Source organism: Serratia sp. OLAL2, from assembly GCF_002752475.1.
GTDB lineage: Bacteria > Pseudomonadota > Gammaproteobacteria > Enterobacterales > Enterobacteriaceae > Serratia > Serratia bockelmannii.
Genome location: NZ_MSTL01000018.1, coordinates 1 through 54,980 on the forward strand (window position 1 = coordinate 1; position 54,980 = coordinate 54,980).

Genomic DNA, 54,980 nt, shown 5'->3' on the forward strand with positions numbered 1-54,980 from the left:
CCACATACCCCACCTTGCCCCCCGCCCGTCAGTCTCTGTCATGAATTCCTGATTTATTCATTCAAATTCAATTAATTAAATTTAAGTCTCGCACCTATACTTTGGTGGTATTTCATCCCCGACGCGCGCGTCGCCTCCCACTTTCTCTTGATCGCAATCAATTTGCCGCCGGTTGGCCGTCAGTAGGCTGGCGGCAGATTGAGCATGTCTTCTTATAACGACAAGAGCCTTCAGGAGCATTCCGGATGAGCAAATTTTTAGACCGTTTCCGCTATTTCAAGCAGTTGGCGGAGCCTTTTTCTGGCGATCACGGCCAGACCTTGAACACCAACCGCGACTGGGAAGACGGCTACCGCAGCCGTTGGCAACACGACAAAGTGGTGCGTTCCACCCACGGCGTGAACTGTACCGGTTCCTGCAGTTGGAAGATCTACGTGAAGAATGGTCTGGTGACCTGGGAAACCCAGCAAACCGACTATCCGCGCACCCGTCCCGATCTGCCTAACCATGAACCGCGCGGCTGCCCGCGCGGCGCCAGCTACTCCTGGTACCTGTACAGCGCCAACCGGCTGAAATACCCGCTGATGCGCAAGCGTCTGCTCAAACTGTGGCGCGAAGCGAAAACGCAGCACAGCGATCCGGTCGCGGCCTGGGGCTCTATCGTCGGCGATGCGGAAAAAGCCAAAAGCTACAAGGTGGCGCGCGGCCGCGGCGGTTTCGTCCGCTCCAGCTGGCAAGAGGTCAATGAACTGATCGCCGCCGCCAACGTCTATACCGCCAAAACCTTCGGCCCGGACCGCATTATCGGCTTCTCGCCGATCCCGGCGATGTCGATGGTGTCCTACGCCGCCGGCGCCCGCTACCTGTCGCTGATCGGCGGCGCCTGCCTGAGCTTCTACGATTGGTACTGCGATCTGCCGCCGGCCTCGCCGATGACCTGGGGCGAGCAGACCGACGTGCCGGAATCCGCCGACTGGTACAACTCCTCCTACATTATCGCCTGGGGCTCCAACGTGCCGCAGACGCGTACCCCGGACGCCCACTTCTTTACCGAAGTGCGTTACAAGGGCACCAAAACCGTGGCGGTGACGCCGGACTATGCCGAAGTCGCCAAGCTGTGCGACCACTGGCTGAATCCGAAGCAGGGCACCGACAGCGCGATGGCGCTGGCGATGGGCCACGTAATGCTGAAAGAGTTCCATCTCGACCGCGAAGTTGGCTACTTCCGCGACTATGTACGCCGCTATACCGACATGCCGATGCTGGTGCTGCTGGAAGCGCGTGAAGGCGGCCATTACGCCGCCGGCCGCCTGCTGCGCGCCGCCGATCTGGTGGACGGATTGGGCCAGGAAAACAACCCCGAGTGGAAAACCGTCGCCATCGACAGCCACAGCGGCGATCTGGTGGCGCCGCAGGGTTCCATCGGTTTCCGCTGGGGCGAGAAGGGCAAGTGGAACCTGGAACAGCGCGAGGGCAAATCGCAACAGGAAGTCGAGCTGCAGCTCAGCCTGTTGGGCATGCATGACGACGTCGCCGAGGTGGGCTTCCCGTACTTCGGCGGCGCCGACAGCGAGCATTTCAACAGCGTGGCGCTGGACGAGATCCTGCTGCACAAGCTGCCGGTGAAACGCCTGCGGCTGGCGGACGGCAGCGAAGCGCTGGTGACCAGCGTGTATGACCTGACGCTGGCCAATTACGGCCTGGAACGCGGGCTGGACGACGCCAACTGCGCCGCCGACTATGACGAGGTCAAGGCCTACAGCCCGGCCTGGGCCGAACAGATCACCGGCGTGTCGCGCCACAACATCATCCGCATTGCCCGCGAGTTCGCGGAAAACGCCGAGAAGACCCACGGCCGTTCGATGATCATCGTCGGCGCCGGCGTCAACCACTGGTATCACATGGACATGACCTACCGCGGCCTGATCAATATGCTGATCTTCTGCGGTTGCGTCGGCCAGAGCGGCGGCGGCTGGGCGCACTACGTCGGCCAGGAAAAACTGCGGCCGCAAACCGGCTGGCTGCCGCTGGCGTTTGGCCTCGACTGGCAGCGCCCGCCGCGCCACATGAACAGCACCTCGTTCTTCTACAACCATTCCAGCCAATGGCGCTATGAAACTGTCGGCACCGACGAGCTGCTGTCGCCGCTGGCGGACAAGTCGCGCTTCGGCGGCAGCCTGATCGACTTCAACGTGCGCGCCGAGCGCATGGGCTGGCTGCCGTCGGCGCCGCAGTTGGGCACCAACCCGCTGCGCCTGGCGGAGCAGGCCCGCGCCGCCGGCCAGTCACCGGTCGAGTTCACCGTCGACGGCCTGAAAAACGGCACGCTGGGCTTCGCCGCCGAGCAGCCGGACAATCCGCAGAACTTCCCGCGCAACCTGTTCGTCTGGCGCTCCAACCTGCTGGGGTCTTCCGGCAAGGGCCATGAGTACATGCTCAAATACCTGTTGGGCACCGAAAACGGCATCCAGGGGAAAGATCTCGGCCAGCAGGGCGGCGTGAAGCCACAGGAAGTGGAATGGCGCGAGCAGGGCGGCGAAGGCAAGCTGGATCTGGTGGTGACGCTCGATTTCCGCATGTCGAGCACCTGCCTGTACTCCGACGTGGTGCTGCCGACCGCCACCTGGTACGAAAAAGACGATATGAACACCTCCGACATGCACCCGTTCATCCATCCGCTGTCGGCGGCGGTCGATCCGGCCTGGGATTCGAAGAGCGACTGGGAGATTTACAAGGGCATCGCCAAGGCCTTCTCCGAAGTGTGCGTCGGCCATCTGGGCCAGGAAACCGACGTGGTGACCTTGCCTATCCAGCACGACTCCGCCGCCGAACTGGCACAGCCTTACGGCGTGCAGGACTGGAAGAAAGGCGAATGCGATCTGATCCCCGGCAAAACCGCGCCGCACATCATCGCGGTGGAACGCGATTACCCGGCCACCTACGAGCGCTTCACCTCGCTGGGGCCGCTGCTGGACAAACTGGGCAACGGCGGCAAGGGCATCAGCTGGAACACCCAAACCGAGGTCGACTTCCTCAAGCAGCTTAACTACGTCAAGGCCGACGGCCCGGCGGTAGGGCGGCCGAAGATCGAGAGCGCGATTGACGCGGCGGAAGTGATCCTGTCGCTGGCGCCGGAAACCAACGGCCAGGTGGCGGTAAAAGCCTGGGAGGCCCTGAGCAACGTCACCGGCCGCGATCACCGGCATCTGGCGCTGAACAAGGAAGACGAGAAAATTCGCTTCCGCGACATTCAGGCGCAGCCGCGCAAAATCATCTCCAGCCCGACCTGGTCCGGTCTGGAAGACGAACACGTTTCCTACAACGCCTGCTACACCAACGTGCACGAGTTGATCCCGTGGCGCACCCTCAGCGGCCGTCAACAGCTGTATCAGGACCACGAGTGGATGCGCGCCTTCGGTGAAAGCCTGCTGGTATACCGGCCACCGATCGACACCCGTGCCGCGCAGCCGCTGCTGAACAGCAAGCCGAACGGCAACAAGGAGAAGGCGCTGAACTTCCTGACGCCGCACCAGAAGTGGGGCATTCACTCCACCTACAGCGACAACCTGTTGATGCTGACGCTGTCGCGCGGTGGCCCGATCGTCTGGCTGAGCGAAGACGACGCCAAAGATCTGGGCATCGCGGACAACGACTGGATCGAGGCCTTCAACGCCAACGGCGCGCTGACGGCGCGCGCGGTGGTCAGCCAGCGTATCCCGGCCGGCATGACCATGATGTACCACGCGCAGGAGCGCATCGTGAACCTGCCGGGCTCGGAGATCACCAGCCAACGCGGCGGCATCCACAACTCGGTGACCCGCGCCTGTCCGAAGCCGACCCACATGATCGGCGGCTATGCGCAGTTGGCCTACGGCTTCAACTACTACGGCACCGTCGGCTCCAACCGCGACGAGTTCGTGGTGGTGCGCAAGATGAACCGCATTGATTGGTTGGACGACGAAGGCAACGACTACGCGCAGGGCAGTCAGCAGGAGAACAGCAAATGAAAATTCGTTCGCAAGTCGGCATGGTGCTGAATCTGGACAAGTGCATCGGTTGCCACACCTGTTCGGTCACCTGCAAAAACGTCTGGACCAGCCGTGAAGGCATGGAGTACGCCTGGTTCAATAACGTGGAAAGCAAGCCCGGCGTCGGGTATCCGCACGCCTGGGAAGATCAGGAAAAATGGAAGGGCGGCTGGATCCGTAAAATCAACGGCAAGCTGGAGCCGCGCATGGGCAGCCGCGTCGGCGTGTTGGCGAAAATCTTCGCCAACCCGGACGTGCCGGCGCTGGACGACTACTACGAGCCGTTCGATTACGACTACCAGCATCTGCACACCGCCAAACAGGGCAAACACCAGCCGGTGGCCCGCCCGCGCTCGCTGATTACCGGGCAGCGCATGAACAAGATCGAAAGCGGCCCGAACTGGGAGGAGATCCTCGGCGGGGAATTCGAAAAACGCTCGCAGGACAAGAACTTCGATAACCTGCAGAAGGCGATGTACGGCCAGTTCGAAAACACCTTCATGATGTACCTGCCGCGCCTGTGCGAGCACTGCCTCAACCCGGCCTGCGTCGCCACCTGCCCGAGCGGGGCGATCTACAAACGCGGCGAAGATGGCATCGTGCTGATCGACCAGGACAAGTGCCGCGGCTGGCGCATGTGCCTGACCGGCTGCCCGTACAAGAAAATCTATTTCAACTGGAAAAGCGGCAAGTCCGAGAAGTGCATCTTCTGTTACCCGCGTATCGAAGCCGGGCAGCCGACGGTCTGTTCGGAGACCTGCGTGGGCCGCATCCGCTATCTCGGCGTGCTGCTGTACGACGCCGATCGCATCGAGCAGGCGGCGGCGGTGGAGAACGACAAAGATCTGTATCAGAGCCAGCTCGATATCTTCCTCGATCCGCATGATCCTAAGGTGATTGCTCAGGCGCTGGCGGACGGCGTGCCGCAGGGCGTCATTGAAGCCGCCCAGCAGTCGCCGGTGTACAAAATGGCGATGGACTGGAAGCTGGCGCTGCCGCTGCACCCGGAATACCGCACGCTGCCGATGGTGTGGTACGTGCCGCCGTTGTCGCCGATTCAGTCCGCCGCCGACGCCGGCGAGCTGGCGCACAACGGCGTATTGCCGGACGTCGAGAGCCTGCGCATTCCGGTGCAGTATCTGGCGAATCTGCTGACCGCCGGCGATACCGAACCGGTACTGCTGGCGCTGAAGCGCATGCTGGCGATGCGCCACTACAAACGGGCGGAAACCGTCGACGGCGTGGTGGACACCAGCGCGCTGGAGCAGGTTGGCCTGAGCGAAGCGCAGGCGCAGGAGATGTATCGCTACCTGGCGATCGCCAACTATGAAGATCGCTTTGTGGTGCCGTCGAGCCACCGCGAACTGGCGCGCGAAGCCTTCCCGGAAAGCAAGGGGTGCGGCTTCAGCTTCGGCGACGGCTGCCACGGCAGCGATGGCAAGTTCAATCTGTTCAACAGCCGCCGTATCGACGCCATCGACGTGACCGCGAAAACCGCGCGGCCGGAGGATGCCTCATGATCAGCCTGAAAGTGATCGCCCGCCTGCTGGATTATCCGGAGCAGGTGCTGTTTGACCATCAGCAGGCGCTGATCGAAGCGCTGGAGCCGGCCAGCGAGCTGGATCTGCACCACAGCGCGCAGCTGATTTTGTTTATCCGCCGCCTGTGCGCGCGCCCGTTGCTGGATGCTCAGGCTGACTATTGCGAGCTGTTCGATCGCGGCCGCGCCACCTCGCTGCTGCTGTTTGAGCACGTGCACGGTGAGTCGCGCGATCGCGGCCAGGCGATGGTTGACCTGATGGCGCAGTACCGCACCGCCGGGCTGGAGATCGACAGCCGCGAGCTGCCGGACTTCCTGCCACTGTACCTGGAGTATTTGGCCAGCCGCAGCGCGGCGCAGGCGCGGGAAGGGCTGCAGGACATCGCGCCGATCCTGGCGCTGCTGGGCGCGCGCTTGCAACAGCGTGAAAGTCCGTACGCGGTGCTGTTCGATCTGCTGCTGGCGCTGTCCGGCAGCGAGGTGCAGGCCCAGGCGCTGGAGACCCAGGTGGCGCAAGAGGCGCGCGACGATACGCCGCAGGCGCTGGATGCGGTGTGGGAAGAGGAGCAGGTCAAGTTTCTCGGCGAACAGGGCTGCGCCTCCGCCCAGCAGACGGCGCACCAGCGGCGCTTCGCCGGCGCGGTGGCGCCACAGTATCTGGATCTGACGGATGCGTTAACCGGAACCAAAGGACGCTAATCATGCAATTTTTGAATCAGTTCTTCTTCGATATCTACCCTTATCTGGCCGGCGCGGTATTCCTGATCGGCAGCTGGTTGCGTTACGACTACGGGCAGTACAGCTGGCGCGCCGGCTCCAGCCAGATGCTGGATAAAAAGGGCATGCGGCTGGCGTCCAACCTGTTCCACATCGGGATTATCGGCATCTTCGCGGGCCACTTCCTCGGCATGCTGACGCCGCACTGGATGTATGAGGCCTTCCTGCCGATCGACGTGAAGCAGAAGCTGGCGATGATCGCCGGCGGCGCCTGCGGCCTGATGACGCTGATCGGCGGCGCGCTGTTGCTGAAGCGCCGGTTGACCAACCCACGGGTGCGCGCCACCAGCAGCTTCGCCGACATCATGATCCTGACGTTGCTGGTGGTGCAGGTGTGTCTGGGGCTGCTGACCATTCCGTTCTCCGCCCAGCATATGGACGGCAGCGAAATGATGAAGCTGGTGGCCTGGGCGCAGGCGGTAGTGACCTTCCACGCCGGCGCCTCTGCGCACCTGGAAGGGGTGGCGATTATCTTCAAACTGCACATGGTGCTGGGCATGACGCTGTTCGTGCTGTTCCCGTTCTGCCGCCTGGTGCATATCTGGAGTGCGCCGGTAGAGTACCTGACCCGCCATTATCAGCTGGTGCGCAACCGCCGCTGAGCCTGACCCCGCCGCCGCCGATCGCCAGCGGCGGCGCTATTCCGATAATTCCCCCGCCGTCTGCCCATTCTCGCCGCCTTGTCGTAAACTAATTATCTCAGTCATGTTACGCTTATGCTTCCGCCGACGGACGTCGGCCCGTGGTAGCCGATAACAAGAGATACCGCCTTGATGAAAGGCATTTTGGGACATAAAAACCGGGGATGATCCGCGTGGCCTTCGTGCCGTGCGGGAGAATCGCTTTATGGATAGTCAGGTTAATCAATAACAATAATGACCACACAATGTCGCTCACCCGAGCTGTTGCCTCTGAAAATCATTGCCACCGGGGCCGCGTTGCCGCCCAACCGCGTGGCGTCTTCTACGCTCGACGCTCGCCTGGGGAAACCGGCCGGCTACGTTGAAAAACGCTCGGGCATCGTTTGCCGCTATCACGCCGCCGACGATGCCAGCCAGGCCGAACTCGCTGCCGCTGCGCTGCAAGATGCGCTGGCTCGCCACGCCATCCCGGCAGCTTCCATTGACCTGCTGATCTCCGCCTCGGCGATATCGGTGCAGGCGCTGCCATGCACCGCCGCGCATATTCTCAAGGTGGCGGGGCTGGCGGCGGGCACGCCGGGCTTCGACATCAACAGCAGCTGCGTCAGCTTTATCTCTGCGCTACAGGTGGCGGCGGGGCTGTTGAACGCCGGGACGTATCGGCGTATCGCCATCGTTTCGGCGGATCTCGCTTCACGCGGCATCGACTGGCAGCACGAAGAATCGTCGCTGATTTTCGGCGATGGCGCCGCCTGTGCCATTGTGGAGCGCGGCGACGGCGCCAGCGGTATCCTCGCCAGCCTGGTGGAAACCTATCCCGCCGGGAGCGAACTGTGCGAGATCCGCGCCGGCGGTACGCGTCGTAACCCGCGCGCCGGCATGTGTGAGCAAGACTTCCTGTTCCATATGCAGGGCAAGCCGCTGTTCCGTCAGGCGTCGGCGCTGATTGAGGGCTACCTCGACCGGCTGCTGAACGCCAGCGGCCTGACCCTGGCCCAGATCGCCACCGTGGTGCCGCATCAGGCCAGCCATCTGTCGCTCGAACATATGCGCAAGCGGCTGCACGTCTCCAGCGAGGCGCTGGTCGACATCTACCGCCATCATGGCAATCAGGTGGCGGCGTCCATCCCGACGGCGCTGCATGCCGCTGCGACCACCGGGCGCTTCAATCCCGGTCAGCCGGTGATGCTGATCGGCACCGCCGCCGGGCTGGCGCTGGCCGGCATGGTGTTGCTGCCATGAGGGTGCTGGTCACCGGGGCGACCAGCGGGCTGGGACGCAACGCGGCGCAGTGGTTGCTGGAGGCCGGACATCAGGTGCGCGCCACCGGCCGCGATGAGCGGGCCGGCGCAACGCTGCGCCGGCTGGGCGCCGAGTTTTGCGCGCTCGATCTGGCGCAGGCCACGCCGCAGCAGTGCCGGGAGCTGGTGACCGACTGCGAGTGGGTGTGGCACTGTGCGGCCAAGTCTTCGCCCTGGGGCAGCAAGGCGGAATTTCACCGCATCAACGCCGCGGCGACGGAGAAGCTGGCGGAGGCGGCGGGGCGCTGCGGCGTGCGGCGATTCGTGCATATCTCCACGCCGGCAATCTACTTCGATTTTCAGCCGCATTACGATCTTGACGAGGGTTACCGCGCCCGGCGCTTCGCCAATCACTATGCCGCCAGCAAGTATGCGGCCGAACAGCGCCTGTTGGCGCAGGCGAAGATCTATCCGCAAACCACCTACATTATGCTGCGGCCGCGCGGCCTGTTTGGCCCGCACGATCGGGTGATCGTGCCGCGGCTGTTGCAGCAGCTCGAACGCGATCGCGGCGTATTGCGATTGCCCGGCGGCGGACAGGCATTGCTGGATCTGACCTTTGCCCCCAATGTGGTGCACGCCATGGAGCTGGCCAGCCGGCAGCGCGGATTGCCGTCCGGCGCCGTGTACAACATCACCAATCACCAACCGCAGCGGCTGGCGGACGTGCTGGATGCGCTGCTGCGTCAGGCGCTGGGGCTGAGTTACCGGCTGCAGACCGTGCCCTATCCGCTGCTGCATTCGCTGGCCGGCGGCATGGAGCTGTGGGCAAGCCTGAGCGGCAAGGAACCGATGCTGACGCGCTACAGCGTGGCGGCGGTGCACTTCGACATGACCCTGAGCCAGACCCGCGCGATCGAAGAACTGGGCTATCGGCCGCGTTACTCGATGGAAGAGGGGATCCGCCTGACCGGCGAGTGGCTGCGGCAGCAAGGAGGCGGACAACATGGCTAAAGTCACCGTTTTTGAAGTGGGCTATTGCACGCATATCGGCTGCATGGCGCTGCGCGGTGCCGGGTTCCGGGTGTGCAAATTCCCGGCGCGCGCCTATCTGCTGGAGGTAGGGGAGCGCCGCTGGCTGTGGGATACCGGCTACGCGCATTATTTTCAGCAGCACACGCAGTCGGGGCTGTTCAGCCTTTACCGCCGCATGACGCCGGTCTATTTCGATCCCGCCGAGTCGTTGGCGCACCAGCTGCGCGAAGCCGGTTACACCGAAGGTGACATCCAGGCGCTGATCGTCTCGCATTTTCACGCGGATCACATCGCCGGGCTGCAGGATTTCAGCCAACTCGACTTTATTTGCTCTGGCGAAGGCTGGCAGCAAACCCGTGGGCTGCGCGGTTTTGCGGCGCTGAAGCGCGCCTTTATTCCCGGCCTGATCCCGGCGGACTTCGAGAGCCGCCTGCAGTTTATGGAGGCTTTTCCCTCGGTGGCGTTGCCCGCGCTGCTGGCGCCGTTCGATCGCGGTTACGTGCTGCCGGGCAGCGAAGGGCAGATCGTGCTGGTGCCGCTGCCGGGGCATGCGGCCGGCCATATCGGCGCCTTTATCCTCACCGATGCCGGTTGGACACTGCTGGCCAGCGACGCCGCCTGGTCGCCGCAGAGCTACCAGACGCTGCGCGGGCCTTCGCGCCTGGCCAATCTGGTGATGGACGACGCGGCGGCGTACACCCGCACGCTGGAGCGGCTCAACCAGCTGTGGGCGGGCGGCCAGGTCAACATTTTGCTGTGTCATGAGGGGGACCTGTGATCCCCTTCATGACCCTTTGGCACTATTTTCGCGCCCGACGCCTGCGCTTTGGCGATCGTGCGGCGCTGGAGGCGTATCAGGCCCGGCAGCTCACGGGCTTTGCCCGCCGGGTGCTGAGCAAGAGCCCCTATTTTCAGCGGTTCAGCCGCCGGCCGTTCGCCGAATGGCCGCAGATGGACAAGGCGCTGATGATGGCGCAGTTCGACCGGATGAATACCGCCGGGCTGCAGCGCGATGCGGTGCTGGCCTGCGCGCAGCGCAGCGAGGCGGATCGCGATTTCACGCCGAAGATCGGGCGCTACAGCGTCGGATTGTCGTCCGGCACCTCCGGGCAGCGCGGCGTGTTTGTCGTCAGCCCGCGCGAACAGCAGGTGTGGGCCGGCGGCATGCTGGCGAAAATGCTGCCGGACGGGCTGTTGGCCGGCGAGCGCGTTGCGCTGTTTCTGCGGGCGGACAATAACCTCTATCACAGCGTGAACAACCGTTGGCTGAGCCTGGCGTTTTACGATCTGCTCGCGCCGTTCAATGCGCATCTGCCCGCCTTGGAACGGCAGGCGCCCAGCATCATCGTGGCCCCAGCGCAGGTGCTGCGCGCCCTGGCGCTGGCGGTGCTGGCCGGGCAGGTGACGCTGCCGGTCAAAAAAGTGATCTCGGTCGCCGAGGTGCTTGAAGAACAGGATCGCCGCCTGCTGATGCAGGTGTTTCCGGCGGTTGGCGAAGTGTATCAGGCCACCGAGGGGTTCCTGGCCGCGACCTGCGCGCACGGCACGCTGCATCTGAACGAAGAGTTTTTGCATATCGAACCGCAGTGGATCGACGAACTGCACTTCACGCCGCTGATCACCGACTTTACCCGCAGTACGCAGCCGATCGTGCGCTATCGGCTGGATGATGTATTGGTGCTGCGCCAGGAACCCTGCCCATGCGGGCAACCGACGCGGGCGATTGCGCGTATCGAAGGGCGGCGCGACGATCAGCTGATGTTACCCGATGCGCAGCGGCAACCGCAGGCGGTGTTCGCCGATGCCTGCAGCCGGACGATCGCCAATGCGTTGCCGCTGACCAGCGATTACCGCCTGATCCAGCGCGGCGAGCAGCGGCTGGAGCTGATTGCCGATTGCAGCCAAGCGGAATTGGCGCACTGCCAGGCGCAGCTGATCGCACTGTTCGCCCGTCAGGGCATCGCCACCGAGCGGCTCGAATGGCGGCTGACGACGCAGGCGGTGCTGCCGCAGTTCGATCGCAAGCGGCGGCGCATCGTGCGCCAGGCGGAGGAAGCATGAAAAATACGCTGTTCAGGCTAGGGCACATGTTGCTCGGCTGGGGGACGGTCGGGGTCGTGTATAGCCTGACCGATCGCCTGCAGGGGGCGGGAACCCTGTTGCCGCCGTCGGCGCTTGATCGGGCGATCCCGTTCAACCCGGCGGCCATCTGGCTCTACCTGTCGTTCTTCCTCATCGTCCCGGCTGGCTATTTGCTGGCGCCGCTGCGGCGAATCAAATGGCTGACGCTGGCGATGCAGCTGACGGCGCTGGGCGCCGGAGCGGTTTACTTGCTGTGGCCGACCACCATGGCCTATCCGCAGAACGATGGCGTTGGGATCAGCGCGCAGCTGCTGGCGGCGTTAACGCAGGTGGATTCGGCGCAGAACTGCCTGCCTTCGTTGCACATGGCGCTGACGGTGCTGGCGGTGTGGGCGCTGAGCGACGGCGAGCGCAAAATGCGGACGGCGCTGTGGATGCTGTGGGGCGTGGCGATCGCGTTCTCCATTCTGCAGCTGCGCCGTCACTTGTTTGTCGATTTGGCAGGTGGCGCCTTGCTGGCGCTATGCGCCGGTGGGCTGGCGCTGCGTATAAAGGCCCTGCGCAGGCGCGTGGTTAAAGGAGAAATGGGATGAGCGATCTGGCGTTGCCGATAGTGTTCATGCTGTTCATCGTGGTGGCCGAGGCGGTGGCGCTGCAGTGGGGGCGCCGTGAGCCGGTCAACTGGCACGATCTGGTGTTCAACCTGAACTCCGGCCATATCATGCTGTGGCTGTTCCGCGGGCTGGAGATCACCTGCTACGGCTACGTGGCCGCGCATTTCAGCCTGGGGCTGCTGGACGCCTGGCCGCCGCTGCTGATGTGGCTGTTCGCCCTGCTGGCGTGGGACTTCGGTTTCTACTGGCTGCATCGCCTGCACCACCGCTTCCGCGTGCTGTGGGCGGTACACGTGGTGCACCACCAGGGGGAGCACTTCAACCTGTCGCTGGGGGTGCGCAACTCCTGGTATTCGTCGCTGACGTCGATCCCGTTCTTTTTGCTGCTGGCGCTGGCGGGCGTGCCGCTGTCGGTGTTCGTCGCGGTGTCGATTTTTCACTACAGCATTCAGCTGTTTAACCACAATGCGCTGACGCCGAAGCTGGGCGTGCTGGAAAAAATCCTGGTCACGCCAGCGCACCACCGGGTGCACCACGTCAAGGACATGGCGTATTCCAATAAGAACTTCGGCGGCAGCTTTATCTTTTGGGACAAGCTGTTCGGCACCTTCTGCCCGGCGTTGCCGACCACGCCGTTCAGCTATGGCGTCAGCGGTGACAGGCCGTCTGCCAACCCGTTCTGGGCGAGTAATCTGCCGTTCCTGCGCTATTTGCGTCTGACATGGCGCCCGGCGCCGGGCCGACCACGCGACCGCCGTTCGGCACTCAGCGTATTCAGCGGCGCCATGCTGTTGTTCACGCTGGTGGTCGGCTACGTCTACCAATACGGCTATGGTTACGGCGACATCAGCTGGCCGCAAATGGCGCTGCTGGTGCTGCTGGCGTTGGGATCGGTAGCGCTGGGCGGCATGACGGAAGGGCGGCCGTGGGCGAGCGCCGTCTGGCTGCTGATCGCGCTGGGCATGCCGCTGCTGTTTATCGGCTATCTTGGCTGGCCGCAGCGCTATTGGCATATCGCCATGGCCGCCGTGGCGCTGCATGCCCTGTGCATCGCGCTGGGCTGGGGGCGAGTGGCCGCATCGGCCGCCGTGGAGGAACCGCATGGCTGAGTCATTGCCGCCGCTGCGTTTTCCCGCCGATGGCGAGCAGGCGTTTCATCGCGATCTCAAGCGCGCGGCGCACGCCTGCCTGGCGGGCGATCATCGCTATGCCGATGCCGCGCGGCTGGTCAAGGCCGCGCTGTTGTTGGTGTTGTGCGCCGGGTTTTACGCGCTCAGCCTGATGCAGCATCAGCCATGGGCGTTTTTCCTTTGCTATTTCCTGTTCGTGACCATGGGTATGCTGCTCAACGTCAACGTCAACCACGATGCTTCGCATAACGCCTTCCTGCGTGCGCCCTGGGCCAATCGCCTGGTGGGGCGGGTGGTGACGCTGCCGCTGGGCGTCGATCCGGACTATTGGCGTACGCGGCACGTGGATTACCACCACGTTTACGCCAACGTGGAGCATTACGATCTGGACACCGAAGAGAACGGCTTTTTCCGCCAGACGCCTTTCCAGCGCTGGCGGCCCCATATGCGCTATCAGCATCTGTACTGGCCGCTGATCGCCGCGCTCTCCTTGCCCTATATCGCCTGGATTTTCGATTGGTCCGATCGGCTCGATAAAACGCCGCTGCGGGAAAAACGCGTGCTGGCGGGGCGCGGCGGTTGGACGCTGTTCGTGCTGTGCAAGCTCGCGCATCTGGCGCTGGTGCTGGTGGTGCCGCTGATCGTGGGCCACTTGCACGGCATCGGCTGGGGCTGGGTGCTGTTGGCTTACGCGCTCAGCCAGATGTGTGCCTCGCTGCTGGTGGTGTTCCTGCTGTTGGGCACCCACTGGGCGCAGGCCGAGTTTTACCCTGCGCCGACGGGCGACAGCATGCCGCAAGGCTGGTACCGGCACAATTTCGCCACCGCCTGCGACTGGCAGCCCGAACCGCGCTGGCTGGAGCACCTGACCGGCGGACTGAACTATCACCTGACCCATCACCTGTTTCTCGGTTGGAATCACCGCCACTATCCGGCGCTGGCCGCCGCGGTGGCGGAAGTGGCACAGCGGCACGGCATGGCGTACCGCTGCATCGGCTATCGCGAACTGCTGGCGCAGCAACAGCGCTTCTTGCGGCGGATGGGGCAGCCATGAAACCGCTGCGTCCGTTGGCCTATCGGCGCGACGACAGCGGGTTGCATCGCGCGCTGATGCAGGCCGCCCAGCACTATCTGGCGGCCAACGGCGATCACCGTTTCGCCGACGGCGGCATGCTGGCGAAGGTGACGCTGCTGCTGGCACTGTGCGGCCTGTGTTACGGGCTGAGCCTGCAGCAGCAAAACGGCTGGGCGTTTTTCGCCTGCTATTTCGGTTTTATCTTTATCGGCATGTTCCTGACGGTAAACGTGGTGCACGATGCTTCGCACAACGCGTTTTTCCGTCGGCCCTGGGCCAACCGTTGGCTGAACGCCCTGGTGAGCGTGCCGCTGGGGCTGGATCCCGACTGCTGGCGCGTGCGGCACGTGCTGTTCCACCATGCCCATAACAATATCGAACATTACGATCCCGACATCGACGCCAACGGCGTGCTGCGGCAAACGCCGTTCCAGCGCTGGCGCCCCTTTATGCGCGCGCAGCGTTACTATTGGCCGCTGGTGGCGGCGCTGACGTTCCCGTACTACATCTGGCTGTTCGATTGGCTGGACAGGGCGGGCCGCACCCGCGTGGCGGCGCGCATGGCGCAGCAGGGCGTGCGTGGCTGGTGCGGGTTTCTGGCGGGTAAGGCGGCACACCTGCTGCTGGCGCTGGCGATCCCATGCTGGCTGCTGCCGCCGGCTATCGGCATCGGGCAAATTCTGCTGGTCTATTTGCTGAGCCAAATGCTTTCTTCCTTGCTGTTCGTGATGTTGATCATCGGCACCCACTGGGCCAAGGCCAACTTTTATCAGGCGCCGGCGCAGGGCACGATGCCGCACGGCTGGTATCACCACGTGTTCGCCACCACCTTCGACTGGCTGACCCGGCCGCGTTGGCTGGGGTACTGGCTCGGCGGGGCGAACCTGCATTTGACGCATCATCTATTCCCGCACTGGAGCCACCGCCATTACCCGGCGCTGAGCCGCATCATCGGCGAGGTGGCGCCGCGTTTCGGCATCGACTACCGCCTGCTGGAACTGGAGGAGCTGTTGCGTCTGCAGCAACGCTTCCTCAGCGCGATGGGCCGCAAGCCGCACTAGCGTTGCATGCGGATTGTGCGAGGCGTTACGCAGTTCACTAATTGAACGATATTTGCCCTTCCAGTAGACTTTCCCTCTGTGAATCAACGGCCACAGGAGGTGGACTATGCGCAGCTTGCCGATTCGGTTATCGAACAAAATTGATGATGATCTGAACGATATCGCCCGGCGTCACGGGATGGAAAAAACCGAGGTAATCAAAATGGCGTTTGCACTGATTACCCTTGCCGATAAGTACTGGATGAAACAGGATGGTACTTCTCTTGGCATTGTACGGGAGAAGGGTGAACAGCTTGAAGCGGTGGGGCGGGTCGTGGAGATCTTCCCATGAACATCGAAAGCCGTAATCTGCGCGATGAGGCCAGTCAGGTTTATCTGGAGCAGGTCTTGGTCTTCGACGAAATGGAGCGGCTGCGCCTGGCACGCCAGGTGCTGTGCGGGATATTCGCGGTCAGCGTGGGCGTATTCGCCGCCCACGCGTATTGGGAGAAAAACGAAGCGCTGAATCAGGTGTTCGAGCTGGTGAAGATCGGCGCCTTGCCGCTGGTCACGCTGGTGGTCTCTTTTTACTTTCCCAACAGCGCGTCCAGATAAGGCGCCGCGTCAATGCGACTTCATGCCCGCCGCGGTCATCAGCAGGCGGAACAGTGAGGCAACCACGAATAACCCCAGCACGCTGGCGCTCCAGATGATCACCAGCCAACCGATGCGTTTCCACCAGGGCGCCGGAGCGGCGGTTGCCGTTTTATCTTGCATAGCGTCCTCCCTTCTCAATGATAGCCGTGTTCATGGCTGATCTTGCCGCGGAACACGTAGTAGCTCCAGAAGGTGTAGACCAGAATGATTGGGATGATGAACAGCGCGCCCACCAGCATAAAGCCGAGGCTCTGCGGTGGTGCTGCGGCGTCCCACAGGCTGATGGCCGGCGGGATCAGGTGCGGCCAGATGCTGATGCCAAGCCCGCTCAGGCCGAGGAACACCAGCAGCAGCGTCAGCATAAACGGCGAGTAGTGCGCGCCGCGTTTCACTCCGCGTTGAATTCCCCAGGCGCTGAGCAGCACCAGCAGCGGTACCGGCAGCAGCCAGAACAGGTTAGGCAGCGTAAACCAGCGGGCGGCGATTTCCGGATGGGCGATCGGCGTCCAGACACTGACCGCAGCCAGCACCAGCAACAGGATGGCCAGCAGCGGCGTCGCCAGGTGATACATGCGTGCCTGCAGTTCACCGGCGGTTTTCATCACCAGCCAGGTACAGCCGAGCAGGGCATAGGTCACCACCAGCCCCAGCCCGCAGAACAGCGCGAACGGCGTTAGCCAGTCCAGCGCGCCGCCGGCGTAGGTGCGGCCTTCTACCGGGAAGCCGTTGATCACGGCGCCCACCACCACACCCTGGCTGAAGGTGGCGAACAGTGAGCCCCAAATAAACGCCTTGTCCCAGATATGGCGCTTCTCCGGCGTCGCCTTGAAGCGAAACTCGAAGGCCACGCCGCGGAAAATCAGCCCGATCAGCATCAGCGTCAGCGGGATCGCCAGCGCGTCGAGGATGACCGAATAGGCCAGCGGGAAGGCGCCGAACAGTGCGGCGCCGCCCAGCACCAGCCAGGTCTCATTGCCGTCCCACACCGGGGCGACGGTGTTCATCATCAGATCGCGGTCGCCGCTCTCTTTCACCCACGGAAACAGGATGCCGATGCCCAGGTCGAAACCGTCCATCACCACGTACATCATGGTGCTGAACACGATGATGACAAACCAAATCAGCGGAAGATCGATACCCATGTTCAGCTCCTGTCGTCCAGAGTGTCGTTGACCGCGGACAGCGGACGCGCCGGCCGGCCCTCGGTATTGTCTTCTTGGTGTTCATGCGGCTGCGGCCCTTTGCGGATCAGGCGCATCATGTAGGAATACCCCACGCCGAACACCGAACAGTAGACGATGATGAACGCCAGCAGGCTGATGCTCATGTGCAGGTCGCCGTGCGCGGAGACCGCATCCTTGGTGCGCAGCAGGCCGTACACCACCCACGGTTGGCGGCCGATCTCGGTGGTGAACCAGCCCGCCAGCAGCGCCAGCACCCCGGAAGGGCCCATCCACAGAATGAAGTACAGGAACGGACGCGACTGATACAGCCCGCCGCGCCAGCGTAGCCACAGGCTCCACACCCCGGCCAGAATCATCAGCATGCCCAGCCCGACCATGATGCGGAACGACCAGAACACCACGGTGGAGTTGGGGCGATCTTCCGGCGGGAAGGATTTGAGCGCCGGCACCTGTTCGGTCAGGCTGTGCGTTAGGATCAGGCTGCCGAGGTACGGCACCTCCAGCTTGAAGCGGGTTTCTTCGCGCTGCATGTCCGGCCAACCGACCAGGATCAGCGGCGTGGCTTCGCCCGGCGGGTTCTCCCAGTGGCCTTCGATGGCGGCGATCTTCGCCGGTTGGTGTTTCAGCGTATTCAGACCGTGCGCATCGCCGATCATCGCCTGCACCGGCGCGACGATCAGTGCCATCCACATCGCCATCGACAGCATTTTGCGCATCGCCGGGGTATCACGGCCGCGCAGCAGATGCCAGGCGGCGGAGGCGCCGACGAAGAACGCCGAGGAGAGGAAGGCGGCGGTGGACATGTGCAGCAGGCGGTACGGGAAGGACGGGTTGAAGATCACCTTCAGCCAGTCGACCGGGACCACCTGGCCGTTGATGATTTCATGCCCCTGCGGGGTCTGCATCCAGCTGTTGGAGGCCAGGATCCAGAAGGTGGAGATCAGTGTGCCGAGCGCGACCATGCAGGTGGCGAAGAAGTGCAGGCCGGGGCCGACGCGGTTCCAGCCGAACAGCATCACGCCGAGGAAACCGGCTTCGAGGAAGAAGGCGGTCAGCACTTCATAAGTCAGCAGCGGCCCGGTAATGCTGCCGGCGAACTCGGAGAAGAAGCTCCAGTTGGTGCCGAACTGATAGGCCATCACCAGCCCGGACACCACGCCCATGCCGAAGTTAACGGCGAAAATCTTTGACCAGAAATGGTAAAGCTCACGGTAGGCTTCATTGTGCGTTTTCAACCATAACCCTTCCAGCACCGCCAGATAACTGGCTAAACCGATGGTGATGGCGGGGAAGATGATATGGAAAGACACGGTGAAGGCGAACTGTATTCTGGCGAGTTCCAGTGCATCAAGACCCAGCATGGCGCCTCCTAGGGTTGAACATAAATTAACCTCTTGAGTATAGCTGTCATTTTTATGTGAAAAGCTTGGCGTTAAGTTAATCACGAAGTACAGTGACTATAATAGTGACAGTTATTTTACTTTTTCATATAACAGTTAATGGTTATGACCCGATACGAGCAGCTTGCGCAGCAGATTAGAGAACAGATCCAGAACCGGGTGTGGCGGGCGGGCGACAAGCTGCCTTCGCTGCGCGAGAGCGGCAAACGCGCCGGATTAAGCCTGATGACGGTGGTGCAGTCTTACCAACTGCTGGAGAGCCAGGGGTGGATCGTCGCCCGCCCGCAGTCGGGCTACTATGTGGCGGCGCGTCCGCAGCCGCTGCCTCAGCCTTCGCGCGGCGAGAAACTGTTGCTGAGCGAGCAGGTGGACATCAACGCCTTTATTTTTGACGTGCTGCAGGCCTGCAAGGATCCGGACATCGTGCCTTTCGGTTCGGCCTTTCCCGACGCCACGCTGTTCGCCCAGCCGAAGCTGGCGCGGGCGCTGAGCAGCGTAGCGCGCAAGTTCACGCCGCACAGTTCGCTGGCCAACCTGCCGCCGGGCAACGACGCGCTGCGGCGGCACATTGCCCAACGCTATGCGCTGAGCGGCATGCAGGTTGCCCCGGACGAAATCGTCATCACCGCCGGGGCGATGGAGTCGCTCAGCCTCAGCCTGCAGGCGGTGACCCAGCCGGGCGACTATGTGGCGATCGAATCGCCGGCGTTTTACGGCGCGCTGCAGGCGCTGGAACGGCTGCGGTTAAAGGCGGTGGCGATCGCCACGCATCCGCAGGACGGTATCGATCTGGACGCGTTGCAGCAGGCGGTGGAACAGTATCCGATCAAGGCCTGCTGGCTGATGACCCACTTCCAAAATCCGCAGGGCGCCACCCTGCCGGAGGCCAACAAGCAGCGCCTGGTGGAGCTGCTGCGCGAACGGCAGATTTCGCTGATCGAAGACGATGTCTACGGTGAGCTGTACTTCAGCGCCGAACGGCCGCTGCCAGCCAAGGCGCTCGACAGCGGCGGCCAGATCTTGCACTGCTCGTCGTTTTCCAAATGCCTGGCGCCGGGCTTTCGCGTCGGCTGGGTGGCGGCGGGGCGTTATGCGCAGCAGATCCAGCGTTTGCAGCTGATGAGCACCGTTTCCACCAGCGTGCCGACCCAGATGGCGCTGGCGGATTATCTGCTGCACGGCGGCTACGATACCCATCTGCGGCGGCTGCGGCGCCTGCTGGCTCAACGCCAAAGCGCGATGCGTCAGGCGATCGCCCACCATTTCCCGCCGACGGTGAAGGTCAGCCAGCCCGACGGCGGTTATTTCCTGTGGCTGGAGCTGGATCCGGCGCTGTCGTCGATGGAACTGTACCGGCGGGCCCTTTCCCGGGGCATCAGCATCGCGCCGGGGCGCATGTTCACGACCGGCGACCATTTCAACCACTGCTTCCGCCTAAACGCCTCTTTTGAATGGAATGACCGTTTTGAAGAGGCGATCAAAACCTTAGCCAAACTTATCCGGGGGCTGGCTGCGACCGGTTGAACCGCGATTTGCAGCGGGCTTTGCCCCAGAAAAATTCATAATGCTTTTTTCGGCAATGGAATGCCGGTTTCGTTGTTAGACAGCCCTCCAGCCGCCCATTACTCTGCGATAAATTTTGTCACATTTTTATCAACGGGAAGACGAGGGGCTGTGGGTGAGAAGAATAAAAAATAAGCTAAACAAACTGTTGCGATATCGCCTGACACCGCTGGCGTTGGTCTGCGCGCTGGGGCTGAGCGGCGTCGTTCAGGCGGAAACGCTGGCCGAAGGTATCACGCCGGCCAGCGACACCGCTCGGGTGCCGGCCGCCGCCAAACTGCGTAAAGACACCGTGGTGGCGGGCATCTCGGAACCGCAGGGGATTTTCAACCCGTATCTGTTCACCAACGGCTGGGACGAGAACGTAACCGACGTGATCTTCAGCCGCCTGATCGGCCTGGACAGCCAGGGCAAGCCAGAAGGGCGATTGGCGGAGTCCTGGCAGGTCAGCCCCGATAATCTGACCTACACCATTAAGCTGCGGCCGAATTTGGTCTACAGCGACGGCTCGCCGCTGAAAGCCGACGATATCGCCTTTACCCTGACGCTGCTGCACGATCCGGCCTATGACGGCGACACCGATATCACGCCGGCGCACATCCAGGGCGGCGCCGAGTATAAAAACGGTACCGCCGCCGGCATCAGCGGGCTGAAGGTGATCGACGATCGCACCATTCAGATCGTCACCACCCAGCCGGGCGCGACCACGTTGCAACTGATTGGCGGGCCGGTATTGTCGCGGGCTTACTACGGCAAAGACTATCAGCGCGGCAAGCTCGACAGCGTGCGCGCCTTGAACGGCAAGCCGCTCGGCAACGGCCCCTATATTTACGACAAGTACGTGCCGGGGCAGGAGATCCGCTTCCACGCCAACCCGAACTTCTACCTCGGCCCGCCGCCGATGGCGCGCTTTATCTACCGCGTCACCAACCCGGCCACCAACTTCCAGCTGTTCCAGACCGGTGAGACCGACTACGACGCCTTTACCGCCAAACCGGACGATATCGAACAGCTCAAGCTGCTCGGCTTCGCCAATATCAACCTTTACAGCTCAAGCGATTACAGCCGCGTTGATTTCAACCTCAGACGCCCGGCGCTGCAGGATAAACGGGTGCGCCAGGCGCTGATCTACGGCCTCGATCGGCAAAAGCTGATCGCCGTGGTGTACCAGGGGTACGGCAAGGTCGCCAACCAGCCGATTTCGCCGATCTCCTGGGCCTATGACGCGAACGGCATCAATCCCTACGCTTACGATCTCGATAAGGCCAAAAAGCTGTTGGACGAGGCCGGTTGGCAGATGGGCGCTGACGGTATCCGGCAGAAAGACGGTAAAAAGCTGGAGCTGACGCTGCTGGTAACCAAAAAGCTGATCAACGACGCGCTGGTGCCGATCGCCAAGGATAACTATCGCCGGCTCGGCGTGGTGCTGAAACCGCAGGTATTGGACTTCAACGCGCTGTTGGCGCAGCGCAAGGCGGGCAATTACGACCTGGCGTCCCTCAGCACCAGTACGCTGAACGATCCGCACGACGGCGTACGCGATTTCATCAGCAGCGAGAGCGAGACCGGTTATCACAACCCGCAGGTAGACGCGCTGATCGCCAGGGCCAATGCCACGCTGGATATCGCCCAGCGCAAGCCGCTGTATCACCAGCTGTATCAAGTGTTGGCGGACGATCCGCCGGTGATCCTGCTCGGCAACCGCGAGATTTTGAGCGCCAGCAGCGCGCGCGTCACCGGCTTTAAACCGGATATCTACAACGGATTGGTCGGCAGCCTGCCGAACGTCAAACCGGCGCCGTAACGCCCTGACGCCGCCGCGCCATTCCGGGCGGCGGCGATGGAACCCGCGATGAGAAACTTTATCCTGCGCCGTCTGTTGCAGACTATCCCGATGCTGTTGTTGGCTTCCTTGCTGATTTTTTGCATTTTCGCCCTGGCGCCCGGCGATTTTATCGACGGCAACATCAATTTGACCGCGCAACGCGCCGCCGAGCTGCGGGCGCTGTATGGGTTGGATCAGCCGTTGTTCAGCCGCTACCTGCACTGGCTCGGCCGCTTGCTGCAGGGCGATCTCGGTTTTTCGCTGCAGTATCAGATCCCGGTCAGCACGTTGCTGAATCAATACATCTGGAACTCGTTCCTGCTGGCGGCGGTGGCGATGGTGCTGTATTGGGGCATCGCGTTGGCGGTGGGGGTGATCTCGGCGATGAAACCCTATTCGCTGTTCGATCATCTGATCACCGTGGCGGTGTTCGCCGCCATGTCGTTTCCGACGTTCTTCCTGTGCCTGTTGCTGATCAAATGGTTCGCTGTCGATCTGCACTGGCTACCGGCGGGCGGCATGTTGCGCACCGGCAGCGAAGCGAGCGGACTGGCCTGGGCGCTGGAGGTGGCGGCGCACCTGCTGTTGCCGGTGCTGGCGCTGGTGATGCTGCAGGCCGGCAGCCTGACGCGCTATTTTCGCGCCAGCATGCTGGAGGTGATCCGCATGGACTATATCCGCACCGCGCGCGCCAAGGGGCTCAGGGAGAAAACGGTGATCCTCAAACACGCGCTGCGCAATGCGCTGTTGCCGATCATCACCCTGCTGGGGTTCGAGCTGCCGGGATTGTTCTCCGGCGCGCTGATCACCGAAAAAATCTTCAACTGGCCGGGCGCCGGACATATCCATATCGATTCGCTGGCGGCGCGTGATTACCCGGTATTGATGGGGTTCACGCTGTTTCTGGCCGCCTTGACCATTCTCGGCAATCTGCTGGCGGATATTCTGTACGCCTACGCCGACCCGCGCATTCGCTTGAGGTAACACGATGTTGGTTACGCTGTTTTTCGGCCGCCGTCGCCGCTGGCGACAGGCACAGCTGCCTGCGCTGGCGCAACTGTCGCCACCGCCCGCCGCTCAGGCCTGGCGACGTTTGCGCCGCCACCGACCGGCGATGATTTCGCTGGCGTTGCTGGTGCTGTTGGCGCTGCTGTGCCTGATTGGGCCGTCGCTGTCGCCGTGGCGCGACGATGCCGGCGACGTGCTGAATATCAACCAGGCGCCGAGCGGTGCGCACTGGCTGGGCACAGACTTTCTCGGCCGCGATATCTGCACCCGGCTGCTGCTGGCGGGGCGGATATCGCTGACCATCGGCCTGGTGTCGATGCTGCTGTCGGTAACGCTGGGCTATGTGCTGGGGGCGCTCGCCGGTTATCTGGGGGGCGTGGCGGACAGGCTGATCATGCGCTTCGCCGATCTGCTGATGACCATTCCTGGCCTGCCGCTGCTGATCATCATGGGGGCGATGCTGACCGAACTCGACGTGTCGCCGGACTACCGCATCTACATGGTGATGATCATGCTGAGCCTGCTGGGCTGGCCGTCGCTGGCGCGGCTGGTGCGCGGCCAGATCCTGTCGCTGCGTGAGCGGGATTTCATGTTGGCTACCGAGGTGCTGGGGCTCTCCACCCGGCGGCGCCTCTTCGGCCATCTGTTGCCCAATACCGTGCCGATTTTGGTGGTGGTCGCCACCATGGCGGTGGCCAACGCCATCCTCAGCGAGTCGGCGTTGAGCTACCTTGGGCTGGGCGTGGTGCCGCCGACGCCGTCGTGGGGCAACATGATGGACGCCGCCAATAGCCTGATCGACTTTCAGCGCCGCCCCTGGCTGTGGATGCCGCCCGGGCTGGCGATCTTCGTCACCGTGGTGGCGATCAATATTTTGGGCGACGGCCTGCGGGACGCGCTCGATCCGAAAATGAACGGGGTAACACGATGAGCCAACCGCTGGTGGCGTTCGAGCGACTGTCGGTGTCGTTTCAGGGGGAACAAGGGCCGGTGCGGGCGGTGCAGCAGGTCAGCCTTGAGCTGCAGGCCGGGCAAACGCTGGGGATCGTCGGTGAGTCGGGCTGCGGCAAAAGCGTGACCGCCATGGCGCTGATGGGGCTGTTGCCGCAGCCGCTGGCGCAGGTAGACGGCGGTGAAATTCGCTTTGAAGGGCAAAACCTGCTGTCGCTGCGGGCCTCCAAGATGGCCGATCTGCGCGGCAACCGACTGGCGATGATCTTTCAGGAACCGATGAGCGCGCTCAATCCGGTGTTGACCCTCGGCGAACAGCTGGTGGAGCCGCTGATTCGCCACCTGACCCTGTCGCCGAAAGCGGCCTGGCGTCAGGCGATTCAACTCTTGACTGAAGTGGGGTTGGCGCGTGCCGAGGCACTGATGCGCTGCTATCCGCATCAGCTTTCCGGCGGCATGCTGCAGCGCGTGATGATCGCTATGGCGATCGGGTGCCGTCCGGCGCTGCTGATTGCCGACGAACCGACCACGGCGCTCGACGTTACGGTGCAAGCGCAGATCCTGGCGTTGCTGCGTGAGCAGAGCCGGCGACACAACATGGCGATGATCTTGATCACCCACGATCTTGGGGTGATCGCCCAGATGGCGGATCGGCTGGCGGTGATGTACGCCGGGCGCGTCGTCGAGCAGGGCACGACGCGGGAAGTGCTCGCCGAACCGCGGCACCCTTATACTCAGGGGCTGATCGCCTCGCGGCCGGTGCCGGGCCAGCGGCTCCGCCGTTTGTACTCCATTCCCGGACAGGTGCCGGATCTGGCGCGCTTGCCTGATCACTGTGCGTTTGCCGAGCGCTGTGCGCAGGCCACCGCGCGCTGCCGCGATGGCATTCCGCCGCTGTACGGCACGCCGCAGCGCCAGTCCGCCTGTTTCCTCAACGCCGGAGGGCGCCCGCATGTCGACTGAACCTTTGGTGGAAGTGAAAGGATTAAAGAAATATTTTCCGCTGCGCGACGGACTGTTCGGGCGCACCACCGGTCAACTGAAGGCGGTGGACGACGTCAGCTTCAGCATTCGCAAGGGGCGCATTTTCGGGCTGGTGGGTGAGTCAGGCAGCGGAAAAACCACCGTCGGCCGCACGCTGCTCGGCCTGCACGACAAAACCGCCGGTGAGGTAATGTTCAAAGGGCTGGCACTGGATAGCCTGAGTAAAGATGCGCTGCGCGCCCTGCGGCCGAAAATGCAGTTAGTGTTTCAAGATCCGTACAGTTCGCTGAACCCGCGCCTGCGCGTGGGCGACGCCATTGGGGAAGCGCTGTTGCAACACGGCCTGGCGAGCAAGGCGGAACTGCGCGAACGGGTGCTCGATACCCTGGCGATCTGCGGGCTGTCGCCGCAGCATTATGGGCGGTTTCCGCATGAGTTTTCCGGTGGCCAGCGCCAGCGCATCGGCATCGCGCGCGCGCTGATCCTGCAGCCGGAGTTTATCGTCGCAGACGAACCGATATCGGCGCTCGACGTGTCGATTCAGGCGCAGATCATCAATCTGTTCTCCGATTTGCAGGAACGGCAAGGGGTGACGCTGCTGTTTATCTCGCACGATCTCGGCGTGGTGGAGCATTTGTGCCAGGATGTGGCAGTGATGTATCTGGGGCAGATCGTTGAGAGCGCCGATCGCGACGCGCTGTTTCGCCAACCGCTGCATCCCTACACGCAGGCCTTGTTGGCAGCGGTGCCGACGCTGGATGCGCAACGCGCGCCGGCGTGGGTGGCCGGCGGCGAGCCACCGAACCCCGCCAACCCGCCGCGCGGCTGCCGTTTCCATCCCCGCTGCCCGCTGGCCACGGCGCAGTGCCGCGAACAGGCGCCGCAGCTGCGCAGCGTGGCGCCCGGCCATCAGGTGGCTTGCCACCTGGTCGGCTAGCGTCAGGATAGGTAGTGCTTCAACGCGCGCCCGGCCTGGTGGATCGCCGAATGCACCGCCGGGACGTGGGCGAGCGGATTCAACAGGCCGTAGTCGTGGATCAGCCCGTTGTAGCGGGTGGCGGTGACCTCGACGCCGGCGGCATCGAGCAGACGCGCGTAAGCTTCGCCTTCATCGCGCAGCACATCCAGCTCGGCGGTCTGCACCAGCGCCGGCGGCAAGCCCCGCAGCTGTTCCGGCGTGGCGTTGAGCGGCGAAGCGTAGATATCTTTGCGCTGCGCCTTATCGGGCGCGTAGCTGTCCCAAAACCACTTCATCATGTTGCGGGTCAGGAAATGGCCTTCGGCAAACTGATGATAGGAGTCGGTATCAAACTGGGCACGGGTGACGGGCCACAGCAGGATCTGGCAACGCAGCGCCGGTATGCCTTTCTCTTTGGCCATCAGGCTGACCACCGCCGCCATATTGCCGCCGGCGCTGTTGCCGACCACCGCCAGCCGTGAACCGTCGACGTTGATCTTCTCGCCGTACTCGGCCACCCATTCGGTGGCGGCGTAAGCCAGGTTGATCGCCTCGGGGTAGCGCACCTCCGGTGAGCGGGGATAGTTGACGAACACCGCCGCCGCGCCGGAGCTGTAAACCAGATCGCGCACCAGGCGCTCGTGGGTGGGGAAATCGCCCAGCACCCAGCCGCCGCCGTGAAAGAACATGAATACCGGCGGCGCCTCGTTGACCCTGGCCGGCCGCACCAGCTGCAGCAGAATATCCTGACCTTCTACGTGAATCGTTTTTTCGCTGATCTCGACCTCGCGCAGCGGCACCTCGACGCTGCGTTGCGCGTCCTCCAAGACCCTGCGTGCCTCTTTAGGCTTCATCTGTTCCATGGGTTTACCGCCGGCGGCATTCAGCGCGTCGAGAAATGCGCGGATGTCGTGCTGGGCGTGTGGCTGGCTGAGATCGACGGTTTTCTTGGGCATGGTGACTCCTTGGGCGCAGAAGAGAAGGGGCGGTCAGGATCACAGTGTAGCCGCTGGCAAACAAAGCGGGAGTGGAGGCTGACGGCGGTCAGCGCGGCCCGTGTTTTGGGGATGTTGCAGGTGGGATCTCCGCGTCACTGCCGTCTTGCACAATCCTGACGCACCGCTGCACCCAATTGGGGCAAAAAGTGTGAGGGCGAGCAAATTGGGTGAAATTATTTTTGCGAGCCCGATCAGAAATTCTAAAGTTTTTCGTAATTGAATAGGATTTCGCGCGCAATGGTGATTTTAGGCCTTATTTTTTAATTTATGCATTACCAATGCATAGAAAATGAATAAATATTCAATATAAGCCGTTGTTTTAACGTAAAAAATAGCAAAATCCGGCAAAAATCCCGTTTTGGCACGATAGCTGCTCTACACTCTTTATCAAACGACATGTATTTTAACTGCTCGTTAACATTTACTCCCCGCTCAGGGACCGGATATACGCCATAAATAGTGAAAAATCGATTTTATGTAACAGATTTGTTTCTAAATCAGCGGTAAGGGACAGTATTTTCTCCGCCGCGAAAGTCGGTTTTGAACAACGGTTTTTTTGCATTGTGGCGGCCTAACCGGGCTTGAGCGACCCTTACAGTCAAAATTCAGCCTTTGCTGAGATTATGAGGTCACTATGGAACAGCCAATCGCAGTTACCCGCCAGTCTTTCGATGACTGGATGGTCCCGGTTTATGCCCCTGCCGATTTTATTCTGGTGCGGGGCGAAGGATCGCAGGTGTGGGATCAGCAGGGTAAGTCTTATATCGATTTCGCCGGCGGCATCGCGGTTAACGCGTTGGGGCATGCGCACCCGGCGGTCAAGGCGGCGCTGGTGGAGCAGGCAGGCAAGCTGTGGCATCTGGGCAATGGCTATACCAACGAACCGGTGCTGCGCCTGGCCAAAAAACTGATCGACGCCACCTTCGCCGACAAGGTGTTCTTCTGTAACTCGGGCGCCGAAGCTAACGAAGCGGCGCTGAAACTGGCACGCAAACATGCGCACGATCAGCACGGCGCCGGTAAAGATCAGATTGTGGCGTTCAACAACGCGTTCCACGGTCGCACGCTGTTTACCGTGTCCGCCGGCGGCCAGCCAAAATATTCGCAGGACTTTGCGCCGCTGCCGGGCGGCATCACTCATACGCCGTATAACGATCTGGCCGCAGCGGCCGAGCTTATCAACGATCGCACCTGCGCGGTGATCGTCGAGCCGATCCAGGGCGAAGGCGGCGTGCTGCCGGCGGAAGCCAGTTTCCTGCAGGGGCTGCGTGAACTGTGCGATCGTCATAACGCGCTGCTGATCTTCGACGAAGTACAGACCGGCGTCGGCCGCACCGGCCACCTGTATGCCTATATGCAGTACGGCGTGGTGCCGGACGTGTTGACCACCGCGAAAGCGCTGGGCGGCGGCTTCCCGATCGGCGCCATGCTGACCACCGATGCGCTGGCGAAAACGCTGGGTGTCGGCACCCACGGCACCACCTACGGCGGCAACCCGCTGGCGACGGCGGTGGCGGGGGAAGTGTTCTCCATCATCAACACGCCGGAAGTGCTGGAAGGCGTCAAGCAGCGTCACCAGTGGTTCATCGACGGGTTGAACGACATCAATCGCCAGTACCCGATCTTCGCCGACATTCGCGGCGGCGGTTTGCTGATCGGCTGCCAATTGACGAAGGACTATGCCGGCAAAGCGAAGCAGATCACCCAACTGGCCAACGAAGAAGGCGTCATCGCGCTGATCGCCGGTCCGGACGTGGTGCGTTTCACGCCGTCGCTGATCATCCCTGAGCAGGATGTGAAAGAGGGGCTGGCGCGATTCGCGCGTGCCGTGGCGCGCATTTGCAGCTAATCAGCGGGCTGCGCCTTCACCGGCGCAGCCTGATTCAGAAGAGGTTCGCATTATGATGATTATTCGCCCTATAGAGCGTCGCGATCTGGCGGATTTGTTGACGCTTGCCGGTAAATCTGGCATCGGTCTCACTTCACTGCCGCAAAATGAAGATACCCTGTCGGCACGCATTGAGCGGGCGTTAAAAACCTGGCAAGGCGAACTTCCGCAAAGTGACCAGTGTTATCTGTTCGTGTTGGAGGATAGCGAGCGCCGGCAGGCGGTGGGGGTCTGCGCGATCGAAGTGGCTGTCGGCCTGGCAGAACCCTGGTACAGCTTCCGCGTCGGCACGCAGGTACATGCCTCCAAACAGCTGAACGTCTATAAATCGGTACCGACCCTGTTCCTCAGCAACGATCATACCGGCCATTCGGAGCTGTGCACGCTGTTCCTCGATCCGGACTATCGCCACGGTGAGAACGGCAAACTGCTGTCGAAGGTGCGTTTCCTGTTTATTGCCGCATTCCGCGAGCGTTTCTCCCGCCGTCTGATCGCCGAGATGCGCGGCTTCTCAGATGAAAACGGCCGTTCGCCGTTCTGGGAGAGCGTCGGCCACCGTTTCTTCTCCATCGAGTTCGCCAAGGCGGACTACCTGAGCGGCACCGGACAAAAGGCGTTTATCGCTGAACTGATGCCGAAACATCCGCTGTATGTCGATTTCCTGGCCGAAGACGCGCAGAAAGTGATCGGCGAAGTGCATCCGCAAACCCTGCCGGCACGCCGGTTGCTGGAGGCGGAAGGCCTGAGCTATCAGGGCTACGTCGATATCTTCGACGGCGGCCCGACGCTGGAAGCCGAGATCGACCATATCCGCGCGGTGAAGCAGAGCCGCCTGGTGAAAGTGGTGCTGGATGACACGCCGATGCGCGCTGATGCGCCGGTGCATCTGGTGGCCAACGACAACTATCAGAACTACCGCGCACTGTTGGTCAATGCCGAACTGTATGACGACCGCCTGCATATCAACGCCGCCACCGCTGCGGCGCTGGGCGTCGAGCAGGGCAGCCCGGTGCGGGTGCTCCCCCTTATTGCACAGGAGAAAGCATGATGTCCCATCCTGCTCTGTTGATTAACGGCGTCTGGCGGCAGGGCCGCGGCGCCGAGTTCGGCAAAGCCGATCCGGTCGGCAACCAGCCGCTGTGGCGCGCTAACGCCGCCGATACTGACGACGTCGCCGCCGCCTGCGAGGCCGCGCGTGCCGCGTTTCCCTCCTGGGCGCGTACGCCGTTTGAACAGCGCGAACAGCTGGTGAAACGCTTCGCCGCCTTGCTGGAAGAGCACAAACAGTCGCTGGCGGAAACCATCAGCCGTGAGACCGGTAAACCGCGTTGGGAAACGTTGACCGAAATTCAGGCGATGATCGGTAAAGTGGGCATTTCGCTGCAGGCCTACCAATCGCGCACCGGTTTTAGCCAGACGGCGATGGCCGACGGCGCTTCGGTGCTGCGTCATCGCCCGCACGGCGTGCTGGCGGTGTTTGGGCCTTACAACTTCCCCGGCCATCTGCCGAACGGCCATATCGTGCCGGCGCTGCTGGCCGGAAACTGCGTGGTGTTCAAACCGAGCGAGCTGACGCCGCTGACCGCCGAGGAAACCCTGAAGCTGTGGCAGCAGGCCGGCCTGCCGGACGGGGTGATCAATCTGGTGCAAGGCGGCCGGGAAACCGGCGAAGCGCTGGCGGCCAGTGCGGATATCGACGGCCTGCTGTTCACCGGCAGCGCCGGCACCGGCTATCACCTGCATCGCCAATTGGCGGGGCAGCCGGAGAAGATCCTGGCGCTGGAGATGGGCGGTAACAACGCGCTGATCGTCGATGGCTTCGAGGATCGCGACGCGGCGGTCAACCTGGCTATCCAATCGGCGTTTATCTCCGCCGGCCAACGCTGCACCTGTTCACGCCGCATTTTGGTGAAGCAGGGGGCGGAAGGCGACGCCTTTATCGCGCGTTTGGTTCAGGTCGCGGGCGAACTGCGCGTTGGCCGTTGGGATGCCGAACCGCAGCCGTTCATGGGCGGGGTGGTGTCGGCAGCCGCGGCGGAGAACATGCTGAAAGCGCAGCAAAACTTGCTGGCGCTGGGCGGCAAATCGCTGCTGACCATGCGCCTGCTGGAGCCGGGCAGTTCGCTGCTCAGCCCGGGCATCATCGAGCTGACCGGCGTGGCCGGCGTACCGGACGAAGAGTACTTCGGGCCGTTGACCACGATTGTGCGTTACCGCGATTTCGACGAGGCGCTGCAGCTGGCCAACCGGACGCGCTACGGCCTGTCGGTGGGGCTGGTATCGCCGCAGCGTGAGCTGTTCGAGCGGTTGCTATTGGAAGCGCGTGCCGGCATCGTCAACTGGAACAAGCCGCTGACCGGAGCGTCCAGCGCGGCGCCGTTCGGTGGCGTGGGAGCCTCCGGCAACCATCGCCCAAGCGCCTTCTATGCGGCGGACTATTGCGCCTGGCCGATGGCGTCGCTGGAAAGCGAAAGCCTGTCGCTGCCGGCGACGCTCTCGCCGGGCTTGTCGTTCCGTTAATCGTCTGCGGCGGCGCGATGGCGCTGCCGCAGGCCATCCCCAGGGGATAGCCATGTCAGGATATGAAGTCAATTTCGACGGTTTGGTGGGGCCGACGCACCACTATGCCGGGCTGTCGTTCGGTAACGAGGCCTCTACGCAGCATCAAAACAGCGTATCGAACCCGAAGCTGGCGGCGAAGCAAGGTCTGCTGAAAATGAAGGCGCTGGCCGATCTCGGTTTCCAGCAAGGGGTATTGCCGCCGCAGGAGCGGCCGCATCTGCCGATGCTGCGTCGCCTGGGCTTCAGCGGCAGCGATGAGACGGTGCTGGCGCAGGTGATGCGTCAATCACCGCGTTTGCTGTCGGCGCTCAGCTCGGCGTCTTGCATGTGGACCGCCAATGCGGCCACCGTGTCGCCCTCGGCGGACAGCGCCGACGGCAAGGTGCACTTCACTGCCGCCAACCTGAACAATAAATTCCACCGCGCCATCGAGGCGGAAACCACCACCGCCGTATTGCGGGCGATGTTCAGCGACGATCGGCATTTTGCCCACCACGAGGCGCTGCCGCAGGTGGCGTTATTCGGCGACGAAGGGGCGGCCAACCATAACCGTCTGGGCGGCGACTACGCCAAGCGCAGCGTGCAGATGTTCGTCTACGGTCGTCAGGAATTCGGTGGCGAAACGGCGCCGACGCGTTATCCGGCGCGCCAAACGCGCGAAGCCAGCGAGGCAATCGCTCGCCTGCACCAACTGGACGAGCAGCATACGGTCTTCGTACAGCAAAACCCAGCGGTGATCGATCAGGGCGTATTCCATAACGACGTGATAGCGGTCAGTAACCAGAACGTGCTGTTCCACCACCAGCAGGCGTTTTACCGCCAGCAACAGGCGTTGGATGACTTGCGCCGCAAGATGGCGACGCTGGACAGCGAGCTGGTGGCAATCGAGGTGCCGACAGAGCGCGTCTCGGTGGCGGACGCGGTAGCGACCTATCTGTTCAACAGCCAAATTCTCACCAAGCCGAACGGCAAGATGATGATCGTGGTGCCAGAAGAGTCGCGCCAACATGCCGGCGTGTGGCGTTATCTGAACGACATGGTCGGCAGCGGCGGCCCGATCGATGAAATTCGCGTGTTTGACCTGCGCGAAAGCATGCGCAACGGCGGCGGCCCGGCCTGCCTGCGGTTGCGGGTGGCGCTCAACGAGCAGGAGCTGCGGGCGGTGAATCCACGCGTGATGATGAACGAGCGGCTGTTCGCGACGCTGAACGAGTGGGTGGATCGCCATTACCGCGATCGCCTGACGCAGGATGACCTGGCCGATCCGCTGCTGCTGCGCGAAGGGCGTGAGGCGCTGGATTCGCTGACGTCGATCCTCGGTCTCGGCGCCATTTATCCGTTCCAACGCTAAGGGAGGCGGCATGATCGATCTACTGCCCCTGACGCTGGAAGGGAACGAACCCGTCGAATGGCAAGGTGAAACGCCGCAGCTGCGCTGGCGTTGGCAGGGGGAAGGCGTGCTGGAGCTTATGCCGCGGCAGCCTTACCGCCAGGCGATGGTCATGTCGGCGGGCGTGCACGGCAACGAAACCGCGCCGATTGAACTGCTCAATCAGCTGGTTGGCGATCTGCTGATCGGCCGGTTGCCGCTGACGGTGCGGCTGTTGGTGGTGCTGGGCAACCCGGCGGCGATGCGGGCCGGCAAGCGTTATCTGCACAGCGACATGAACCGCATGTTCGGCGGCCGCTACCGCAACTTCGCCGCCAGCGGCGAGACCGTGCGTGCGCAGCAGTTGGAGCGTGCGCTCGCCGCCTTTTTCGATGGGGAACTGGCGGCGCGTTTCCATTACGATCTGCACACTGCCATCCGTGAATCGCGGTTGCCACGTTTCGGCATTCTGCCTTTCCAGAAACGCCCGTACAGTGAGCCGATGCTGAAGCTGCTGGATGCCGCCGATTTGGATGCGCTGGTGGTGCACAGCGCACCAGGCGGGACGTTTAGCCACTATTCCAGCGAGCATCTCAATGCGGCGAGCTGTACGCTCGAGCTGGGCAAGGCGCGACCGTTTGGCAGCAACGATCTACAGCAGTTTGCTGCCATCGATCGCGCTTTGCGGGCGGCGGTCAGCGAGGGGCCGTTGCCGGAGCGCGAGGGCGAGGCGATCCGGGTATTCCGTGTGATGCATTCGTTGATCAAACACAGCGAGGATTTCAAGCTGCACCTGGATGATGACACGGCCAACTTCACCGAGTTGAAACCGGGGATGTTGCTGTGCGAGCAGCCGCAGGAGGACTATCGCGTTGGCCAAGAGGGCGCGTGGATACTGTTCCCTAACCCCACTGTGGCGCTGGGCCTGCGCGCTGGCATGCTGTTGAGCGAAGTTTCCCGTTCTACGCTCTATTGATTTATCCTCGGCGGCGCCGTCAGCGCGCCGCCGTTATTCCGTTCATTATTTTGCTCTGCTATTTCCCGCTATTTTAATTGCCCTAAGGCGAATTTTATTCGTTCCTAATGCCTCCTTTTATACGCGTGAATAAAAGGAGGTATCAGGTCGTTATCTGAAAGCCTTAATTGCCTGGTGAGATTGTTAAGATAAAAATGTGAAATAAGTAACGTTTTTAATAACCATGCTAATTTTGTTGTTACTTTTGAATCGCGCAGAAAGCACGCAAAACGAAACCAAAATGCACCAAAAGAGTGCGATGCACCATTTTGGTTATAAGTTATGTGATAAAAAATTCTTATATTCAATAAGTTATATGCTTTCTTATTGGAAATATTTAGTTACAAATAAACATGCTTTCTCCTCGTTGTTTCATGAACTTTTTGATTTTAAGTTTTGATTCATGATGCTAATGTCACATCACCCCACATTAGGGGGGCTCATAAAATACCAAAAGATAAAATCACAGCCCAAACTATAAATTGGGCGTGACGGGCAGGGTTCTAATTATAATATCTAGGAAAATAAATGATGAAACGCAGTGTATTAGCCTTAGCTGTCGCCCTCGGGGCGATCACCTCCTTCGCCAACGCGGCTGAAATCTACAATAAGGATGGTAATAAACTCGACCTGTACGGCCGCGTTAACGCCAAGCATTATTTCAGCGACAGTAAGTCCAATGACGGCGATATGACCTATGTTCGCCTGGGCTTCAAAGGCGAAACGCAAATCAATGACCAGTTGACCGGTTACGGTCAGTGGGAATACAACGTCCAGGCCAATCACGACGAAGCGCAGGGCACCGCCGGCACCAAAACGCGTCTGGGCTTCGCGGGGCTGAAATTCGGCAACTACGGTTCTTTCGACTACGGCCGTAACTACGGTGTGGTGTATGACGCCGAGGCTTACACCGACATGCTGCCAGAATTCGGCGGCGACTCCTACAGCTATACCGATAACTTTATGACCGCCCGTTCCAACGGTTTGGCTACCTACCGTAACCGTGATTTCTTCGGTTTGGTGGAAGGCCTGAATCTGGCGGTGCAGTATCAGGGTAAAAACGACGGCGACGGTCGCAGCGTGACCAAGCAAAACGGCGACGGTTACGGCCTGTCCCTGGACTACCAGGACATCGGCGGTTCCGGCATCGGCGTAGCGGCGGCGTTCTCTGATTCTAACCGCACCAGCAAGCAAAAAGAGCTGCAGTATGGTAAGGGCGACAGCGCCACTGCATGGACCACCGCAGTGAAATACGACGCCAACCAGGTTTACCTGGCCGCGATGTATGCCGAAACCCGTAACATGACGCCGATCAGCGTCAATGGCACCTCCGGCTTCGCCAATAAAACGCAAAACTTCGAAGTGGTGGCCCAGTATCAATTCGAAAACGGCCTGCGTCCTTCCTTGGGCTACGTGCAGTCCAAAGGCAAGGATATCGAAGGGATCGGTGATGCCGACCTGGTGAAATATGTGGAAGTGGGGGCGACTTACTACTTCAACAAAAATATGTACACCTACGTTGATTATCAAATCAACCAGCTGAGCGACAATAACAAACTGAAACTGGCCAACGATGATATCGTTGCCGTCAGCTTGACGTATCGCTTCTAAGCGGCAATTTCATTACCTTCATCCTGTGTCGGGAGTGGTAATCAGGCAGGGCGTAAGCCCTGCCTTAGCTTGCTGACAAAGGAGGAAAAAGCGTGGTTTTTCCTCCTTTGTGGTGAGCAGTCGAAAATCAATGAATTGATTTTCCTTATTTTAAAGGTTGTCTTCGGTAAACCTGGTAATGTCATCAGGTTTGTCATTAACCTCAGGCAGGGCGCAAGCCCTGCCTTTGTTTTATCGGGAACTCAGCCTTTGGGTGCCAACCCGACCAGCTCAATGGCGGAACGCAGCGCGGCGAAACGTTGCTGATCCTGCTCCCGCTCTATTTCGGTCACCAGCTGTGAAAGAATATTGCCGCCGGATACTTTTTTATGGTTTTTGATTAACTGCAACACTGCGTCGCCTAACGCCAGGCTGACGTCGCGCAGCAGAGTTTCATATTGCTCGTTGGAATGAGCTGATGCTGGCATGACCTTTCTCTGTCTCTCTCTTCTTCGGGAGCCGCAATTTAGCAAAACAGCGGCCTTATGCCTCGGAGGAAGGCGAAGTTTCTGATGAAATCAGAAATTCCTCAGCATCGCGCGGGGAGGGAATTAAAAATCCGAATATTCGCTGGCTGGCAACCAGAAGCCGTCAATGAACTCTTCCATGGGATAACAACCGGCGTGTCGCAAGTTCTGTTCCTTCATCGCGACCAGGCATTGTGGCTCGTCGCGCAATATGTCGACCACCATTTCACTGCAGCCACCATCCAGATAACAGACAAACATCACCAATGCGTACATCGTTGCACGCCTCCTTCGTCGAGTTGCCTTGTCTGCAACAGTGTAGGTAAAAAAGCACGATTTTTCAGCATCATTGCGCAATTAATCACCGTTGAAACGCCGCTGACGACACTTTCGGAATACTCTACCCGTTTCTGGCGCCGTGAGCGGATGGCATATCCTTTTGACGATGCTAAGCTTAACAAGCCTTACTTAAACGCATTAATGCAACCATCAAAAGGAGTGAATATGGGCTTGTTTAACTTCGTCAAAGAAGCGGGAGAAAAACTGTGGGACACAGTCACCGGCAATGCCTCCGCCGAAGATCAAGGCGCCAAACTCAAGGAGCATCTCGATAAGAGCGGCTTGCCGGGCACCGACAAAGTCGATGTGCAGGTGGTCGATGGTAAAGCCGTAGTGACCGGCGATGCCGTCAGCCAGGAGTTAAAAGAGAAGATCCTGGTGGCTATCGGCAACGTGGCGGGTATCAGCGGGGTGGAAGACAAGGTGGCGGTGACGCAACCCGACGCCGAGAGCCGCTTCTATACCGTGAAGAAGGGCGATACGCTGAGCGCGATCTCTAAAGAGATGTACGGCAACGCCAATCTGTACAACAAGATTTTTGAAGCCAACAAGCCGATGCTGTCGAGCCCGGACAAGATTTATCCGGGGCAGGTATTGCGTATCCCGCAATAACGCGTAGGTCTGCCATAGCCCGGTTGCGTACCGGGCTTTTTTTTGTCCTCTGCAATAGGCGTCTCTTATTTCCCTGCGATCTCCATGCCAGTTACATCTCCCCTGTGTCCCTGCTCGCTCGCCGGCAGGGGCGGTGTTGACCCTGATGGGGAAAATTGATAGCGTCATCTCCCGGTTGAGGCCGGAACGACCAAGGCGCCAACGTGCGTGCCTTATTCTGAGGGGATATTTTGCCCCGTCAAACAGCAATGCAGCAGTTGAACGAGTGAAAACCGATTTAGTGAAACAACAGCGTAACGCCTCAACGGATAAAAATTATCGAGAAACCTTGGGTGATGCGCAATTTGCGATCGTCGTGTTGGCGGTGGCGTCCTGCTCACTGATTATCTTTACGCTGGCGGTCACGCTGTGGGTGACCTGACGCGATTAACTAGGGGAGATAAAATGGAGCCTAATCTCCATGATGAAACCAAACTGCTGGCGATCATCGGCCTGTTGGTGTCCGTGCTGCTGGTGGTATCAATTCTCTTTGGCGTGACCTATTTCTCCGATCTCAGGCACGCGCATGACGATCTAGACATCAAGAGCTGCTATATCAAAGCGCCCTGAACCGCGCGAAAGCGCCTGAGCGTCGCCGCTCTGTGGGGGCTACCCTGTGTTAAGATTGGGGGTACCCTTGGCGAATCGGCGCCATTCAGGAGGTCTTTGCGATGAGTCAGTCACGTCCTACGCTCTCTTCATCTTCACGCGAATGCCCTGTCGTTGACGGCGTGCGCCAGATACAACGTATTGCCGTGCGTAATGCCGAAGTGGGAGGTATCCCGATCAATCGTGCGTTGCCAACTCGGGAGCGGCGCACCGTCGGCGCCTGGTGTTTTCTCGATCACGCTGGACCGACGGTATTCAACGGCACCTCGCCCGGCATGGATGTGGGGCCGCATCCGCACATCGGGCTGCAAACGTTCACCTGGATGATAGAGGGTGAAGTGCTGCACCGTGACAGCCTCGGCAGTGAGCAAGTGATTCGCCCAGGGCAGGTTAATCTGATGACCGCAGGGCGTGGCATTGCGCATACGGAACAGTCGGTGGGCGAGCAGCGGCGATTGCATGCCGCACAATTATGGATCGCGCTGCCGGCCGAACATGCCGACATGGCGCCACGTTTCGATCACTATCCGGACTTGCCACAATGGCAGAATAACGGCGTGAATCACCGTTTGTTGGTCGGGGAATTTGGCGCTTATCGTTCACCGGTGTTTACTTTCTCGCCACTAATTGCCATTGATATGGAGTGGCAGGAAGCGGCGAGGATAGAATTGCCGCTGCGCGATGATTATGAAATCGGCTTTTTGCCCCTTATTGGTGCATTTGAACTTAATGGTGAAACTTTTTCACCTGATGAGTTTGCCTATTTGGGCATGAAGAATAACTCTATTGGGTTAAATGCACGGAAGGGCAGCCGGGGATTATTAATCGGTGGAGTGCCACTAAACGAAGAGATCCTTATCTGGTGGAATTTCGTTGGCCATACCAAAGCTGAAATTACTCAGGCTCAGCATGATTGGGAGCAAGAGGCGCCGCGTTTCCCGGCGGTTGACGGTTATTCTGGTGAGCGCATGACCGCGCCACGCCTGCCCTGGAGCGATGTTTGATAGCGTTAGGATATAATCGCCGCGGTTATTCGGCTTATTTCGCTCTAATAAGACGTAATTAATGTGATCGCGGCTCCAGCTTTAGGACAATATAAGGTTTCTCGGCGGAAAAGTGATCTGGCGCATATAATGACAACGAGAAGAAGTTTAGGATAATCCTCAGGAAGTCAGGTTGTCTCCCGTTAGTCAGATGTCAGTGAGGTCATTATGAGCCAGGTACTCTATCGTGCAAGACTGTCCCATGTCGTGGTTGCCACGGCGTTGTTTTGGGTCTCTGTCGCGGCATTGTTGGTCGCCGTATTAAACTAACCTCAAAAAATGACTCCTGCATAAACCCGCTTCGGCGGGTTTTTTTATCTCTATCGATGGGGAGGTGAGAGGCGGCGTTTATAATTGACGACATCTTCAATAAACGACAGGGATCATCATGAAGCTCTTTGCCGATATTTTGTTGCTGCTCATCGCAGCGCTCCATCTTTATATCCTGGTGTTGGAAATGTTCCTGTGGCGTACGCCACTCGGCAGACGCGCATTTGGCACGACGGCGGAGTTCGCTGCAGCCACGCGGGTGTTGGCCGCCAATCAGGGGTTGTACAACGGCTTTCTGGCGTTGGGGTTGGCATGGAGCTACTGGCGTGAGGATATGGCGCTGCAGCTGTTTTTTCTCGGGTGTGTGCTGGCGGCCGGCGTATTCGGCGGCCTGAGCGCCAGCCGTAAAATTCTCTGGGTGCAGGCTCTGCCGGCCGCGATCGCGATACTGGCGGTCTGGGGAACGCGTTAACCCGCCGGTTTACGGCGGGCTTCAGGCGGATTTTTGATGAATGACGTGCAGCGGCGGATCGATGTGCAGATCGACGCTCAAATCCTGGCGAAAATCATAGGGCGTGATATTAAAACGCTTTCTGAACATGTAGGTGAAGTGGGACTGTGAACCGAAGCCAAAGTCCAGGGCGATATCGAAGATCGACGCTTCACTGCTGCGCAGTTGATAGACCGCGCCGGCCAGACGGCGTTCGCGAATGTATTTGCCGAGCGAAATCCCTGTCGCTTCTTTGAACAGCTTCTGCATGTGCCACAGCGAGTAGCCGGAGTACTCGGCCAACTCTTCGAGATGGATCACTCGTCCGAGGTGAGTTTCGACCCATTTGCTGAGGGCGCAGACCAATGAGAGGTGGTGTTCTTGTATCATCAGTGCGTCAGTGTGAGACCTACATAGCGGTGAAGTATACACAACTTGCCGCCGTGGACAAAAACGCCACCGATGACCGGGGGGGATTATTCGGAAAAACCGTTGAACCGCCGCTTGTCAGCCGAAAGGAAAAACGGCTAATCTGAGACTGTCGCCGCCGCGGTGGGGGACGGAAAGAAGGCCACAGCAAGTAACCGCCAAAACAGAGTCAGCCGTAACAACTCAACGTTGATGGGGTGATCGCATGTTAATGACAGTGATTATTACTCTGGTTGTAATCGTGGGCGTCGGCGCTTTTATGGCGATGCCGGTGATGAGCATGAAAAATGCGGAAAGTGTGGGAGGTGAAGAGCCGTGAGAGCAAGAGACATTGCACGCCGCTGAGCGGGGCGTTCGCTAATCGGGAAAGCCTGGGTCAGAAACCCGGGCTTTTTGTTGCGCGGGCGCTCAAACGTTTTTCCGCTCGACGGTTTCCTCTCCCCAATAAAGCTGGTCGGCGGTGGTTTTGGCAAAGGCCTTCTCCAGTGCTTCATCGCTGCCTTCTTCCCAGATTTTCTGCGCCAACACTTCGTCGTTCCCTGCCAGCTCAAAAATGGCTTCGGCGATTTCCACCGAAGTTTCACGCACTGTCGCCCAGGATTTCACATTGTGATTCGCCATAACTTTCTCCTGTTGGTTGTGGCTTATGGGTGGTTTTTGCCACCGTCATGCTGCAAGTATAGGCTAATCCGACGCGGGCTTTTGCCCGGCGGTGCGCAGAAGGGGAAAAAAACGGGGAGAGCGGGCAATGGCGCGGACGCCGTGCTATTCTGTGCGGCGTTTGAATCAAGAGGGAAAGTTATTATGTCTGACATGCTGAGCAACGAGCAGGAACTGGCTTCCGATCTGGTCGCTTGCCAACTGGTCATCAAACAGATTTTGGACGTTATCGACGTGATTGCGCCGACCGAAGTGCGCGACAAGATGGCGGGTCAGCTAAAAAGCATTGATTTCTCCACGCACCCGGCAGGTGCCGATCCGGTGACACGCCGAGCGATTGACAAGGCGATTGCGCTGATCGAGATGAAATTCACCCGCAGCTGAGGCGGGGCCGCCGCAAAGCGACGGCGTCGGGCGGTGGCGGTTAATCCACCACCGTTTCGATTTTCTTGAACAACGGGCAGTCGGCTACGCCGATGAAACCGTTGTCGCCATTCACGTACTGGGCGATCGCCACGTTGCGCGCCGTCAGGTATTTGCACTGCAATCCCAACCCGCCAACGTTTTTGTTGCTGCCGATCAGCACGCCGTAACCCGAGATCAAAAAACCGCCGTAAATGACCGCTAGCACCAGTACCCACTTAATCAATTTGCTCATTGCGCTTCCTCATTATCCCTGAGGGTTCATCTAGCCATGACTGCCGCGCGACGACAAGGGTAACAGTCTGAAAACCGGGCAATAGCCAGAAATCTAAACGGAAAGTTAAACTTCGTTTAACTTCGCTGTGATAACATGCGCGATAGATTACCCAGATAACAATGAGGCTGCTAAATTTGTTGCGAAAAAAAATCCTCGTGATAATGACGGCCGTCGCTGCCTGCCTGTTTTTCTACCTGCTGGCGCTGGATAGCTATTGCGACGACGGTGGAAATTTTGCGTTGGGCATCTGTTCGGTGACCCGCTTCGTGCCCTGGTAAGCAATTTTCGGTAGGGATGTTCGCACGGCCGCCGCGAGTGCTAAGATGGCGGCCTGAATTTCGCAGTAGATAGGGTTGTCCATGTACGATTTAGGTTTTGGCCAGAACGGCCTGTTGTCGCTGGCGCTCGCCGTTGTGGCATTGTTGGCCGGGCTGTGGGTTTGGTTCCTGGTGAACCGCGCCAGTGTGCGCGCCAACGAGCAGATTCGCCTGCTGCAGGAAATTGCCGAGCAACAACGCCAGCAAACGGCGCTGTTGAAGCGTTTGGCGCACAGCGCAGGCGCTGACGGCGCCGCTGCGGGTGACGACGACGATCTCAGCCCCGCGCTGGATTTCAAAGGTTTTATCCCCGAACGTTGAACATGATGCTCCGGCCGGCGGCAGCGTCGCCGGGGCGTTTCAGTAAAACACCATGCCCTGATACGGTTTTTCCCGGCATGCCGCCAGGCGGCTGGCCAGATCGCCGGCATGGATCTCCAACTGATGCCCATCGGGATCGAGAAAGTAGAGCGATTCGCCTTCGCTGCGATTGCTTTTCCACTCTTCGACGCCGGCCTGGCGCAGCCGCTCGCTGACCCGTTCAATGTGTTCCGGCGCGACGCTGAAGGCGTAATGGGTGTAATCACGCTCCCGTGGTTGCATGCGGGCCTCATCCAATGACAGACACAGCCACAACGCCCCCAACGACAGATAGGCGCCGCCTTGCCAGCGGGCGTGAGGGGTAAACCCCAACAGATGACGATAAAAATCGAAGCTGCGATCGAGATCGCTGACGGCGAGCGTCAGGTGGTTGAGGCCGGTCAACATGCGTGCGTTTCCTGGGCGCTAAACAGAGGAAAAGTGTACGCAGAAGGGGAGAAAAGTTAAAGGGAGCAAAACATTAGTTCAGATAATGTGAAAACCGGCGGCACTGTCATAAAACTGTCTTACAGACATCGTAATGTAGCGCGAACCTTACGAAAGATGGATGAAGCCGATGATTAAATGGTACGAAGAAAGCGATGCCGAAGTGAACCGCAGCATCGCGCTGCTGACCGGAGAGAACCCGGACAAGTGGTATCCCTACGGTGGTGTGAAAGGTAAAGATTACTGCAAGAATCCCTCCGATGCCTGGCCGATCATTTGCGCCAACAAAATCAGTCTGAACCCCGACAACCAAAGCGACAGCCCGCAGTGGCAGGCGCGCATGAGCACCCAGGGCGGTGAATGGCAGGCGGACAGCGCCAGCCCGCTGCGCGCGGCGATGATCTGCTTCCTGATGAGCCGGCAGGCTAACTGAGTCGAACAATACCGGTGATTGGTAAGAGTTTCTCCTTTTTCTAATAACAGAGCTGTCGTTGGCGGAGGCTGTTTATGAAGCGCATTATCAAAGGTGATAAAAACTTGTCTCATCTGGTGATTGCCCATGCGGCGATCGATCGTCATGCCGAAAGCTTTGGCCAGCGTCGTCAGGGTTGGCCCTCGACCTACCTGATAAAATATCAAAACGATCGCGTGGCGGTGGAAGTGGTCACGCGTCGCCAATCTTATGTCGCCACGCTGATGATAGGCGCGCGCAACCTGACCAAACTGTGCGGCATGCCAGGCTGAACGCCGCCATTTCACGCTTTCTCACGGTTAAAAAATCGCGCTCCGCTACGCCGTCTCGGGGCGCTTCTCCTTGATGCTCACGGGGTTAAGTGTTAAAAAGCCGCCCGCAGATACATTTATTGATTGGTGAAATCTTGGCCGATAACGGCAAGGGTGTACGCCATATGAGGATAAGATGGGCGGTCAGCATCAGGATACTCCGCTAAAACGCGGCTTAAAAAACAGACATATACAGCTTATTGCCCTCGGGGGCGCCATTGGCACCGGTTTATTTCTCGGCATTGCGCAAACCATCAAGATGGCCGGCCCCGCCGTGCTGTTGGGCTACGCCATCGGCGGTTTTATCGCGTTTTTGATCATGCGCCAGCTGGGCGAAATGGTGGTGGAGGAGCCGGTCGCCGGATCTTTCAGCCACTTTGCCTATAAGTATTGGGGCGACTTCGCCGGCTTTCTTTCCGGCTGGAATTATTGGGCGATGTTCATTCTGGTCGGCATGGCGGAATTGACCGCCGTCGGCATCTACATTCAGTACTGGTGGCCGGAGATCCCCACCTGGGCCTCCGCCGCGCTGTTTTTCGTGCTGATCAACCTGATTAACCTGGTAAATGTGCGCCTGTACGGCGAAACCGAGTTCTGGTTCGCCATCATCAAGGTGGTGGCGATTGTCGGCATGATCGTGTTCGGCGCCTGGCTGTTGGCGAGCGGCAACGGCGGGCCACAGGCCAGCATCACCAACCTGTGGCAGCAGGGTGGCTTTATGCCGCACGGCTTCTCGGGGCTGGTGATGGCGATGGCGGTGATCATGTTCTCGTTCGGCGGCCTGGAAATGGTCGGCATCACCGCGGCGGAGGCCGCCGATCCGCGTCGCAGCATTCCTAAAGCCACCAATCAGGTGGTGTACCGCATTCTGATCTTCTATATCGGCTCGCTGACTGTGCTGCTGTCGCTCTATCCGTGGGGGCAAGTGGTGGAGGGCGGTAGCCCGTTCGTGTTGATCTTCCATGCGCTGAACAGCAATCTGGTGGCAACCGTGCTCAACGTGGTGGTATTGACCGCCGCGCTGTCGGTTTACAACAGCGGTGTCTACGCCAACAGCCGCATGCTGTTTGGGCTGGCCAGCCAAGGCAATGCACCGAAGGCGCTGACGCGCGTTAACAAGCGCGGCGTGCCGGTGCTGTCCATCGCGCTGTCGGCGTTGATTACTTCGATCGGCGTGCTGATTAACTACCTGATGCCCGGTAAGGCGTTCGAGTTACTGATGGCGCTGGTGGTTTCAACGTTGGTCATCAACTGGGTGATGATCTGCCTGGCGCACCTGAAATTCCGCGCTGCCAAGACCCGCCAGGGCGTCATTCCCAGCTTTAAGGCGCTGTGGTATCCGTTCGGCAACTACCTGTGTCTGGCGTTCCTCGGCCTGATTCTGGTGATTATGTATTTCAGCGAAGGGATCCGTATTTCGGTGCTTTTGATGCCGCTGTGGGTTGCGGTGCTGTGGTGCGGGTTTATGCTGACGCGCCGCAAAGACGCCAAGCGTTAATCTGTTTGCTGCGGAGGCGTATGGCGCGCCTCCGCTTCTCTTCTCGTTAGCCGCGCGGCATAAAGGCGCGCCCCTCTCCGTGCCCCCGCCCCAGCAGTTTCCGGCACAGCAACAGCAGAGTACTGATCACGTCGATGGCCACCACGCTGAGCATCAGCAGGGTCAACATGAAGAATCCGAGCAGCGAACCGCCCAGCAGCACCAGCGGTGCAGGTACGCGCAGACGGCGCAACTTCATGGCGAAATACATTTTCCAGTATTGCTTCTGCGCCAGCAGCGCGCTGCGAATACGGCGCCCCAGGCTTGAGCCTGATTTGCGGGATGTAGAACGACTCATAACTTCTCCTTTTCTGTATGCCCTACAAGTCAATCACAAAGATCTTAAGAGAGTCTTAACGGGCTCTTGGCGGCCCTGGCTGTCTCACCGGAGTGAGACAACAGCATACGGCAAAAGGTCCCGAGATGCAGCGCACGGCTGACAAAGTGCGAGCTTCATCGGGTTTGTTACACTGAAAGTCATGCCCGTGCAGGGCGCAGTGGTCGGGAGAAAAGGCTGGATGAAAAGAATCAACCGTTATTACGACGCGGCCAAGGCGCATCATACGCCGGAGGGATTTCGCAACCTGGAACCTTCGCGGCGTCAGGAGGGGGACCTTCAACGTTGGCAAGATGAACGCAAGCGCCAGGGATTGCCCAAGCCGCCGCAGCAGGGTTACGCACAATTTACCGAACGCTGGTGGCAGCCTGCCGATCTCAGCGGCAACGACGACAGCGTCTGGTGGTTGGGGCATGCCTCGATGCTGCTGCGGTTGAGCGGGCGCTATATCCTGATCGATCCGGTGTTGTCCGAACGTGCATCGCCACTGAGCTTTTACGGCCCGAAGCGCAGAACGCCGCCGCCGCTGACGGTGGAGCAACTGCCGGCGGTGGATGCGGTACTGATCTCCCATAACCATTATGACCACCTTGACAGGCGCACGGTGCGGCAATTGGCGCGGCGTTTCCCTCAGGCCGAGTTCATCGTGCCGCTCGGCTTGAAGCGCTGGTTCCGCCGTTATCGGCTGAAGGTGCATGAGCTGGACTGGTGGCAAAGTCTGCCGTTGGGCGAGCTGACGGTCTACGCCACGCCGGCGCGGCACTGGAGCATGCGCACGCTGTGGGATCGCAATCGCTCACTGTGGTGTGGATGGGTGATCCACCATCCGGGGCTGCGGTTTTATTTTTCCGGCGACAGCGGTTATTCGGAACGGCTGGCGGAGATTGGTCAACGGCTGGGGCCGTTCGACGTGGCGGCGCTGCCCATCGGCGCCTACGCACCGCGCTGGTTTATGCAGGAGCAGCATATGGATCCGCAGCAGTCGGTGACGCTGTACCGTCAACTCAATCAGCCGCGCGCCATTCCCATCCATTGGGGGGTATTCGAATTGGCGGATGAGTCGCTGGACGAACCGCCGCAGCAGTTGAATCTGGCGCTGAGTGAGGCGGGGCTTGAACAGCATCAATTCCACCCGCTGAAGATTGGCGAGCGCATCGCGTTGCAGGATTCTCAGCAAGCGTGGTCTCTTCGCCCTGCGGTACAGAGGAAAGAATAAGAGCAACGGTTTGAAAGCGCGGCAGTAATTAGCAAAATTGATAAGTGCGGGTGGTGATTCAAATAACCACCCGATCTTCAGGATTTAATTCAACGCCACACTTTTGCTATTCATAAGATTATTCCGGCTATTCGGACTGATGGTTTTCGGATTATTTAGGATGAAGCCACTGGCCAGCGGGAGAGGCGTCTGGACGTTGCATGCTTATGCAACCGTTGTGCAGGACGGTAACATCATCGCCCGCCTGTGTGCTGCTCCTGCTCGCGCGGTGTGGCGGCAGGGCTGAGGGCTGATGATGATGCGTTTTCGACGGTAAAGGGTCGGAGCAGCGATGAATAAATTGGCCCCCGTTCATCGATATTCAAATGTTGCATATCAAATTCCATAAAGATTCAAATTTTTTAACGCTATAAGCGGCAAAAAAGCGGAAATGACGAGACGGACATGCGACAAAACGATGAAAGTTTTGTTAAAACTCCACCAGAATGCGGGGTCTGGTGCGGTGGTTTTAGCAAGCAGAAAATAGCCGATGCTTCAACATCTTTTGGCCTATTTAAGCAAATGTGGCTCTCGACCGTTTCAAATATGTGCGACATGTCGTTCAGTGATTAAAAATGGCTTGCCATCGCATACAGAGTATGTGATAACGCATCTGGGTAAAACGAGGTACAGTTCTGTATATGTGTGGCATTTTCAGTAAAGAAGTTCTGAGTAAAGACGTTAGCGTTGAATACCGCTTCTCTGCCGATCCTTATCTTAGTGCCTCAAGCAGTAACGACTCTAGTTTGTCTATGTAACGCCCACGGGCGGTTTAAACAATCCAAAGGAAATACTCAAGATGGCAAAGATCAAAGGTCAAGTTAAGTGGTTCAACGAGTCTAAAGGTTTCGGTTTCATCACCCCGGCTGACGGCAGCAAAGACGTGTTCGTACACTTCTCTGCAATCCAGGGTAACGGCTTCAAAACCCTGGCTGAAGGCCAGAACGTTGAGTTCGAAATCCAAGATGGCCAGAAAGGCCCATCTGCAGTAAACGTTACTGCTATCTAATCAGCGTCAGCTGTACAAAAAGCCCGCCTTCGCGCGGGCTTTTTCGTTTCCGTCATCCGGCGGCGATGACGATGCCTGCGTACTGGTTGCGGCCTTTGATCCCCGGATGCGTCGGATCCTGCGCGCGCCGATGGCTGTTGCGGCGATAGCTGGTGTATTTGAAGCGCTGCGGCCGCTGCGGGTCGACGTCCGGCGTGCAGATGGTGCAACTGCCGGCGCGGTCAACGGCGGCGAAACCGAGCGCCGTCAGCTTGTATTCGGCAATTGCGGCCAGATCCAGATGCCGGTAATGCGGGCTGATCAGCGTGGCGGGCAGCGGCAGGCGCTGTTTAAAATTCTCCACCAGCGCTTCATCGACTTCGTAGCAGCATGGGCCGGCGGCGGGGCCGATAGACACCACCCAATCGGCGGTGTCGCCATCTTGGCGAATGCGGGACGCCATCTGCTCCAGAATGCCGTCCATTAACCCGCGCCAGCCGGCGTGTACCGCCGCGATAGCGCCACCGTCGCGGCGGCTGAACAGCACCGGCAGACAGTCCGCCGTCAGTACGCTGATCAGAATGCCGGGCTGGCGAGTATAAAAACCATCGGCCTCGCCGCACGCCTGCGCCGGTTGCAGCACGTCGACGATGCGGGTGCCGTGTACCTGCTTTTTTTCCGGCAGCGTGGCGCTGTAGGGCAGTAGATGCCCTGGCAGCAGCGCGAGTTTGCTGCCGAAGCCGTGCTGAATGTGAGGCACCGCATCGAGCAGCGCGGAACGATCGCTCATAAGTTATGTTCACCTGCGTGAGAAAACAGACTCTCAGTGTAGCCAGCTTTTTCCCCGCTTGGCCAGGTGTTGTTGGCGGCGAAAGCGAGTGGGGATGCGCCTTGCATCAAACCGGCGCCTTCTTTAGACTAGCCGCGCCCTGTCTCTCTGGAAGCCCATTCATGTCTTATCAATGTCCCCTGTGTCATCAATCGCTGCATTTTTCATCACAACACTGGCGTTGTGACGGCAATCATCAGTTCGATCAGGCCAAAGAGGGCTACGTCAATCTGCTGCCGGTACAGCACAAGCGATCGAAGCAGCCGGGAGACAGCGCGGAAATGATGCAGGCGCGGCGAGCGTTTCTCGACGGTGGATATTATCAGCCGTTGCAAGAGCAGGTGGCCGAGTGGCTGGGTTTGGCGCTGGCGGCCGATGCTGGCGCGTTGTTGGACATAGGCTGTGGGGAAGGGTATTACACTGCCGCGGTGGCCGCCAGGCTGGCCCAGGAGCGCAATATGGCGGTCTATGGGCTGGATGTCGCCAAGGTGGCGATCCGCTACGCCGCTAAACGTTATCCGGCGGTCTCGTTCTGCGTCGCTTCCAGTCACCGTTTGCCGTTCGCCGATGGGGCGTTGGATGCGGTCTTGCGCATTTATGCACCTTGCAAGGCGGAGGAGCTGGCACGGGTAGTGAAGCCGGGCGGCGTGGTGCTGACGGTGTCGCCGGGCCCGCGTCATCTGTACCAGCTGAAAGAGCAGGTGTACCAGCAGGTGCAGCTGCATGCCGAACAGGATGAACAGTTCGCCGGATTCGACTGCGAGCGCAAAGAGGCGCTGGCCTATACGATGACCCTACCGGGCACGCAGGCCGCCAATCTGCTGCAGATGACGCCGTTCGCCTGGCGCGCCACGCCGGAGGTGCAACAGCGGGTGGCCGAGAGCGGCGAGTTTGTGTGCGAGACGGACTTCGTGCTGGCGTTGTACCGACGTCGCGCTTAAGGGGCCTTGAACTCAAAAACAAAAAAACCTGCCGCGGCAGGTTTTTTTCAAAGCGAGCGCTTCAGGCCAGGTAGCCGAGGTGCTCCAGCAGAATGTTGACGCCGATACCGATCAGCACCACGCCGCCGAGGATTTCGGCGCGCTTGCCCAGCAGCGGGCCGATAAAGCGGCCGATCATCATGCCTAACGTCGCCATGATCATGGTGGCGCAGCCGATGGCCATCGCGGTATGCACGATGTTCACCTGCAGGAAAGCCAGACCGACGCCGATGGCCATCGCGTCGAGGCTGGTGGCGATGGCGGTGGCGACCAGCAACCAGAAACCATGACGTTTGACCTTCTCTTCTTCATCGGGCTTGTTACGTACCCCTTCGACGATCATGCGCATGCCGAGAATGAACAGCAGCGAGAAGGCGACCCAGTGGTCCCATTCCATGATGTATTGACTGGCGAACAGGCCGATGGCCCAACCGATGAGCGGGGTGATCGCTTCGACCACGCCGAAGATCAGGCCGGTGCGGATCGCTTCGCGGAAACGGGGTTGATGCAAGCTGGCACCTTTGCCGATCGACGCGGCGAAAGCATCCATGGACATGCCAAAAGCGAGAATAAGCGTTGCTGAAAGGTTCATGTGAAATAGCCTCGGCCGGGTGGCTCCATATACACGTAACCCACCCCCAACCAAACGACGGAGTTACGTGTCTATGGTCTCGCCAACCTTACCTGGCTGCCCGCACCACGTTTCTTACGGCGAAACGAGTATGTTGATACGGGCGTTTCTGGCTTTTTATTCTCCAGAAACCGGCTACTCCCCAATGACGGCGCAACCATATCATATTATTTCCGCCACGGACAACCTTATTCTATGGCAATGTTTGTTCTTAATTGAGACTCGTTTTCATTAATCTAATTTCATGCGGGAATATAATGTAGCCAGGGGTAACAATGTTGCAGAAATAATAGTCAGAAAGGAGATTGCGCTGCCGATTAATTACCCACAAGCAGCGCAAGGTTTGAGCTAAAATAACGTTAATTTTTCTTTATTTATTGATTATCAACAAAAAAGTGGTAAATCTTCTCCAGGTCGTCCAGGTGGGTCACCTGAACCAACAGCCGGCGCTGTTCCAGGTCGACGGCCAGAATGCCGTCCTCCGATAAATTCATGGCTTTAATGCGGTTATATTCGACAAACACATTGGCGAAGAAAAAACCGTGCGCTTTAAACACCATCTTGGGAGCGCGAATATAAGAAATATAGATGGCGAGCAACGCCAAAGAAATAAGCAGATAGGTGGTTAATACCGCACCGTTGTCGGTGACATTGCGGTAAATCAGAATGGCGATCAGGCCGACGAAAATCAGGCTGTCGAGGCGGTGGCGGCGTTTAAGCGGTACTTTGAGCCGCGTTTTACCTTTCAGCAGATCCATGCCGAATTCGTCGTACAGCGAATACAACAACAGCAGGGCGATAAACAGCATCAGTACGGCGTCGGTCAGTGACATCTCTTGCTCCATAAAAAAGCCGGGGGTTGCCCCCCGGCCGTTTCGAACGATTACAGGCCCAGCAGGCCAATCCAATAGCCAAAGATACCGATGACGAAGAAGCCGATGATGATCCACAGCGCGTTGACTTTCTTGCGCAGCAGCCACATACAGGCGAAGGTCAGCAGCAACGGCACCAGGCCCGGCATCAGCTGGTCGAGGATGGTCTGCACCGTGGTGACGTTGGTATGCCCGGTCTGGTCGGTTATCTTGGACACCACCAGCGGGATATTCACGTGCGTCCACTTGTTGACCAGCGCCCCCATGACAAACAGGCCGAGAATGGACGCTCCTTCCGTCAGTTTCTGCAGGAAGCCGCCGCCCATGTCGTTGACGATATCGACCCCTTTACGGTAACCGTAGGCCACGCCGTAGTAGCGGGTCAGCAGGCGCACCAGGTTGAACAGCACGAAGAACAGGATCGGTCCAAGCAGGCTGCCGCTCATGGCGATGCCCGCCCCAAGCGCGGCGAACACCGGTCGCACGGTACCCCAGAAGATCGGGTCACCGACGCCCGCTAAAGGCCCCATCAAACCGACCTTGATGCCGTTGATTGCGGCGTCATCGATCGGCGCGCCGTTGGCGCGTTGCTCTTCCATCGCCATGGTCACACCGAGCACCGGCGCCGCCACGTAAGGGTGGGTGTTGAAGAACTCCAGGTGACGCTTGATCGCCTGTTTGCGATCGTCATTGTTTTCCGGATACAGGCGGCGGATCACCGGCACCATCGAGAAGCAAAAACCCAGCGCCTGCATGCGTTCGAAGTTCCATGAACCCTGGAACAGGTTCGAACGCAGGAATACGCCGCGAATATCGGCCGGCGTGAGTTTCTTTTGAGCAGTTGTATCAACCATTTCTCTCACCTATTCCTAGTCGAGTTCGTTATCGAGATCGTTCGCGTTAGCCGGGCCGGCCTGTACAACTTGAGACTTGTTGTATTTCGGGCTGAGCTGGATATACAGCACGGCCATCACCACGCCAATGACGCCGAGCGCCACCAGGTTGAAGTTGGTGAAGGCGGCGGTAACGAAACCGAGATAGAAGAACGGCATCAGGTAGCCGGCGCGCATCATGTTAATCACCATTGCGTAACCGACCACGACGATCATGCCGCCGGCGATGTTCAGGCCGCTGGTGACCACTTCCGGGATCGAGTTGAGCAAGGCGTGTACCCCGGCGGTGCCGACCGAGATGGCGACAATGACCGCCGGGATGGCGATACGCATCGCCTGCAGCAGCAGGGCGCCGACATGGATCCAGCTAATGGCGCGCAGGCTGCCGCGCTCCGCTGCGCTATCCGCCGCGTGCTGGAACGCCACGGTGAGGGTACGCACGATGATGGTTAATACCTGGCCGGCCGCCGCCAGCGGAATGGCCAGGGCGATACCGGCGCCGACGCTTTGCCCGCCGGCGATGACCAGAATGGTCGAAATGATGGACGCCAGGGCAGCATCCGGCGCGACGGCCGCACCGATGTTCATCCAGCCCAGGGCGATCATTTCCAGCGTACCGCCGATGATGATGCCGGTTTTCATATCGCCGAGGATAAAGCCGATCAGGGTACAGGCGACCAGCGGACGGTGGAACTGGAACTCGTCGAGGACGGAACCCATCCCGGCGATACAGGCAACGATAAATATCAGCACAATCTGAAGAGTGGTGATCTCCATTGCACTTCTCCTATGACCAAAAAAGCTCTGAGTAAAATAATTAGCGGCTGGCGCCACTAATTGAGTTTGTTAATCAGGTCCATCATTTTTAGCCGGCTGTCGGACGAGACCTTACGTACCTCCAGCTCGATACCGCGATCGTTCAGTTTCTTAAACGCTTCGATATCTTTTTCATCGACGGAAACGGCGTTGTTCACCTGGGTTTTCCCCTGGCGGAACGCCATGCCGCCGATATTGACGGATGTAATCTCCACGCCGCCTTCCACCAAACGCCAGACGTCGGTCGGGTTGGTGAATAACAGCATCACGCGATCGTTGGCGTATTTCGGGTTGTTCCAGACGCGGATGGCCTTCGCCACGTCCACCACGTGGGCGGTGACGCCCGGCGGGGCAACCTGGGTCAGCAGGGTCTTGCGCACATGGTCGGCGGCGACTTCATCGCTGACGACGATAATGCGGCTGACGTTGGTCTCTTTGGTCCAGCGGGTAGCGACCTGGCCGTGGATTAAGCGATCATCGATGCGCGCCAGGCCGATTTTCATGTGGTCGTTCGGCCCCAGCGGCGCCTGAGGGGCAGCGGCTTTGGCGACGGGGGCTGCGGGTTTTGCGGGTTCTTCCTGCGGTTTTTTCAGCGCTTTCACGCCTTCACGGCCGGTTTCCAACGCCAGCGCCACCAGTTCATCGAAAGCGGGGTTGTCGTCCCGCGCCATGAAGGTTTCCACCAGCATCGGGATGTTGACCCCGGTGACGACCTCATAGTTTTCTTTGTCGACCGCAATGCGGCTGGCGGCGTTGAACGGGCTGCCGCCCCAGGTATCCACCAGGAACAGCACGCCGCCGCTGGTATCCAACCCACTGATTTTTTCGTTGTACTTGACGATTAACGTTTCGGCATTCTCACCGGGAACGAAGTCTATAAAGGCGACGTTGTCCTGCTCGCCCAATAGCATCTCCGCCGTTTTCAGCAGTTGTTCCGCTGCAGCCCCGTGTGTGCCGATGATAATAGCTATTGCCACTCGCTACCTCCTCGTTGAACTCCAGACGCGGTGTGTGTCGTTTCTCCGCGCCGTCTTGGCAGTCACTTCCGCGGTTCAGATACATTATGGTAGAAAAAAAGAAACGCACGCCTAACATTTCTCACGCAGTTTCAAATGCCTGTGCGTGATACTTCACGAACGCGAGATTTATTTTAGTGAGTGAAAAAATATTTTTTGTGACGTTGCTCTGCTATTGAATGCTCGGAGAAATCTTAGCTGTCGCAGACGATATGGTGTGGCGCCACCCTAAACCGCCGTTGAAAAAGCCGCTTTGTCCCCCAGAAAAATCCTGATACAGTAATTTCTTCTTTCATCACTAAGGAGTGAAGGGCCTCAGCCCTCCCTATGGACTGTCACCGAAGTTACTGTTTTTCCAGGTTTCACCCGCCACCTGCTGGCGTTGTATATGCTGTTCGGCCCTTCGGCCATCTCCCGGTAACCCCATCCCGTCACCTTGCTATTGTCGACTGCGCCCATGCAGCGGCGGCATCGTCACGTCTGAGCGGCGAGCGCTCATTCCCACTTTTTTCTGGAGTCTGATATGGAATTTTTAATGGACCCCTCTATTTGGGCGGGGTTGCTTACGCTGGTGGTGCTGGAAATCGTGCTGGGCATCGACAACCTGGTGTTCATCGCCATTTTGGCCGACAAATTGCCGCCGAAGCAGCGCGATAAGGCGCGCGTTATCGGCCTGTCGCTGGCGTTGCTGATGCGTTTGGGCCTGCTGTCGGTGATCTCCTGGATGGTAACCCTGACCACACCGCTGTTCAGCGTCGGCGATTTCAGCTTCTCTGGCCGCGATCTTATCCTGCTGTTCGGCGGGGTATTCCTGCTGTTCAAGGCCACCATGGAGCTGCATGAGCGGCTGGAAGGGCAGACGCACCAGGATGGCGCCAACCGCGGTTATGCCAAGTTCTGGGCGGTGGTGGTGCAAATCGTGATCCTGGACGCGGTGTTTTCGCTTGATGCGGTGATTACCGCCGTAGGCATGGTGAACGATCTGCCGGTAATGATGGCGGCGGTGGTGATCGCGATGGCGGTGATGCTGTTGGCATCCAAGCCATTGACCAACTTCGTCAATGCGCACCCGACCATCGTGGTGCTGTGCCTGAGCTTCCTGTTGATGATCGGCCTGAGCCTGATCGCCGAAGGCTTCGGTTTGCATATTCCGAAAGGCTATCTGTACGCCGCGATCGGCTTCTCGATCCTGATTGAATTGTTCAACCAGATCGCGCGTCGCAACTTCATCAAGCATCAAGCGCGTCGGCCGATGCGCGAGCGCACCGCGGAAGCGATCATGCGCCTGATGGGGCAGCAGCGCGCGCAGCAGTCGGACGATGAGGTCGCTTTGCCGAGGGATGAAACCTTTGCGGCGGAAGAGCGTTATATGATCAGCGGCGTGTTGACGCTCGCCTCGCGTTCATTACGCAGTGTGATGACGCCTCGCACGGACATCTCCTGGGTCGACTGCGAGCGCTCCCGCGAGGAGGTGCGCGCCCAGTTGCTGGATACGCCACACAGTCTGTTCCCGGTGTGTCGCGACTCGGTGGATGAGATCGTCGGCGTGGTACGCGCCAAGGATCTGCTGGTGGCGCTGGAGCAGGGTGAAGATATTGCCGAGTTTGCCGCCCGCACGCCGCCGATCGTGGTGCCGGAAACCATGGACGTCATCAAACTGCTGGCGGTGCTGCGCCGCGCCAAAGGGCGTCTGGTGGTGGTCACCAATGAATTTGGCGTTGTGCAGGGGCTGGTGACGCCGCTGGACGTGCTGGAAGCGATTGCCGGTGAGTTCCCGGACGAGGATGAAACGCCGGATATCGTGGCGGAAGGCGACGGCTGGCTGGTGAAGGGGGGAACCGATTTGCACTCGCTGGAACAGGCGCTGGCCTGCGATGACTTGGTCAGCCCAACCGCAGACTACGCCACCCTGGCGGGGCTGCTGTTGGCTCACTACGGCCAGATGCCGGTGGTGGGGGACACCATTGAACTGAACCACCTGCGTTTCGATATCGTCGAGGTCTCCGACTATCGCATCGAATTGGTGCGTGTTACCCGCGTCGTCTT

General features: G+C 59.8%; 59 protein-coding genes and 1 riboswitch (1 of these 60 running past the window's edge). Of the genes, 42 read left to right on the forward strand and 17 right to left on the reverse strand.

What is annotated here, in order from left to right:
* The first annotated feature begins 245 nt into the window (after positions 1-245).
* From BVU99_RS13475 to BVU99_RS13540, 14 genes are all read left to right on the forward strand, one after another.
* Entirely contained in the window at positions 246-4,007 is a 3,762-nt protein-coding gene (locus tag BVU99_RS13475; protein WP_099817149.1) for a nitrate reductase subunit alpha, read from the forward strand.
* Complete coding sequence (gene narH / locus BVU99_RS13480; RefSeq protein WP_025303201.1) at positions 4,004-5,548, forward strand: nitrate reductase subunit beta; 1,545 nt, start codon at positions 4,004-4,006, stop codon at positions 5,546-5,548. The genes BVU99_RS13475 and narH overlap by 4 nt, the downstream gene beginning before the upstream one ends.
* Positions 5,545-6,267 carry a nitrate reductase molybdenum cofactor assembly chaperone gene (narJ, locus tag BVU99_RS13485; protein WP_025303200.1) on the forward strand — a complete coding sequence of 241 codons (723 nt, stop codon included), beginning with the start codon at positions 5,545-5,547 and terminating at the stop codon, positions 6,265-6,267. The genes narH and narJ overlap by 4 nt, the downstream gene beginning before the upstream one ends.
* Before the next feature lie 2 nt (positions 6,268-6,269).
* The gene (gene narI, locus BVU99_RS13490; protein ID WP_043138522.1) at positions 6,270-6,947 is read left to right on the forward strand and encodes a respiratory nitrate reductase subunit gamma; all 678 of its coding nucleotides are present in this window, start codon (positions 6,270-6,272) and stop codon (positions 6,945-6,947) included.
* Between the two features lie 273 nt (positions 6,948-7,220).
* Positions 7,221-8,228: a 3-oxoacyl-[acyl-carrier-protein] synthase III C-terminal domain-containing protein gene (locus tag BVU99_RS13495; protein ID WP_025303198.1), complete on the forward strand. Its 1,008-nt coding sequence runs from the start codon at positions 7,221-7,223 to the stop codon at positions 8,226-8,228.
* Positions 8,225-9,241: an NAD(P)-dependent oxidoreductase gene (locus tag BVU99_RS13500; RefSeq protein ID WP_043138518.1), complete on the forward strand. Its 1,017-nt coding sequence runs from the start codon at positions 8,225-8,227 to the stop codon at positions 9,239-9,241. The genes BVU99_RS13495 and BVU99_RS13500 overlap by 4 nt, the downstream gene beginning before the upstream one ends.
* A complete protein-coding gene (locus tag BVU99_RS13505; RefSeq protein ID WP_043138513.1) occupies positions 9,234-10,040 on the forward strand; it encodes an MBL fold metallo-hydrolase in 807 nt (268 codons plus the stop codon). Before BVU99_RS13500 ends, BVU99_RS13505 begins: the two co-directional genes overlap by 8 nt.
* Entirely contained in the window at positions 10,037-11,323 is a 1,287-nt protein-coding gene (locus BVU99_RS13510; RefSeq protein WP_043138510.1) for a F390 synthetase-related protein, read from the forward strand. Before BVU99_RS13505 ends, BVU99_RS13510 begins: the two co-directional genes overlap by 4 nt.
* A complete protein-coding gene (locus BVU99_RS13515; protein ID WP_025303194.1) occupies positions 11,320-11,937 on the forward strand; it encodes a phosphatase PAP2 family protein in 618 nt (205 codons plus the stop codon). Before BVU99_RS13510 ends, BVU99_RS13515 begins: the two co-directional genes overlap by 4 nt.
* The gene (locus BVU99_RS13520) at positions 11,934-13,067 is read left to right on the forward strand and encodes a sterol desaturase family protein (RefSeq protein ID WP_025303193.1); all 1,134 of its coding nucleotides are present in this window, start codon (positions 11,934-11,936) and stop codon (positions 13,065-13,067) included. Before BVU99_RS13515 ends, BVU99_RS13520 begins: the two co-directional genes overlap by 4 nt.
* Complete coding sequence (locus tag BVU99_RS13525; protein ID WP_099817150.1) at positions 13,060-14,142, forward strand: acyl-CoA desaturase; 1,083 nt, start codon at positions 13,060-13,062, stop codon at positions 14,140-14,142. The genes BVU99_RS13520 and BVU99_RS13525 overlap by 8 nt, the downstream gene beginning before the upstream one ends.
* Positions 14,139-15,224 carry an acyl-CoA desaturase gene (locus BVU99_RS13530; protein WP_099817151.1) on the forward strand — a complete coding sequence of 362 codons (1,086 nt, stop codon included), beginning with the start codon at positions 14,139-14,141 and terminating at the stop codon, positions 15,222-15,224. The genes BVU99_RS13525 and BVU99_RS13530 overlap by 4 nt, the downstream gene beginning before the upstream one ends.
* 106 nt (positions 15,225-15,330) lie before the next feature.
* Entirely contained in the window at positions 15,331-15,555 is a 225-nt protein-coding gene (locus BVU99_RS13535) for a hypothetical protein (RefSeq protein WP_025303190.1), read from the forward strand.
* Entirely contained in the window at positions 15,552-15,818 is a 267-nt protein-coding gene (locus tag BVU99_RS13540) for a hypothetical protein (protein ID WP_033643416.1), read from the forward strand. Before BVU99_RS13535 ends, BVU99_RS13540 begins: the two co-directional genes overlap by 4 nt.
* A gap of 9 nt (positions 15,819-15,827) precedes the next feature.
* Here BVU99_RS13540 and BVU99_RS13545 read toward each other — a convergent pair whose 3' ends face one another.
* The 3 genes from BVU99_RS13545 to BVU99_RS13555 are packed head-to-tail and all read right to left on the reverse strand — an operon-like array spanning position 15,828 to position 18,405.
* Complete coding sequence (locus BVU99_RS13545; RefSeq protein WP_071605360.1) at positions 15,828-15,980, reverse strand: DUF2474 domain-containing protein; 153 nt, start codon at positions 15,978-15,980, stop codon at positions 15,828-15,830.
* Between the two features lie 14 nt (positions 15,981-15,994).
* Positions 15,995-17,002 carry a cytochrome d ubiquinol oxidase subunit II gene (cydB, locus tag BVU99_RS13550; protein WP_025303188.1) on the reverse strand — a complete coding sequence of 336 codons (1,008 nt, stop codon included), beginning with the start codon at positions 17,000-17,002 and terminating at the stop codon, positions 15,995-15,997.
* 2 nt (positions 17,003-17,004) lie between these two features.
* Positions 17,005-18,405 carry a cytochrome ubiquinol oxidase subunit I gene (locus BVU99_RS13555; RefSeq protein WP_099817152.1) on the reverse strand — a complete coding sequence of 467 codons (1,401 nt, stop codon included), beginning with the start codon at positions 18,403-18,405 and terminating at the stop codon, positions 17,005-17,007.
* A gap of 144 nt (positions 18,406-18,549) precedes the next feature.
* Here BVU99_RS13555 and BVU99_RS13560 point away from each other — a divergent pair, with 144 nt between their 5' ends.
* From BVU99_RS13560 to BVU99_RS13585, 6 genes are all read left to right on the forward strand, one after another.
* Positions 18,550-19,968, forward strand: coding sequence for a PLP-dependent aminotransferase family protein (locus BVU99_RS13560; protein WP_025303187.1), 1,419 nt, complete (start codon positions 18,550-18,552; stop codon positions 19,966-19,968).
* A 154-nt stretch (positions 19,969-20,122) separates the two neighbouring features.
* The gene (locus BVU99_RS13565; RefSeq protein ID WP_072271554.1) at positions 20,123-21,811 is read left to right on the forward strand and encodes an ABC transporter substrate-binding protein; all 1,689 of its coding nucleotides are present in this window, start codon (positions 20,123-20,125) and stop codon (positions 21,809-21,811) included.
* 48 nt (positions 21,812-21,859) lie between these two features.
* A complete protein-coding gene (locus tag BVU99_RS13570) occupies positions 21,860-22,816 on the forward strand; it encodes an ABC transporter permease (protein ID WP_004934604.1) in 957 nt (318 codons plus the stop codon).
* 4 nt (positions 22,817-22,820) lie between these two features.
* Positions 22,821-23,771: an oligopeptide ABC transporter permease gene (gene opp4C, locus BVU99_RS13575; protein WP_025303184.1), complete on the forward strand. Its 951-nt coding sequence runs from the start codon at positions 22,821-22,823 to the stop codon at positions 23,769-23,771.
* Positions 23,768-24,754: an ABC transporter ATP-binding protein gene (locus tag BVU99_RS13580; protein WP_049204093.1), complete on the forward strand. Its 987-nt coding sequence runs from the start codon at positions 23,768-23,770 to the stop codon at positions 24,752-24,754. The genes opp4C and BVU99_RS13580 overlap by 4 nt, the downstream gene beginning before the upstream one ends.
* On the forward strand, positions 24,744-25,712 hold the full coding sequence (locus BVU99_RS13585) for an oligopeptide/dipeptide ABC transporter ATP-binding protein (protein WP_025303182.1): 969 nt from the start codon (positions 24,744-24,746) through the stop codon (positions 25,710-25,712). Before BVU99_RS13580 ends, BVU99_RS13585 begins: the two co-directional genes overlap by 11 nt.
* 2 nt (positions 25,713-25,714) lie before the next feature.
* Here BVU99_RS13585 and BVU99_RS13590 read toward each other — a convergent pair whose 3' ends face one another.
* Positions 25,715-26,689 (reverse strand): alpha/beta hydrolase, encoded by a 975-nt coding sequence (locus tag BVU99_RS13590; RefSeq protein ID WP_043143872.1) that lies wholly within the window; start codon positions 26,687-26,689, stop codon positions 25,715-25,717.
* 676 nt (positions 26,690-27,365) lie between these two features.
* Here BVU99_RS13590 and BVU99_RS13595 point away from each other — a divergent pair.
* The 6 genes from BVU99_RS13595 (at position 27,366) to BVU99_RS13620 (ending at position 35,176) form a co-directional block, all read left to right on the forward strand.
* A complete protein-coding gene (locus BVU99_RS13595; protein WP_025303180.1) occupies positions 27,366-28,580 on the forward strand; it encodes an aspartate aminotransferase family protein in 1,215 nt (404 codons plus the stop codon).
* Between the two features lie 52 nt (positions 28,581-28,632).
* Positions 28,633-29,667, forward strand: coding sequence for an arginine N-succinyltransferase (gene astA / locus BVU99_RS13600; RefSeq protein WP_049204091.1), 1,035 nt, complete (start codon positions 28,633-28,635; stop codon positions 29,665-29,667).
* On the forward strand, positions 29,667-31,139 hold the full coding sequence (gene astD, locus BVU99_RS13605) for a succinylglutamate-semialdehyde dehydrogenase (RefSeq protein ID WP_089196532.1): 1,473 nt from the start codon (positions 29,667-29,669) through the stop codon (positions 31,137-31,139). Before astA ends, astD begins: the two co-directional genes overlap by 1 nt.
* A 52-nt stretch (positions 31,140-31,191) precedes the next feature.
* Positions 31,192-32,532, forward strand: a complete 1,341-nt coding sequence (astB, locus tag BVU99_RS13610; RefSeq protein WP_049295797.1) for an N-succinylarginine dihydrolase — start codon at positions 31,192-31,194, stop codon at positions 32,530-32,532.
* A gap of 10 nt (positions 32,533-32,542) precedes the next feature.
* Positions 32,543-33,526 (forward strand): succinylglutamate desuccinylase, encoded by a 984-nt coding sequence (gene astE, locus BVU99_RS13615; RefSeq protein WP_043143868.1) that lies wholly within the window; start codon positions 32,543-32,545, stop codon positions 33,524-33,526.
* Between the two features lie 567 nt (positions 33,527-34,093).
* Positions 34,094-35,176, forward strand: coding sequence for a porin (locus tag BVU99_RS13620; RefSeq protein ID WP_025303175.1), 1,083 nt, complete (start codon positions 34,094-34,096; stop codon positions 35,174-35,176).
* Positions 35,177-35,418: 242 nt separating this feature from the next.
* On the opposite strand, the gene BVU99_RS13630 is transcribed toward BVU99_RS13620, so the two are convergent.
* Positions 35,419-35,643, reverse strand: a complete 225-nt coding sequence (locus BVU99_RS13630) for a biofilm development regulator YmgB/AriR family protein (protein ID WP_016927388.1) — start codon at positions 35,641-35,643, stop codon at positions 35,419-35,421.
* 123 nt (positions 35,644-35,766) lie between these two features.
* Positions 35,767-35,958, reverse strand: a complete 192-nt coding sequence (locus BVU99_RS13635) for a YebW family protein (RefSeq protein ID WP_004934567.1) — start codon at positions 35,956-35,958, stop codon at positions 35,767-35,769.
* Positions 35,959-36,186: 228 nt separating this feature from the next.
* Here BVU99_RS13635 and lysM point away from each other — a divergent pair, with 228 nt between their 5' ends.
* The 5 genes from lysM to BVU99_RS13650 all read left to right on the forward strand — a co-directional run bounded on the left by lysM (position 36,187) and on the right by BVU99_RS13650 (position 39,066).
* Positions 36,187-36,633: a peptidoglycan-binding protein LysM gene (lysM, locus tag BVU99_RS13640; RefSeq protein ID WP_025303174.1), complete on the forward strand. Its 447-nt coding sequence runs from the start codon at positions 36,187-36,189 to the stop codon at positions 36,631-36,633.
* Between the two features lie 265 nt (positions 36,634-36,898).
* The gene (locus tag BVU99_RS25120) at positions 36,899-37,054 is read left to right on the forward strand and encodes a hypothetical protein (RefSeq protein WP_016927390.1); all 156 of its coding nucleotides are present in this window, start codon (positions 36,899-36,901) and stop codon (positions 37,052-37,054) included.
* Between the two features lie 23 nt (positions 37,055-37,077).
* Entirely contained in the window at positions 37,078-37,242 is a 165-nt protein-coding gene (locus tag BVU99_RS25125; RefSeq protein WP_165698101.1) for a hypothetical protein, read from the forward strand.
* 101 nt (positions 37,243-37,343) lie between these two features.
* The gene (locus BVU99_RS13645; RefSeq protein ID WP_025303173.1) at positions 37,344-38,285 is read left to right on the forward strand and encodes a pirin family protein; all 942 of its coding nucleotides are present in this window, start codon (positions 37,344-37,346) and stop codon (positions 38,283-38,285) included.
* 427 nt (positions 38,286-38,712) lie between these two features.
* Positions 38,713-39,066, forward strand: coding sequence for a DUF1304 domain-containing protein (locus tag BVU99_RS13650; RefSeq protein ID WP_025303172.1), 354 nt, complete (start codon positions 38,713-38,715; stop codon positions 39,064-39,066).
* A gap of 21 nt (positions 39,067-39,087) precedes the next feature.
* On the opposite strand, the gene BVU99_RS13655 is transcribed toward BVU99_RS13650, so the two are convergent.
* Both BVU99_RS13655 and BVU99_RS13660 read right to left on the reverse strand, forming a co-directional pair.
* Positions 39,088-39,474: a helix-turn-helix domain-containing protein gene (locus BVU99_RS13655; RefSeq protein ID WP_004927697.1), complete on the reverse strand. Its 387-nt coding sequence runs from the start codon at positions 39,472-39,474 to the stop codon at positions 39,088-39,090.
* A 447-nt stretch (positions 39,475-39,921) separates the two neighbouring features.
* Positions 39,922-40,134 carry a YccJ family protein gene (locus BVU99_RS13660; RefSeq protein ID WP_004927694.1) on the reverse strand — a complete coding sequence of 71 codons (213 nt, stop codon included), beginning with the start codon at positions 40,132-40,134 and terminating at the stop codon, positions 39,922-39,924.
* A 183-nt stretch (positions 40,135-40,317) separates the two neighbouring features.
* Here BVU99_RS13660 and BVU99_RS13665 point away from each other — a divergent pair, with 183 nt between their 5' ends.
* Positions 40,318-40,557 carry a DUF2766 family protein gene (locus tag BVU99_RS13665; protein ID WP_025303170.1) on the forward strand — a complete coding sequence of 80 codons (240 nt, stop codon included), beginning with the start codon at positions 40,318-40,320 and terminating at the stop codon, positions 40,555-40,557.
* Between the two features lie 40 nt (positions 40,558-40,597).
* Here BVU99_RS13665 and BVU99_RS13670 read toward each other — a convergent pair whose 3' ends face one another.
* Entirely contained in the window at positions 40,598-40,831 is a 234-nt protein-coding gene (locus tag BVU99_RS13670) for a YobH family protein (RefSeq protein ID WP_004927690.1), read from the reverse strand.
* A 203-nt stretch (positions 40,832-41,034) separates the two neighbouring features.
* Between BVU99_RS13670 and mgrB the strand changes: the two genes are divergently transcribed.
* Both mgrB and BVU99_RS13680 read left to right on the forward strand, forming a co-directional pair.
* Positions 41,035-41,151 carry a PhoP/PhoQ regulator MgrB gene (mgrB, locus tag BVU99_RS13675; protein WP_019452853.1) on the forward strand — a complete coding sequence of 39 codons (117 nt, stop codon included), beginning with the start codon at positions 41,035-41,037 and terminating at the stop codon, positions 41,149-41,151.
* 81 nt (positions 41,152-41,232) lie between these two features.
* Positions 41,233-41,511, forward strand: coding sequence for a YebO family protein (locus BVU99_RS13680; protein WP_049203953.1), 279 nt, complete (start codon positions 41,233-41,235; stop codon positions 41,509-41,511).
* Between the two features lie 39 nt (positions 41,512-41,550).
* On the opposite strand, the gene fos is transcribed toward BVU99_RS13680, so the two are convergent.
* Positions 41,551-41,958 carry a fosfomycin resistance glutathione transferase gene (gene fos / locus BVU99_RS13685; protein WP_025303168.1) on the reverse strand — a complete coding sequence of 136 codons (408 nt, stop codon included), beginning with the start codon at positions 41,956-41,958 and terminating at the stop codon, positions 41,551-41,553.
* 169 nt (positions 41,959-42,127) lie between these two features.
* Here fos and BVU99_RS13690 point away from each other — a divergent pair, with 169 nt between their 5' ends.
* From BVU99_RS13690 to BVU99_RS13700, 3 genes are all read left to right on the forward strand, one after another.
* Complete coding sequence (locus tag BVU99_RS13690) at positions 42,128-42,430, forward strand: phage protein NinX family protein (RefSeq protein ID WP_004927682.1); 303 nt, start codon at positions 42,128-42,130, stop codon at positions 42,428-42,430.
* A 74-nt stretch (positions 42,431-42,504) separates the two neighbouring features.
* A complete protein-coding gene (locus BVU99_RS13695) occupies positions 42,505-42,741 on the forward strand; it encodes a DUF4060 family protein (protein ID WP_025303167.1) in 237 nt (78 codons plus the stop codon).
* A 175-nt stretch (positions 42,742-42,916) separates the two neighbouring features.
* Positions 42,917-44,278 carry an amino acid permease gene (locus BVU99_RS13700; protein WP_049203952.1) on the forward strand — a complete coding sequence of 454 codons (1,362 nt, stop codon included), beginning with the start codon at positions 42,917-42,919 and terminating at the stop codon, positions 44,276-44,278.
* Between the two features lie 46 nt (positions 44,279-44,324).
* Here the strand turns inward: BVU99_RS13700 and BVU99_RS13705 are convergent, their stop codons facing one another.
* On the reverse strand, positions 44,325-44,615 hold the full coding sequence (locus BVU99_RS13705; protein WP_033640076.1) for a hypothetical protein: 291 nt from the start codon (positions 44,613-44,615) through the stop codon (positions 44,325-44,327).
* A gap of 220 nt (positions 44,616-44,835) precedes the next feature.
* Between BVU99_RS13705 and BVU99_RS13710 the strand changes: the two genes are divergently transcribed.
* From BVU99_RS13710 to cspE, 3 genes are all read left to right on the forward strand, one after another.
* Positions 44,836-45,870: an MBL fold metallo-hydrolase gene (locus tag BVU99_RS13710; RefSeq protein WP_043143568.1), complete on the forward strand. Its 1,035-nt coding sequence runs from the start codon at positions 44,836-44,838 to the stop codon at positions 45,868-45,870.
* A gap of 680 nt (positions 45,871-46,550) precedes the next feature.
* Entirely contained in the window at positions 46,551-46,667 is a 117-nt protein-coding gene (locus BVU99_RS13715; protein WP_002211058.1) for a DUF2627 domain-containing protein, read from the forward strand.
* Positions 46,668-46,708: 41 nt separating this feature from the next.
* Positions 46,709-46,918 carry a transcription antiterminator/RNA stability regulator CspE gene (gene cspE, locus BVU99_RS13720; protein ID WP_002221949.1) on the forward strand — a complete coding sequence of 70 codons (210 nt, stop codon included), beginning with the start codon at positions 46,709-46,711 and terminating at the stop codon, positions 46,916-46,918.
* Positions 46,919-46,970: 52 nt separating this feature from the next.
* Here cspE and pgeF read toward each other — a convergent pair whose 3' ends face one another.
* Entirely contained in the window at positions 46,971-47,687 is a 717-nt protein-coding gene (gene pgeF, locus BVU99_RS13725) for a peptidoglycan editing factor PgeF (protein WP_099817154.1), read from the reverse strand.
* Between the two features lie 161 nt (positions 47,688-47,848).
* Here pgeF and rlmA point away from each other — a divergent pair, with 161 nt between their 5' ends.
* Positions 47,849-48,667: a 23S rRNA (guanine(745)-N(1))-methyltransferase gene (rlmA, locus tag BVU99_RS13730; protein ID WP_099817155.1), complete on the forward strand. Its 819-nt coding sequence runs from the start codon at positions 47,849-47,851 to the stop codon at positions 48,665-48,667.
* 61 nt (positions 48,668-48,728) lie between these two features.
* On the opposite strand, the gene mntP is transcribed toward rlmA, so the two are convergent.
* From mntP to manX, 5 genes are all read right to left on the reverse strand, one after another.
* Positions 48,729-49,298 (reverse strand): manganese efflux pump MntP, encoded by a 570-nt coding sequence (gene mntP, locus BVU99_RS13735; RefSeq protein WP_025303161.1) that lies wholly within the window; start codon positions 49,296-49,298, stop codon positions 48,729-48,731.
* A 7-nt stretch (positions 49,299-49,305) separates the two neighbouring features.
* Positions 49,306-49,493: riboswitch (yybP-ykoY riboswitch) on the reverse strand.
* A gap of 218 nt (positions 49,494-49,711) precedes the next feature.
* Positions 49,712-50,170, reverse strand: coding sequence for a DUF986 family protein (locus BVU99_RS13740; RefSeq protein ID WP_025303160.1), 459 nt, complete (start codon positions 50,168-50,170; stop codon positions 49,712-49,714).
* A gap of 50 nt (positions 50,171-50,220) precedes the next feature.
* A complete protein-coding gene (locus BVU99_RS13745; RefSeq protein ID WP_015378157.1) occupies positions 50,221-51,063 on the reverse strand; it encodes a PTS mannose transporter subunit IID in 843 nt (280 codons plus the stop codon).
* A 15-nt stretch (positions 51,064-51,078) separates the two neighbouring features.
* On the reverse strand, positions 51,079-51,879 hold the full coding sequence (locus BVU99_RS13750; RefSeq protein ID WP_015378156.1) for a PTS mannose/fructose/sorbose transporter subunit IIC: 801 nt from the start codon (positions 51,877-51,879) through the stop codon (positions 51,079-51,081).
* Positions 51,880-51,935: 56 nt separating this feature from the next.
* Entirely contained in the window at positions 51,936-52,895 is a 960-nt protein-coding gene (gene manX, locus BVU99_RS13755; protein WP_025303159.1) for a PTS mannose transporter subunit IIAB, read from the reverse strand.
* A 562-nt stretch (positions 52,896-53,457) separates the two neighbouring features.
* Here manX and BVU99_RS13760 point away from each other — a divergent pair.
* Positions 53,458-54,980, forward strand: the 5' portion of a protein-coding gene (locus tag BVU99_RS13760; protein ID WP_025303158.1) for a TerC family protein. It continues 22 nt past the right edge of the window; only the first 1,523 of its 1,545 coding nucleotides appear in the window; the start codon lies at positions 53,458-53,460; the stop codon falls past the right edge of the window.

Bases quoted from the DNA above. Each gene is read 5' to 3' on its own strand.
- BVU99_RS13690 (WP_004927682.1), top strand. From the start codon at position 42,128: ATGATTAAATGGTACGAAGAAAGCGATGCCGAAGTGAACCGCAGCATC.
- BVU99_RS13680 (WP_049203953.1), top strand. From the start codon at position 41,233: ATGTACGATTTAGGTTTTGGCCAGAACGGCCTGTTGTCGCTGGCGCTC.
- BVU99_RS13505 (WP_043138513.1), top strand. From the start codon at position 9,234: ATGGCTAAAGTCACCGTTTTTGAAGTGGGCTATTGCACGCATATCGGC.
- BVU99_RS13705 (WP_033640076.1), bottom strand. From the start codon at position 44,615: ATGAGTCGTTCTACATCCCGCAAATCAGGCTCAAGCCTGGGGCGCCGT.
- astA (WP_049204091.1), top strand. From the start codon at position 28,633: ATGATGATTATTCGCCCTATAGAGCGTCGCGATCTGGCGGATTTGTTG.
- lysM (WP_025303174.1), top strand. From the start codon at position 36,187: ATGGGCTTGTTTAACTTCGTCAAAGAAGCGGGAGAAAAACTGTGGGAC.
- fos (WP_025303168.1), bottom strand. From the start codon at position 41,958: ATGTTGACCGGCCTCAACCACCTGACGCTCGCCGTCAGCGATCTCGAT.
- BVU99_RS13695 (WP_025303167.1), top strand. From the start codon at position 42,505: ATGAAGCGCATTATCAAAGGTGATAAAAACTTGTCTCATCTGGTGATT.
- narI (WP_043138522.1), top strand. From the start codon at position 6,270: ATGCAATTTTTGAATCAGTTCTTCTTCGATATCTACCCTTATCTGGCC.
- narJ (WP_025303200.1), top strand. From the start codon at position 5,545: ATGATCAGCCTGAAAGTGATCGCCCGCCTGCTGGATTATCCGGAGCAG.
- BVU99_RS13540 (WP_033643416.1), top strand. From the start codon at position 15,552: ATGAACATCGAAAGCCGTAATCTGCGCGATGAGGCCAGTCAGGTTTAT.
- BVU99_RS13750 (WP_015378156.1), bottom strand. From the start codon at position 51,879: ATGGAGATCACCACTCTTCAGATTGTGCTGATATTTATCGTTGCCTGT.
- BVU99_RS13715 (WP_002211058.1), top strand. From the start codon at position 46,551: ATGTGTGGCATTTTCAGTAAAGAAGTTCTGAGTAAAGACGTTAGCGTT.
- BVU99_RS13645 (WP_025303173.1), top strand. From the start codon at position 37,344: ATGAGTCAGTCACGTCCTACGCTCTCTTCATCTTCACGCGAATGCCCT.
- BVU99_RS13710 (WP_043143568.1), top strand. From the start codon at position 44,836: ATGAAAAGAATCAACCGTTATTACGACGCGGCCAAGGCGCATCATACG.
- BVU99_RS13665 (WP_025303170.1), top strand. From the start codon at position 40,318: ATGTCTGACATGCTGAGCAACGAGCAGGAACTGGCTTCCGATCTGGTC.
- BVU99_RS13650 (WP_025303172.1), top strand. From the start codon at position 38,713: ATGAAGCTCTTTGCCGATATTTTGTTGCTGCTCATCGCAGCGCTCCAT.
- narH (WP_025303201.1), top strand. From the start codon at position 4,004: ATGAAAATTCGTTCGCAAGTCGGCATGGTGCTGAATCTGGACAAGTGC.
- BVU99_RS13655 (WP_004927697.1), bottom strand. From the start codon at position 39,474: ATGATACAAGAACACCACCTCTCATTGGTCTGCGCCCTCAGCAAATGG.
- BVU99_RS13535 (WP_025303190.1), top strand. From the start codon at position 15,331: ATGCGCAGCTTGCCGATTCGGTTATCGAACAAAATTGATGATGATCTG.
- BVU99_RS13590 (WP_043143872.1), bottom strand. From the start codon at position 26,689: ATGCCCAAGAAAACCGTCGATCTCAGCCAGCCACACGCCCAGCACGAC.
- BVU99_RS13475 (WP_099817149.1), top strand. From the start codon at position 246: ATGAGCAAATTTTTAGACCGTTTCCGCTATTTCAAGCAGTTGGCGGAG.
- cydB (WP_025303188.1), bottom strand. From the start codon at position 17,002: ATGGGTATCGATCTTCCGCTGATTTGGTTTGTCATCATCGTGTTCAGC.
- rlmA (WP_099817155.1), top strand. From the start codon at position 47,849: ATGTCTTATCAATGTCCCCTGTGTCATCAATCGCTGCATTTTTCATCA.
- BVU99_RS13620 (WP_025303175.1), top strand. From the start codon at position 34,094: ATGATGAAACGCAGTGTATTAGCCTTAGCTGTCGCCCTCGGGGCGATC.
- mntP (WP_025303161.1), bottom strand. From the start codon at position 49,298: ATGAACCTTTCAGCAACGCTTATTCTCGCTTTTGGCATGTCCATGGAT.
- BVU99_RS13635 (WP_004934567.1), bottom strand. From the start codon at position 35,958: ATGTACGCATTGGTGATGTTTGTCTGTTATCTGGATGGTGGCTGCAGT.
- BVU99_RS13740 (WP_025303160.1), bottom strand. From the start codon at position 50,170: ATGTCACTGACCGACGCCGTACTGATGCTGTTTATCGCCCTGCTGTTG.
- BVU99_RS13745 (WP_015378157.1), bottom strand. From the start codon at position 51,063: ATGGTTGATACAACTGCTCAAAAGAAACTCACGCCGGCCGATATTCGC.
- BVU99_RS13530 (WP_099817151.1), top strand. From the start codon at position 14,139: ATGAAACCGCTGCGTCCGTTGGCCTATCGGCGCGACGACAGCGGGTTG.
- BVU99_RS13495 (WP_025303198.1), top strand. From the start codon at position 7,221: ATGACCACACAATGTCGCTCACCCGAGCTGTTGCCTCTGAAAATCATT.
- BVU99_RS13520 (WP_025303193.1), top strand. From the start codon at position 11,934: ATGAGCGATCTGGCGTTGCCGATAGTGTTCATGCTGTTCATCGTGGTG.
- BVU99_RS13700 (WP_049203952.1), top strand. From the start codon at position 42,917: ATGGGCGGTCAGCATCAGGATACTCCGCTAAAACGCGGCTTAAAAAAC.
- BVU99_RS13560 (WP_025303187.1), top strand. From the start codon at position 18,550: ATGACCCGATACGAGCAGCTTGCGCAGCAGATTAGAGAACAGATCCAG.
- BVU99_RS13595 (WP_025303180.1), top strand. From the start codon at position 27,366: ATGGAACAGCCAATCGCAGTTACCCGCCAGTCTTTCGATGACTGGATG.
- BVU99_RS13630 (WP_016927388.1), bottom strand. From the start codon at position 35,643: ATGCCAGCATCAGCTCATTCCAACGAGCAATATGAAACTCTGCTGCGC.
- BVU99_RS13500 (WP_043138518.1), top strand. From the start codon at position 8,225: ATGAGGGTGCTGGTCACCGGGGCGACCAGCGGGCTGGGACGCAACGCG.
- BVU99_RS13580 (WP_049204093.1), top strand. From the start codon at position 23,768: ATGAGCCAACCGCTGGTGGCGTTCGAGCGACTGTCGGTGTCGTTTCAG.
- BVU99_RS13545 (WP_071605360.1), bottom strand. From the start codon at position 15,980: ATGCAAGATAAAACGGCAACCGCCGCTCCGGCGCCCTGGTGGAAACGC.
- BVU99_RS13525 (WP_099817150.1), top strand. From the start codon at position 13,060: ATGGCTGAGTCATTGCCGCCGCTGCGTTTTCCCGCCGATGGCGAGCAG.
- BVU99_RS13570 (WP_004934604.1), top strand. From the start codon at position 21,860: ATGAGAAACTTTATCCTGCGCCGTCTGTTGCAGACTATCCCGATGCTG.
- astD (WP_089196532.1), top strand. From the start codon at position 29,667: ATGTCCCATCCTGCTCTGTTGATTAACGGCGTCTGGCGGCAGGGCCGC.
- BVU99_RS13515 (WP_025303194.1), top strand. From the start codon at position 11,320: ATGAAAAATACGCTGTTCAGGCTAGGGCACATGTTGCTCGGCTGGGGG.
- astB (WP_049295797.1), top strand. From the start codon at position 31,192: ATGTCAGGATATGAAGTCAATTTCGACGGTTTGGTGGGGCCGACGCAC.
- pgeF (WP_099817154.1), bottom strand. From the start codon at position 47,687: ATGAGCGATCGTTCCGCGCTGCTCGATGCGGTGCCTCACATTCAGCAC.
- mgrB (WP_019452853.1), top strand. From the start codon at position 41,035: ATGACGGCCGTCGCTGCCTGCCTGTTTTTCTACCTGCTGGCGCTGGAT.
- BVU99_RS13660 (WP_004927694.1), bottom strand. From the start codon at position 40,134: ATGGCGAATCACAATGTGAAATCCTGGGCGACAGTGCGTGAAACTTCG.
- BVU99_RS13585 (WP_025303182.1), top strand. From the start codon at position 24,744: ATGTCGACTGAACCTTTGGTGGAAGTGAAAGGATTAAAGAAATATTTT.
- BVU99_RS25125 (WP_165698101.1), top strand. From the start codon at position 37,078: ATGGAGCCTAATCTCCATGATGAAACCAAACTGCTGGCGATCATCGGC.
- astE (WP_043143868.1), top strand. From the start codon at position 32,543: ATGATCGATCTACTGCCCCTGACGCTGGAAGGGAACGAACCCGTCGAA.
- BVU99_RS13555 (WP_099817152.1), bottom strand. From the start codon at position 18,405: ATGCTGGGTCTTGATGCACTGGAACTCGCCAGAATACAGTTCGCCTTC.
- BVU99_RS13670 (WP_004927690.1), bottom strand. From the start codon at position 40,831: ATGAGCAAATTGATTAAGTGGGTACTGGTGCTAGCGGTCATTTACGGC.
- cspE (WP_002221949.1), top strand. From the start codon at position 46,709: ATGGCAAAGATCAAAGGTCAAGTTAAGTGGTTCAACGAGTCTAAAGGT.
- opp4C (WP_025303184.1), top strand. From the start codon at position 22,821: ATGTTGGTTACGCTGTTTTTCGGCCGCCGTCGCCGCTGGCGACAGGCA.